This window comes from Fibrobacter intestinalis (genome assembly GCF_900167415.1).
Classification (GTDB): domain Bacteria; phylum Fibrobacterota; class Fibrobacteria; order Fibrobacterales; family Fibrobacteraceae; genus Hallerella; species Hallerella intestinalis.
This window is the reverse complement of the sequence record NZ_FUWU01000006.1, coordinates 1-57,671: the sequence shown is the minus strand read 5'-3', so window position 1 is coordinate 57,671 and position 57,671 is coordinate 1. Positions and strand designations below refer to the sequence as shown.

Here is a 57,671-nt window from a genome sequence, read left to right as displayed (position 1 = left end):
AGAGCCGAATTATTCCGCGGCGTCCATGTCCTCGTCGCTGATTTCCGCATTGTGATAAACGTCCTGAACATCGTCATCATCTTCAAACTTGTCGATGATTTTGAGCAGCTTCTGGGCATCGGCGTGATCCAGCTTGACCGGATCGTTCGGCACATAGGAAATTTCAGCACTGAGCATTTCAATGCCAGCGGCTTCAAGAGCTTTCGTGACGGCATCAAAAGATTCCGGAGTCGTCGAAATTTCATGTACGCCGTCTTCGGTCGCCATATCATCGGCTCCCGCTTCCAAAGCGACATCCATCACCTGGTCTTCCGCATATTTTTCGGCATCCACGTCGATAACGCCTTTGTGCGTAAAAGCCCAAGCCACAGAGCCCGCTTCCCCCATGCTTCCGCCATTCTTATTGAAAATATTCCGGATATTGGAAACGGTGCGCGTCTTATTGTCGGTCATGCACTTGACAAAAATGGCGACTCCACCGGGACCGCGACCTTCGTAAACCGGTTCCTCCATGACCACATCCTTGCCTTCGCCCGTGCCTTTGGCAATAGCGGATTCGATGTTCTTCGCGGGAAGGCTCTGGCTCTTGGCCTTGAGGATTGCCGCACGGAGACGCGGGTTTGCATCGGGATTTCCGCCGCCGAGTTTGGCGGCTATCGAAATTTCCTTAATGAATTTATTCCAGGCTTTTGCGCGGGCAACGTCGGTTTTTGCTTTTTTACGTTTCGTCGTAGCCCATTTAGAGTGTCCGGACATAGTTACCTCGAGTTTTCAAAATTTTTTGTGGTACAAAAATAGAATTCTACGCTTATTTGAGGGCGAAAAAAGCAAAAAAAAGAGCCGTTTTTATAGCATTTACTTTTCTCTGCGAGCAAACCTTTCAAAAATGTAAAAGCAGAGAAAAGAAAACCCATCTCCAATATATCATTCAGCAACTTGAATTTCTAAAAAAAGAAAATCCTCCCATCATCTTTTCATAATCAAGGGATGCAATTCGTCTAAAGGAAGCGAGCATTCCTGAAATAAGTTAATGGTTAGTGCCCTTCGGCTAGCTCAGGGATCGGTTGAGAGTTGAGAGTTGGAACTGATAACTGAAAACTAATAACTGATAACCGAGTTCCCCTTGTGAAAGAAAAAGCCCCGCTTGAAAAGAAGTTCACCCTCTCGCAACGTAACACACCTTATTCCGCCCCAAAATCCAAAATTTCCCACAGCAAAGCGTGGCGGGGGATAGGGTGAAGGGAAAAGGGGGCTGACCTTCGCAACTCAGAAGCCCCCTTATCCCTTCCGCCCGCCGCGAAGGCGAGCACCTCGCACTCTGCGAGAAGAAATTCATCTTGTGAAAAGAAATTCTCGTTTTGAAGAAAAAAATTAATTGAGAGTATTTGGCGGAAGATCGTATATAATTCCCAAAAAAATCAAAAATCCCCTTGACAGAGAAAAGAACAAAAATTATATTATCGCGCGTAAATCAATTCACGACGCGGTCGTGGTGGAATTGGTAGACACGCTAGCTTGAGGTGCTAGTGCGGGCAACCGCTTGACAGTTCAAGTCTGTCCGACCGCATAAAGGTTCGGTTTCTAAAGAAACCGAACCTTTTTGTTTTAAAATTTCCGGATTCCAACCACAGCAAATTGCACCGAGCGTTTCGTCTATTCAAATTCCGGCAGAGCAAATCCTTTCGCTCTCGATTTTTCAATCCACCAAATAAACGTTTCTATTTTCGTTAAAAAGCAAATGCTGTTTTAAAAGAACTCGAATCCGATTTCACAACATAAAAAGTCCAGCAAAGCGCCGGACTTTTTGAAAAGGAAAACCGTATTCGATTTTCGTCGAAAAATTTTAGAACTTACTTGAGGAAAGAAAGAACCGCATCTCCCATGCCGGTCGTACCGACCTTGGTGTCGCCCTCTTTCCAAATTTCGCCAGTACGGAAACCAGCGGAAATCGTTTTTTCCACAGCGGTTTCAATCGCCTTCGCGGCATCTTCTTCCTTGAAGGAGTAGCGAAGCATCAATGCGACAGAAAGAATCTGGGCAAGCGGATTGGCAATGCCCTTGCCTGCGATATCCGGAGCCGAGCCACCAGCCGGTTCATACAGTCCAAAAGAACCTTCCGCAATGGAAGCCGAAGGCAGAAGACCCATAGAACCCGTGAGCATCGCGCATTCATCCGTCAAAATGTCGCCAAAGAGATTCGGGCAAAGAAGCACATCAAATTCCCGCGGACGACGCAGAAGCTGCATGGCGGCATTATCTACATAGAGATGTTCGAGTTCGATTTCCGGATATTCCTTCGCATGAATTTCCTTGACGATTTCACGCCAAAATACGCTGGTCGTCAGAACATTCGCCTTGTCGATACTCGCGACTTTTTTATGGCGGAGCATTGCAGCGTCAAAGGCAAAACGAGCTATGCGCTCCACTTCGTAACGGCTGTATTTCATCGTGTCAAAGCCAATTTCGTCTTTGCCACTTCCTTCACGGCCTTTGGGTTGTCCAAAATAGACGTCTCCGGTCAGTTCGCGAACCGTCAGAATGTTAAATCCATCGCCCACAATGTCGGCGCGGAGCGGACAAGCCGGAGCCAATTCCTTATACACGCGTGCCGGACGCAGATTGCAAAAAAGCTTGAAATGCTTGCGAAGCGGCAGCAGGGCGCCCCGTTCCGGCTGCAAATTCGGCGGAAGGGATTCCCACTTGGGGCCGCCCACGGAACCGAAAAGAATCGCATCGGCAGCTTCACCGATCTTCAGAGTACTTTCCGGCAGCGGATTCTGAAAATGATCATAGGCGATTCCGCCGACATCGGCCCATTCTTTTTCTGTGGAGAACCCGAACTTGGCAGCGACAGCGTCCAGAACGCGAACCGCTTCGTTCATGACTTCCGGACCGATTCCGTCGCCGGGAAGCACGGCAACTTTATAATTTTTACTCATAAGCAACCTCTTGATTAAACCGCGAAAAATGTAGTAAAATACGATTAAACGCGGCGCAACATTTTGGCCAAGTCCTTGCGATTAAAGGATTCCAGACGGATTGCCAGTTCTTCACGGGTTTCGCCGTCCATCGCATGGATTTGCTCCCGATGATTTTCCAAATAGCGGGAAAGTCGATCGAATTCCGAAAGCGTTATCAGCATATTGACATAATCGGGGCTCACGGATTCGCCAAGCCGAAGACTTTCGTGTTCATTCAGCAATTCCTCCTTGCGATCTGGCGACACGATTTTACAAAGGCTCATCAGGTGATATTCCCGCGGAAATTTTTCATATAATTCTTCGGCAAGGGAATGCGCTTGCTTTTCCTTTCCTTCCTTGAAAAGAATGCCGACCTTCAAATCCAAAAATTCCTCTTCGTCCCGCTGTACGGGATTTTGCACATCGTTCAAAAGGCGATTCGCATTGGGAATGTCGCCCGCCACATAATAGGCGTTGGCGGCAGCGATAAGCGAACCGTTTTTTCTATCGGGATCTCGGCGGAACATGATTTTTTCGTAAAGCGGCGCATCACCTGCAGCATCGGCAACGTCCAAAATGCCCGCAAAGACTTCATTTTCATTTTCCAGGCTATGCTTGTCCAATGTTTCAAGAACTTCGTCCGCCAGCTGACGAATTTCCTCTGCCGACATAAATTGGCGAACGGCAAAGAACAAATCAAAGCGGACATCGTATTCGCTGACGGCATTCAATAGCAGGTCGTGCATCAGATTGATAACGTAAGCGCGGTCTGTAGATTCATTCGCCATTTCCGAGAAAAAGGACACCGCATCCCCAAACAATTCCCGGATGTCTTCCAGAAATAAAAAATCTTCTTCGGGAACTGTAAAATAGGCATCGCAATTCAGGAACCAGGAGAGCATTTCCAGGGTTTCGCGATTCTTTTTCAGGTCTTCTATTTTTCTAAACATCCCGCAGAGCAAGTCGTATAATTTTTCCGAGTCGGCAATCGCCGGGTGCTCACCCTTGGCGACAGCAATCAAGACTTGACGAACCTTGTCGGCTTTCGAGAAATTTACCGCATCCAATGCCGAGGATTTCCAGACTTTTCTCTGTTTCGCCATAAAATTTTATCTCCTTTGAATGATGCGCAAATAAATCTCTTGCGCTTTTTTTTCATCGCCCGCATTGTAGAATGTATTCCCCACGTTTTCGGCTCCAATGCGGCCTTGAGAATTTCCCATTTTCCAGGCTGTCATGTAATGTTCCAGAGCTTCGTCGTAGCGCTTTTGTGCAAAATAAATTTGCCCCAAATCCACATGGAGCCTGTCGCTGTCCTTTTGAAAGCGCAAACCCTCTTCCAAGGTAAAAATCGCCATCCACGGCGAAGCATCCTGCAAATACATCTGCGCCAAAAAACGCCGAGCCGACGTATTGCGCGGATCCGTCAAAAGCCCGCTTTCCATTTCCCGAATCGCCTTTTTGGACGAATCCATTTTGCTGTAATAATGCGAAAGGGTGTAATGCACATCCGCACCGGCAGAAACGGCATTGTCCACCGCGCGTTTCAATGTTCTTATCGCATATTCATAATCGCCTAATTTTTCATAAACTTCGGCAAGGCCATACCAGGCGTCAATTCTATCCGGATTCAGCTGCGTCGCTTTTTCAAAATGTTTTTGTGCAAAAGCAAGGCTGTTCGAGCGGATAAAGCACTCGCCCAGCGCATAGTGAATATGATCCGATTCTTCGCCCAATTCCAATGCGCGATAATAAGCCGCAATCGCCAGACCGAAATCCCCACCCAGATAATACAAATCGCCCAGAAGAATCCACGCCTTTGCAAAATCCGGCATCAGTTCAACCGTTCGTTTATACGCAACCATCGCAATATTATTTTTTTTCAGCTGGACCAGGGTGTTTCCCAAATTAAACCAGGCAAACGGTTCATATCTACCGTCCTGAATTGCAGCACGATACATTTTTACCGCTTGCTTGTATTCGCCCTTATCGTAAAGTTCATTCGCCTGCTTGAAAAAATCCTGAGCGAATGCGCTGCCAAATCCCAGCACAAATAAAGCGAACGCCGCCTTTTTCAAAAACGACTTATGAATCGCACGCCTCCAAATTTTGCAGAAATCACGGAACAAATTTGAACTCCTTGGAAGCCTTTTGCGCCACCGGATAATGCCCCAATTTGGCAGGTTCAAATTTCCAAGAGCGAATCGCTTTCAAAGCTTCCGTTTCAAAACCGTATCCCGGAGGATCTACGGACAAAACTTTCACATCGGTAGGATTTCCATAAACGTCTATCACCAAATAGACTTTCACATAGCCCGCGACGCCCAGCTTTTTCGCCCGTTCCGGATAAACGGGGTTCACCATTTTAAGAGCCTGAGCCTCTTCATCGACATCGCCCGCTTCATAGACAAAATTCTGCATTCCGCCGCCAGCGCCGACATCAACCCCATCGCCAGCACCATCTCCCCGGGCAAGCGAAAGATCCATGCTGAAATTCGATGGAGAGCGAGCCGCATTGGACATGCTGTTCAGCTTGAATTTATTCGATTGGACAATTTTCTGGATTATCTTCTGCGGTTGGGTTTTCTTTTTTTCCTGCACGGACACTTCTACTTCCGTCAATTCTTCCAGTCTCGGTTTTTGTCTTCCCATATCATTTTTAAAAAACAGAACATTCAATACGGGAATCGTTAAAAAGAAAAAAGTATTGACGACCACGGCCAAGACGACCGCAAAAAACCATCGGGAATGAAACAGGATTCCGGAAAGTTTTTTCAAGGCTACTCCTTTGCCGCCGAAATGGAAACCTTCCGGACGTGGGCGAGATTGCATTCGTCCAGGACATCGACAATTTTTCCCGAAGGCGCGTCCCTGTCCGAAACAATCACGACAGGTCTATCCGGAGCCTCGTTCATCATCTGCTTCAAAATGGTTTGCAACGAAGAGAGGTTCACCTGGGTCTCGTTGATGTGAATAGTTCCCTGCCGGGTAATGCCAATCAGGATGCTCTCCTTGGAAAGTTCCTTCACCGTGCTCGCCTTGGGCTTGGAAACGTCGATTCCCGTTTCCCGCGTAAACGTAGAAGTCACAATGAAAAAAATGAGGAGGATGAAAGTCATGTCCATCATCGGCGAAATATCGATACCGCCGACTCGACGGCGTTGGCGACGGATAAAACTCATTTAGCCTCCCCGAAGAACTTCTCATTTTCAAACTGCAACGCCTGCTTCCATCTCTTGCTCTTCAAACGCTCCAGTTTCGATTGCAAATGGTTATTCGCCAGAACGATGGGAAATGCGACCAAAAGTCCTGCCTGAGTCGTGAGCAACGCTTCAGAAATTCCGTCGGCGATAAGAACGGGATTTCCAAAACCAAACAGCTGGATTGTTTTAAAAACGTGAACCATTCCAGACACCGTTCCCAAAAGCCCGAGCATCGGCGCCAGCGAAGCGCAAGCGGCAATCGTCGGAAAAGATTTTGCAAAATCCGATTCCATTCCATGACGCATTTCATGCAGCCGAAAATCGACAGCAAGCCGCCCCAAGGCTTCCGTTTGCGAAACCGTCGTCTGAAACCGGTGAAGAAGACCGAATTTTCCCAGACTCTTGGCGCGACGATACATAAAATAGCGTTCAAAAATCAACGTCCAAGCAAATAAGCCCAGCAAAAATATCGGGAGCAAAACCCAGCCGCCCTGAACCAGCATCGCGCGGATTTCTTCAAAAACAGAAAACAATCTCATCGCTAGCCCTTAATCCAGCGGGAGTTCAAAACGGCAAGCCCCGCTTTTTCCATCCGAATCCGAATCGCATCGGCTCGATTCGCCATAAACGTATGCAAAAATTGCAAAGGAATCGCCACAATCAGTCCCGCTTCCGTCGTGATGAGAGCCACCGAAATGCCACCCGCAAGAAGTTTAGGGTCAGAAGTCCCGTGCATCGTGATGACCTGAAAGAGCTGAATCATTCCCATGACCGTTCCCAAAAGTCCAATCAAAGGAGCGGTCGTCGCCATCACCGAAATCGAAGACAGCCCGCGTTCCAAAGAAGGAACCTCACCAGCAAAAACTTCTTCTATCGCCTTTTCCGCCGATTCGCGATCGGGATAATCCCTGAGAATACCGGCCTGCACCACCTTTCCTACAGAGCCGTGAAGTTTTTTCGCCAGCCCACGGGCTTCTTCCAATTGTCCCGCCGACGCCAATTCAATCACTTTGCGGTACCGAAGCGTCACTCCTTTCGCCGAAAGAACAATTCCGCGTTCCAGCACCAGCAAGAGTCCCAGCAACAAAAGAGCCGCAATCGGATACATCAAAATGCCGCCATCGCGGAAAGTCTGACGACAAATATCCCAAAAGGATTTTTCTTCGGCGTTTGCCAGTTCCGAAGAGAGGGTGGTACTCAGAAGAACATCCACTGGAATCATCGTAAAGGACGAATCTTGCGCCATCTTAAAGGCATCAATGACGCCGCTCTTGGATTCCGCCGTGTTCATTTCCTGCCACGAAAAGACGCGTCCTTTGTCCCCCGCAGCGGGAAGCATCATCGAAACCGAGCTGTCCACGCCAGACGACGCGCGCATCGCAAAAATTCCTCCCAGACGGAGTTCATCCCCAAAAGCCACTTTGCTTCCAAAAAGAATTTCGCCCTTATTCCATTCGATTTCCCGGCTAAAAGCCAGTTCCCGTTTCGCCAGTTCAATCACGCTTTTGGCCACTTTCATCGGATCGTCACGGTAAAGCGTCATGTTCTTGGACGTGCGATTAAAATCCTCGATTCGAGCAGGCAAACGGAAGGGAATGCCTTGCTCTTTCAAGCGAGAGAGGGGATCCAAGACGCTCTTGTCCGCGACCAACGCCAAAAATTCGGCTCTTTTTCCTTCCGCATTTTCCTTGACTTGCGCCAAATCTTCCCGGGCAACGCGCACATTTTCTTCCAACCGAACCCGTTCTTCCATCAAACGATCCAATTCGTCCTTGGCTTCTTCGTATTTCTGGTTGAAAAGTTCCCGCTCCTGATTCGCTTTTTCCCTGTCGTTCCAGCGAGCGGCCACTTCCATATCCCGTTTCTGGCGAGCCTCTTCCAAATCGGCTTTTGCCTTGTTCAATTCCGCACGTTCCCGAACCAAGGCGTCTCCGTTAGAACTTCCGCCCAACGGCTGCTGCGCCAAAAGAATTCCTGTTCCAATGGCAAGCGCTACGGTTATTTTCTTCAAAGCGTTTTTCATTTTTTCTGCTCCTGCGCCGAGCTTTCTTTTGTATTCTTCAATTCGTTTTCAGCATCCGTTCGCCGGGAAGATATCGGGATTTTGACGATATGCGGAGCGGATTTGCCCTCTGCAACTCGAAACGCGTCTTTCACGTCGGCTCGAAGTTCCAAAGATTCTGGAATTTTTTTCCAGGAATAGACGCCATTCACCCTATCCAGCCAATAATAATCGGACTGGTCCGCGCTTTCAAACATAGCGGCCACCGTCCCATAGCGGAAAAACTTGCCTTGCATCTGCCGACCGCTTTCCGCATCGGTTAAATAACCGTCCCAACTTTCCGTAGTATATCCCATGCGAATACGATCCACAAAAACTTCCAAGACTCTTCCCAAAGCATCGTCCGGAGCAATCACGCCCTTCTTTAGCTCCATCGCCATCTCGCGCAAGCTCTCGGCGGTTTCACTTGCCCGATACGGAAAATCCGATTCAAAAAACGGAACGAGTTCTTCGATGACAACGGCAAGCTCCTGCGCATACTTCGCCTTTTTCGAATCATACCAACGAGAAACTCCAGAAGACTTGTTTCTCGCTTCATTCAAACGGGAAAGTTCCGCCTTCATCGCATCGATATCGGCGCGCAGCGCTTTTTTCTGGTTGGAAAGCGACACCACCTTTTCGCGCCCGGAACGGATAAAATCCTCGTGGCGCTTTTTTTCATCCGCGTGCAATTTCTTTTCGCGAGCTGTTTCATTGTTTACGGTCTGAATCTGGCGTCGAACGCCATCCAGCGTTTCTGCGGAAAAAGCCACTCCGCAGCAGAAGATCAAACAGAGAAAAAAACATTTTTTCATAAGGCTATTTTTAAAAAGGACTTTGGTGAAGAAAAATCGCATGAGACCAAGCGGCAGAAAGGAAAAGCGGGCAATACTGGATGTATCGGTCTCTTTAAGAGACAAAACAGCGCGATATGTCGCAACCGTTTTTTTGAAAAGGAATTTTTAGAAGTTGCCATAGATTCAAAGATACAAAAAACGCCCGACAGCGAGCCAGACGTTTTTGAAGTTCAAAGCACCTTCGATGCTACCGTTATTTACCGAACTCTTTAATATAGGCAGGCGTATTTTTAGCACCGTGCTTTTTCAGGTAAGCGATCAAGCGGGTGTAGCCTTCGTTTTTCGCCCAGTCCAAGACAGAATAACCCTGACCGCACTTGGCGTTCACATCGACACCCTTGGAAATCAGATAGACCATCGCATCGTAATTGCCGCCCTTCACCGCCAAATGGATGGGGAAATACGAATCTGCGCCGCGCACTTCAAGCGGAGCACCCGCATCGCCGAGCATTTTCAGAACTTCCGCATCGCCGGTCTTTGCCGCCAAAGCAACAGCCGGAGCCGTGGATTGGATTTCGCCGGATTCCTGCATTTTCGAAATCAGAAGCTGCGCCACTTCCCGATGCTTGTTCTCTATCGCATCTTCCAAATAGGTTTTGCCGTTGCTGTTGGTGCCGTCCAGCTTGGCACTATGCTGAATCAAATACTGGAGAATATCGACTTTTCCTTTATTCACCGCAATCGCCACCGCAGAATTTCCATTTCCATCTGTCGAATTGATATCGTAAGCCGCCTTCAAAAATAAGGACATGGCCGCCGTATCATTTTGAGCGATATACGACATAAATTTATTCGGGGTGAACGGAATTCCCTGTTTCGTCAAATGCTTGCGGACAGAAGCGGGATCATTCGGATCCATTTCATCCGAACAGGCGACCGTAAAAAGCAGAGATAATGCGCACGCACCGAGAACCAAAATTTTTTTTGTTTTCATAAAAACTCCAGTAAAAAAATTCCCTTTGAAAATACACAATTTTTTACCAAATTGTTCTTAAATTCTAAAAATTTCTCTTTATTTCCACGATTTCGGCCTCGTTTGGAAAAATCCGTGCAAAGAAGAGCCTCATTTCCAAAGGGCCCTAACCGAGGCCACCACCGCCAATCCCCTATCGACGCCCGCCGATGATTTAAAACCGACAATTCTTTAAGTAAAAAGTATTTTTCCCGAAAATTTGTAAAAATCTGGAAAAAGAGTTCCAAAAAAATGTAGAATTAGAGGACGATGTTTTATCTGAATCGTTTCTTTGGCTCTATTTCCATCGCCGTGAGCATTTTCGGCGTCATCTCCGCTTTTGCAGAACCCACTTCATCAAATGCTATTCCACCAGACTCGGTGAAAGTCGTCTCCCCCACTCCAGCAGAAAAAGACTCCACTGCCGGAGCGAATGCGGAAAACAGTGCCGATTCTATAAATGTCGCTTCAAATGCTCCGCTCGAAAAAGACTCCACAGCTAGTGCGAATACGGAAAACAGTACCGATTCAATAAATGTTGCTTCAACAGCTCCGCTCGAAAAAGACTCCACAGCTAATGCGAATACGGAAAACAGTACCGATTCAATAAATGTTGCTTCAACAGCTTCGCCAGAAAAAGACTCCTCTGCCGGAGCGAATGCGGAAAGCAATACCGATTCAATAAATGTTGCTTCAACAGCTTCGCCAGAAAAAGACTCCTCTGCCCGCGCGAATACGGAAAGCAATACCGATTCAATAAATGTTACTTCAACAGCTTCGCCAGAAAAAGACTCCTCTGCAACTGCGGGAATAGACACTGCGGATTATTCCACAAGACATCCCTTCGGCATCGGCATTCTCTATGAAATTTCCTCTATCAAAAAAGCAAATGTCGCCTATCATATGAAGCGCAAAGGAAAGCGCTACCATGTTGACGTTGATATTTCCAACATAATTGGAGTCGCCGGCCAATACGCCGTCAACAACTGGATTTCCCTATTTGGCGCTTTTTCCTATAACCGCTTCGATATAGATTATACGCCCAAAGACAAATCCAGCAAGAAGAAATCGACAAACGCGGACAATTTGCTTCTTCAAGGCGGATTTGAAATCGGATTTTCCTTTATCCGCAGCACAAACTACAAGATTCGCGCGCTAGGATTTTTGGGAGGAATGTTCGGCTACTCCATTCTGGACGACGATTATTACAGAAACCCGCTGATTTTCGGTTATGTCCGCGGCATAGGCTTGCAGACGAGCATTCGCCGTTTTGCCGTTTTCGCCGGATTCCGAAGCACCCACTATTATTTCCACACTTACAACGGTCACAACTGGAAAGAAGACGACCATTCCTTTATGCTGGACTTTGACACAATGTCCTGTCCCTTCTTCTCGGTTGGCATCGGTTTCTAAAGGGATTCCCATGAAAGTATTTGTTACCGGAGCGGCGGGTTTTATCGGTTGCGAAACCGTTCTCGCCTTCTTGAAAGACGGTCATGAAGTCTTTGGCATCGACAACCTGAACGACTACTACGACCCAAAACTCAAGCGCGACCGATTGGCACGCATTCCCTCCGAACGTTTTCATTTTACGGAATGCAGTCTGGCCGATAAAGAAACGGTTTTTCGGCTTTTCCAAGAAAACCGGTTCGACATCGTTGTCAATCTGGCCGCCCAAGCCGGCGTCCGATACAGCCTCATCAATCCGCAAAGCTATGTGGATTCCAATATTACCGGTTTTTTAAATATTCTGGAATGCGCACGAGCGTTTCCGCCCAAGCATCTTGTGTATGCCTCGTCTTCCAGCGTCTATGGACGCAATACAGAAACGCCGTTTCGCACCACGGATCGCGTGGAAAAACCGTCCAGCCTTTACGCCGCCACCAAGCGTTCCAACGAACTGATGGCCGAAACCTACCACCATCTTTTTCACTTGAACCTGACGGGCCTTCGCTTCTTTACCGTCTATGGGCCTTGGGGACGTCCTGATATGTCTCCGTGGCTTTTTGCAGATGCCATTACGCACAACCGCCCGATTAAAGTGTTCAACAACGGCAACATGATGCGCGACTTCACCTACATCGACGACATTGTAGAAGGAATCCGCCGCATTGCCTACAATGGAACCGAAAAACCGGAAGCGCTCAATCGCCTTTATAATATCGGACGCGGAGAACCCATCAAACTGATGGATTTCATTGCCACTCTCGAAAAAAATTTTGGGCACGAAGCCGAAAAGACAATGCTTCCTATGCAACCGGGAGATGTGGAAATCACTTGGGCAGACACCGAAGCCCTTGAACAGGAAATCGGATACACACCCAGCGTCAATTTGGAAGACGGCATCGCCCGCTTTGCCGAATGGTTCAAAGAATATACCGCATAAATATTTTGCGATAAGCCCATCTCCAAAAGCCGTCCAACCGGGCGGCCCTTTCATTTTCCTATATTTACAATATGATGGAACATTCTCAAAAAGACCGTCTGATTCGCGCGACAGGAGCACACGTTCCCTTTCGCCTTGTTCTGGCGGACATTACCCATTCCGCCGAAGAAGTCGGCAAAATGCACGGAGCGTCCTCAGAAGCACTAAAGCTTTTGGCGGAAACCTCTATCGCATCCCTGTTTCTTTCGTCCAGCCTGAAATTTCCCGGCACCGTCTGTGTCAAAGTTTCTTTTTCCGGGGACATTTCTTTTGCCGAAGCAGACTCCACCCCACAAGGCCTTTTCCGAGCGATGATTCCGCAAGATGAAATTTTGCACAATAAGCAATACGAGCCGGCTCTTTCCCCTCAACGCTTTGAAGTCGTCACTTTGGACGAACACGGAAAACGGGCGCGGGAAAGCATTATCGAAGCGGTTTCCGAAAGCATGGGCAGAAATCTTTCCGTCTATATGCTGCAATCGGCGCAAACGCGATCCGCTGTGGGAATCGAGGCCCGCCTGAACAAGGATAACCCGCAAAAATTGGACTACGCCGTCGGATTCTACTTGGAGCCTTATGCCGACATTGCCGATGAAGAGCTCGACGTTCTGGAAAAACAAATTGCCAAGTTGCCGCCCTTTTCGGAATTCTTTGACGGAAACCGATTCAATCTGGAGCTTCTCCAGAATACCATCTCCGGCGAATACCCGACAACGATTGTCCGCGAAATCGAACCGCGCCCTTATTGCCCGTGCAGCAAAGTACGTTCCCTGGCATCGCTTGCCAGCATTCCAACGGACGACTTGCAAGAACTCATTCAAAGCGGCGAAAACGTGGAACTCGTCTGCGATTTTTGCCGGAACAAGTATGTGGTCACTCCGGACGAAATCCAAGAAATTATCAACAACCGCCTTTTAAAATAAGAACGCCTATGTTTACCAAACAATGTGTTGTCACCCTCGATATGGAGGGGGTTCTAACCCCCGAAATCTGGATAGCTTTCGCCGAAAAAACGGGCATTCCCGAATTGCGTCTGACCACGCGCGACATTCAGGATTACGATGAGCTTATGCGCGGACGTCTCCGCATTTTGGAACGCGAACATTTAAAGCTTTCGGACATTCAAAAAGTCATCGGCAGCCTTCCGCTACTGGATGGCGCCACGGAATTTTTAGCGACCCTGCGAGATGAAGCCCAAGTCATTATTCTCTCCGACACTTTTCAGGAATTCGCCTACCCGCTCATCAAAAAAATGAACCTGCCAACCATTTTCTGTCACAACCTGATTGTTCAAAACGACAAGATTACCGGCTATCATTTACGTTTGCAGGATCAAAAAAGAAAAACCGTCGAAGCTTTAAAATCGCTGAATTTCAAGGTCTTTTCCGCAGGCGATTCCTTCAACGACACGGGAATGCTTCTAGCGGCGGACAAAGGTTCGTTCCTGTTCGCCCCATCCAACGTCACCGAAAAATTTCCCCAGCTCGATTCGGCAAATTCCTACAGCGAGCTTTTGGACAGTTTCCACCAATTTCAGGATTCGCTGTAATGTCCAGCATAGAAATTCCCGCCATCGTTCTCGTCCGGGGAAAAGAAAAATCCGCGATCCGAAATCATCCGTGGATTTTCAGCGGAGCCATTCAGCATGTCATTGGTAATCCGCAATCCGGAGAAACCGTCGAAGTGCGTTCTGCACAAGGGGAATTTTTGGGCTACGCCGCCTACTCTCCCGATTCGCAAATCCGGGCCCGTTTTTGGACTTACCGGGAGCGCACTCCCATCGATCGGAATTTCTTTGCAAACGTCATCGACAGGGCGATTGAAAATCGCCGCTTGCGCGGCTTTGACGTCAAAGATCCAACGGCGGCTTTCCGCCTGATTCACGCAGAAAACGATGGCATTCCGGGCTGCATCGTCGATAAATACGCCGACTTCCTGTCCATCGAAATCCTTTCGGCTGGAGCAGAATATTTTCGCACGACATTGTATGAAATTCTAGCGGAAAAGACCGGAGCCAAAGGAATTTTGGAACGCTGCGATGCCGACGTCCGCGAAAAAGAAGGGCTCCCCTTGCGAAAAGGAATCGTCTATGGCGACGTGCCTCGCACACCAATTGAAATGCGGGAAAACGGGATCCGTTTTGACGTGGACATCTGGAATGGACACAAGACCGGATACTATCTGGACCAACGGGACGCCCGCTTTGCAGTTGGAAAATTCGCACAGGGAAAGCACGTTCTCAACTGTTTTTCTTACACGGGCGGCTTCGGGCTTTTCGCCCTGCAAAATGGTGCCAGCCTAGTTACCGAAGTGGACGTTTCTCAAGAAGCACTCCACATTGCCGATTCGCTGATTCAAAAAAACGGATTTGATAAAAGCCGCGTGGAACTCGTCGAAGCGGATGTTTTTGCCTACCTGCGCAAATGCCGAGACAGCCGGAAGACCTTCGACCTTATCGTTCTTGACCCGCCAAAATTCATTGAAAACAAAGCGCATCTCGAAAAAGGAGCGCGCGGGTACAAAGACATCAATTTGCTGGCGATAAAACTTTTGAACGAGCATGGCATTTTAGCGACATTCAGCTGTTCCGGTCTCATGGAAATGGGACTTTTTCAAAAAATCGTCGCCGACGCAGCCCAGGACGCACACCGGACAATGCAAATCATCAAACGTTTCGGCCAACCCGCCGATCATCCTGTAAAAACCAGCTTTCCCGAAGGACAATATCTAAAAGGGCTTTTGCTCCAAGCGGACTAGTCCTTTTTTGGGGATGATATACTTCTCCACGAAATGTCCGCAATGAAAGTTTTTCAAAGCGTGAACTTTTTTCAAACGAGCCGATTCTTTCGCAGGGGGAACTTTTTTCAAAACGAGAATTTCTTTTTCACAAAGTGAACTTTTCTCGCTGGCCGCAAGATGCTTCGCTTCCGCAAAACGATTTGATTGCCTTTGGAATGCGCTTATTCCCTAACGCGGAAGCAACTCCGCATTTTTCTCTTGCCACACGGCGTCTTCCCAGGCGCGCTGCGCTTCCACAGCCCATTCCCCATTCGGATACAATTCTACAAGTTCACGATACTTGGACACCGCCGAACGAAAATCCCGACGAATCCGATAGACATTGCCGATTTGAAAAAGAAGATAGGCCCGCATATTTTCATCCCGGTATTTTTTTTGCAACGCCTGATAAAGCGACAAAGCGGCGGCGTAGTCTCCTTGACGATACGCTTCGTTCGCCCTCTCCATGGGATTTTCTGAAACTTTCTTCGGTTCGGGCGATGGCACTTTCTTTTTCACCGAATCGACAGGCGTTTTTTCCGGCAATTCCGCGGACGACGTCCGAAGTTCCTCCGATTTTGCGGATTCGATTTTCGACGTCTCCGTTTTTTCTTCTGGAACTTGGGTTACGGATTCGGAAACGTCACCGGAAATTTCCGCCAACCGGGATTTCGCCCGAACAATCGCCGACTCGTTTTTGGAAAGCCCGATATAAGCCTGCAACTCGGCTTTTTCCAAATCCTTCTTTCCCTGTTTTTTGTAAATAAGAGCCAAATAATAGTGGGCGTTGAAGCCCAATTCCGCATAGCCAAACGACCGCTTTAAATTATACTCGGCCTTGTCGAATTCTCCCAGTTCATAGCGTCCTGCGCCCGCATAATAATATGCCCCAGAATTACCGGGCTCTTGCGTCAAGACCTCACGAGCAGCAGCACAAGCGGCCTTGTAATCTTTAGCTTCAAAAGCGGCCTTGGTTTTTGCCAAAATGTCCGTTCCCGCCTTTGCGTTTTCTTTTACCGAAGGAGATTCTTTCCCTTTGTAATTTGGATTCTTTTTGCGTTCCGCTTCGGCTTTTCCCTTGTCCCCCAGCTTTTCATAAGCTTTTGCCGAGCCTTCATAGGCTTCTGCCATTTTCGGTGCATATTTATACGCCAGTTGGAAATTGGCAATCGCCCCCTTGTAATCCTTCATCTTGAAACGGACATTGCCCGCCACCCAAAAAGCCTGCGCATTGTGCGGATCGCCCGCCAAAATCGCCCGATACTCGCCAAGAGCCTTTTCATATTGCCCGGCGGATTCAAAGCGCGCGCCTTGTTCAAAACGAGAATCCTGCGCCGCCCAAGACAGGGGCGCCATACAGAAAAACGCCAAAAGAACGAAAATCTTTTTCATATCCATACAAAATAGAAAAATGCGCATTTTCTTTATCCAATAAGGCCTATCTTTTCCCGATTTTCTACTTTTGTCCCCATGATAGAATCCATTCTTTTAGGTCTTCTCCAAGGTCTTGCCGAATTTCTTCCTATTTCCAGTTCCGGGCACCTCGTTCTCGGCAAACATCTGCTGGGAATGCACGAAGCGGGCATGTTCTTCGACATTATGCTTCACGCGGGAACCCTGCTGTCCATTTTTGTCGTATTCCGCAAAAAAATTCTCGGCATTCTACTCGGCTGCCTTCGTCGGAATCCTGCGCAGCTCCGGGAAGCGGGCTACATCGTTCTCGCGTCTATCCCAACGGCTGCCATCGGTCTTGGATTTAAGGACGCCCTAGAATCGCTCTTCGAAAACCCTAGGGCAGTTTGTGTGGCGATTCTTTTTACAGGAACGCTTCTCTTCGCCTCCAAATGGGCAAAGACAGGAGCCAACCACCCCGAAGAAACGGGCGTACAAATGAACTGGTGGCGAGCGCTTGTCACGGGAACGGTTCAAGGCATCGCTTGCATTCCCGGCATCAGCCGCAGCGGTTCCACAATTAGCGCTATGCTATTCCAAGGCGTGAATCGAAAATATGCGGGCGAGTTCAGCTTTCTCATGAGCATTCCGGCAGTCGGTGGAGCCGCCCTGCTGGATCTTGTAAAATGGTTAAAATGCCAGACTTTCAACCCTATTGAAAATCCCGCGCTGGTGGAAAAATGCGCAGACAGCGGAGAGTTCACCCTCGCCCTGCTCGTCGGAATGCTGGTTTCGTTCCTCTTTGGCATCATCGCCCTCAAATGGCTGATGAACTTTGTACAAAAAGGCAAGTTCCACGTTTTCGCCTACTACCTTTGGACGGTGGGCATTCTCGGACTTTTCTTTATCGGATAAAATTCTTCAAGATCTAAATATTCTTTTCGTTGCGAATTTGCAAGCTCATTGAATTTTTTTATCCATCTGTTTCGCCATCTTGAAAACCAAACGGCAGCCAGAATTTCAACGCTCGTAAAAAAAATATGCTAGCCCCGAAACGGCCTTACAAAATCCACCATCACACATGCCATCAACGAGTCGAGAAATCCCCGGCTTATCACGCCTATCGAAATCGCCAATGCGCTGGATATAAATCTTTCAGAACTCTTGGATTTATGCAGCCTTGAAAATATCCCAGCCCAGAACGTCAGAGCGAAAAACATAAGAAGCAAGCGCTAGCCATTTTTTTGCAGAAATTCCTCTGAATTCTAGCGACGGCAAAATCATTACAACGAATGCGGCCCCGCACCTTGCATCACTTTTTGCGGCACATCTTCGGCTTTGTCTAATTCATATTCGTAAGGCACCGAATCCAAAGTAACAGGAGTCGCTATCAAAGTATAGGGATCCGTGGTAATGTAGCGTTCTCCTAAGGCTCCGACATCTTTATTTCCCGTCACATTGTCGTATTCATTATTTCGAGCCACAATATTTGCGTAGATATTGTACATAAACAAATGCGGACTCTGTACCTCTTTAAAATAATTTCCTTCGATGAGAACCGATGCGTAAGAACCGACACCGATACAATATAAATTGCCAGGCGCATGATAATAATTATTGAAAATATGGGCGTTCCCGTACATCACGCGCGGCATACGCTCGTTCACCAGAGTGCTGAACCAGTTGTGGTGATAAGTGACTTTCAACTTGCCATAATCTTCCGGATGGTCCGCGGCGCCGCTGCCAATCAAAGCGTTCAACCGGTGCGGATGATTTTTGTCGGTGTACCAAAATTTCACCCAAGAGACTGTGACATAACTGGATTGATTTGTAATATCCAAATTGCCATCTTCCGCATCCCAGATATTCAAGTGCGAAAGAAAAACATGATGCGAATTATTCACGGCAATGCCATCGCTTGGTCCCGGATTCAGGTAAGTACCGTGAATATTCAAATTGTAAATGATGACATTAGAAACTCCCGTGATGGCAAGCCCGCCATAAATAGTTGCCGAACTGTCTTTTCCCATAATAGTTTTATTCGCTGCGATGCGCAAACCGTAACCGTCTCCATCTGTAGTTTTAACCGTTCCCTTGACGACAACGACCTTGGCTTCCGCCGCCTGAACCGCCTTCTTGAAATCCGCAAAAGAAGAAACTTCAACCGTGTCCCCTCCCTCGCCGCCTGTAGTCACGCCGTTCACCATAGCATAACCATCCGGTACGATTTTCGGAATTGTTTTTTGGACAATGCGAAAAGAACCCTGCCGCTCTACCGCATTATATTCGCCGACAACTCGAATCGTATAAACATATAGGCCCGTGTCCGCTTCCGCTTTTCCCGAAAACGATATTGTCGATTTTACCGAATCCGTGACGGCCAAAATACCCGCGGGCACACCGGTAATTTTTATTTCTTTAGCATTGGGGCAATCAAAAAAATATTCCGTAATTGGCGCTCCCTGTTCCACAATTTGATTAGAACTTCCTGCTCCACGTTTTAAAATAGCCGCCAGCGGCAAAGAATCCAAAACAATGGAAAGCGAATCCACCGGTTGCGACACGACAAACGACTGCGACAAAAATCCCTCTTTAGAAACCACAAGCGAATCTTCAAAAATAGAGGTTTTCAAAAACAAGCGCGGCAAAGATTCGGAGGAGGCGTTCAAAAACTTCATTTCCAACGACGAACGCACAAAACGCCCTTTTAAATCAAAATTTCCCAGACGAACAAAACCATCTTTGAAAACGGGTTTTAAACGAGGATTTTCTACCGCAAAATTACTTTGACGCAAGACATCCGTTTCTTCTTGAAAGAGCAAAAAGTAGCCATTGGAATCCGTATAAGCATTCAAATGATTTTTCACTAAACGAACTTGGGCGTTTTCAATGGGAAAGCCCGCCAAATCTGCAACCATTCCCTCTAAGCGAATCTGCGGCGTCGCCATCGCAAATGTACAAAAGAAGGCAAGTAAAACGATAAATTTCCAAAACATAAAAAATCTCCGCATTTTCCCATAAATTATTTTCAACAACAAACACCAGAAAACTCCCTTCTATTTTCAGTTGTCCGCTGACAACTCTTCAAAATTTTAGGAATTATATACGCTCCTTCAAAGAGGCGCAATAAATTTTTTCACTTTTGAATCTGTAACCATTTTATGGAAACAGTCTGAGGGTTAGTTCATGACGCAACGAATATAGTACTCGCCCATTGAATCTTGGAAACAATTATCACTACCTTTGTTATGGTCAGAAAAGCAAATTACATTATCGCGAGCTTTATTCGCAACAAAAACTGTCCAATCGGTACTTCCAAATTCATCACCCATAATTATCCCAAAGCCCTTTCGATTAAGAACCTTAGTCGCTTTATTCCATTCAAGATAATCGCATTCATTCCCCGTTTCATTTTCATATCCAAAATTTTCACATTTTTGCTTCAACCCAACATTTTTCAGCAACATTTTCCATTCTGCAAAACTTGGAACATGCCAACCGACAGGGCATACATTCTTGGTAGCGTTTTTCTCATAAGTCTGATAAAGGCGACCATTTTTTTTACAATTGCTTTCAATATTTTGATAACAATGACTGTTTTTTGTTTTATAGTTCAAATTTTCAGCGAACCAAGTTTGATTTCCTATTTTTACAATTTTATATTCACGTCCATCGCGAGAATCCATCATAGTATTTGCAGATTGCCGACCGTCAACATTCTTTGATGCAACAACAGTCTTCTCCGCCTCTGGAGGCGTTTGACTTGAATTATATTGTTGTTCACTTACACTTGATTTCAATGTAATCTGTTTGAAAAATTGCGGTTGCGCCATCCAAATAGCAACACCAAATATCGCGGCCTCTATCAATACAATCAGCAAAGCAATGCCGGAACGATCCGTTTTTATTCCTATGACGCCATTGACAATCACTGAAATAGCGCATAAGATGACAAATAACATCATTTCATTCTTGTAAGCGAGGAACCCTGCAAGAACAAGAATCACGTTCACTACAGAAAAAATATGTTGCCTAAAAAACGAATGCGGGTTAAATATTTCGTGGAGAAGCCAACAAATCAGTTTAATCGGTGCGGTCAAAATATTGGTTTCGCAATTCATGATTTTATCATACATGCCGTCCTTTTGATCACGAGCCCTGTCTGTAAAATTTTCATATTGACTTTCACTCCAAAATTCCCCAGAGGATTGACGTGACTTTCTTGCTATGTCCCTATTTTCTTTACGGAGGTTTTCCATTTCCCGGCGAAGCTTATCATTTTCAGACTTATGCCGTTCCTCAATACGCCTTGCCCTCCGCTCATCTTCACGTCTTCTGTTCTCTTCTTGGCGTTTCGCTTCTCTGCGTTGCTCCTCGTCACGCCTTGTCCTCCGCTCATCTTCACGTCTTCTATTTTCTTCTTGACGTTTCGCTTCTTTTTTTTCTTTTTCACCTGGCCACCATTCTGGCGGATTTATCCCTGTAAACGTTCTGTTTATAGAACAATGTTTTATTCCTGGGTTTCTCGCTAGAAGGATTTCACGAGCTTTCGATTCAGTGTTAACAGGCAGTTGTTCATACATTGGAATGGAAGCATCAATTTGGTATTTAACCCACATCATAAATCATATCTCCTTTGGAAGATGGTTTAAATTTCACCCCTAAGATCAGTCATTTTTTGGGTGATACCATACTTTTTTCTTAGGTCATTTCCCCCATTATGCTGTTGGTTGAAAATGCGGAGATAAGTTCCCCCAATTTCCTTCGTTTCTTCACTATCCAGTTTGTCGTGCTCAACCAATCGACATTCAATCTCTAGTCCGTCAATAAAATCATTTGTTCTCTTTTCTAAATCTTGTTCGCCGTAAATCTTTTTTACAACGGCTTCCACGCTATTGCGAAATGTGGATTTTCCCTTGCCGTTTACATGATTCCCTTTAAGGCGAGCGTCCAAGGATTTTGCTTGCCCCACATAGATGCAATACAAATCCTTTTCGACCTTCCGCTCAATGCCGGAAAGCGCATCGTTTTCTTTTTCGAGTTCTAAAGCCTTCAAAATTTCTTTTAAAGCCTTTTTTGTAGCCCACCACTTATAAATACCCGGTTTTTCAGGCATATCTTTTTCTGATGTTTCACGCAAGCATTTTGCTTCTATCGAATCCCATGCCATAACAGCTCCTTTTTTCAATTTTCGCACTTCAATGTATGTTTTTTTTACAAAGTCAAGAGTGTTGATAAAAACACGGTGATTTTGAAGAAAATTTTACAGACTCTTGTGAATTTTGCAATCAGCTATTTTTCCTACGTTCACGCATGGGCGATATGATTACCAAATCTCAGTTTTTTACACACTTTTGGCAATCATTCTTATAAAATTATTTACCAAATCTCCATTTTTTACATAGATTTAGTAACATAAGCGAAAAACATTTCATCGGACGATCAAACGAAATTTCACTGCTAGAAGCCTGCGTTAATTCCTCAAAATCGGAATTTGCTATCATCTATGGAAGGCGACGCATCGGCAAGACATTCCTTGTAAACCAGACTTTTAAGGAACGGTTTGACTTTTGCTACGTCGGAGATCATCACCTCGATGAAAGCGAACAGTTGCAAAAATTTGCAGAAGCCTTGAAAAAATATGGAAAATCATTATTTCTTCCAAAACTGAACGACTGGTTTGAAGCATTCAACAATCTGGAGCAAATTCTTGAAGCAAGAAAATCTCCCAAAAAGATAATCTTCATGGATGAAATGCCTTGGATTGATACGCCCAATTCCAAATTTGTCAAAGCGCTAGAATCATTTTGGAATGGCTGGACTGCATTGCGAGACGACATATTCTTGATTGCCAACGGTTCCGCTACATCGTGGATGGCAGAAAACCTATTTGAAAATCAAGGCGGACTTTATAACAGAATAACCGCCAAAATCTACTTGCGGCCATTCAACTTGCACGAAGTGGAAGAATTTTGCAAAAAAAAACGGAGGAAACTGGGATCGATACCAAATTGCGGAATCCTACATGGTTTTCGGCGGAGTCCCCTATTACTACAGTCTTATCGACTTCAAAAAAAGCCTTGCCCAAAATATCGATACCATGTTTTTTACTAAGGGCGGGCAACTTGCAAACGAGTTCAACGAGCTATACAATGCTTTATTCAGTTCTGCCGATCGATATTTGAAAGTCGTTCGCTTGTTGGCATCAAAGCCCAAGGGACTTACGCGAGACGAGATCCTAAAAGCAAGCAAGATGCAAGGAGGATTCCTAACCAAAATTCTTTTAAATCTGGAACGCTCCGATTTCATACAAGGAATTGCCGCATTCGGAAAAAAGAAAAAAGGGATTATCTACCGCCTCACCGACTTTTTCAGCATTTTCTATTTCAAGTTTGTCGAAGAAAATCGTTCTCAGGATTCGCAATTTTGGACGCACAGCCTCAACACGCCCGCAATAAACGCATGGCACGGACTCACGTTCGAAACGCTATGCCTCATGCATAGCGAACAAATTAAAGCAAAGCTTGGAATTTCGGGGATGCTTACAAGCGTCAGCTGCTTTCAAAACAAGAATGTACAAATTGACCTGATTATAGACCGAGCAGACCGCATGATAAACCTCTGCGAAATCAAATTCAGCACAGCCCCCTACCCCATATCGACAAAATACGCAGACAAAATCCGCTCCCGCATGGCTGAATTCCAAGCAGAAACAAACACCCGCAAAGGAATCGTGAACACGTTCGTCACAACCTACGGCATTTTGAACGCGAACACTTCCAGTCTCGTCAATAGCGAAGTCATGCTGGACGATTTGTTCAAATAGGTTTTGGATAAGAACCGAGAGAATCCAATATACCAATTGAACTTTGAAAAATACGCTTTAAGATCCTCGCTTTTAAATATGTATCCATGTCTAGCAAAAATGGAATTTCGTAAGATTAAAACTCGATAAATCGGAACCGCTCAATGTGTGTTTTGAAAGATTCTCAAAGAGGACTTTGCCAAATACAGGATGGGAACTATTTGTGGAAGTTCTATTGGTTGCTCCTTGTTGTTTAATTTTAAAACCACATTTCCGTCTTTCCTGTCGTTACGTGAATATCTAAACTATACCCTCCATACAAAAATAAAGCCAGTCCCATTATCGAAAATCATCACGAACAAATTCTCGCTTCCCGAAAGCATCAAGCGCCCGATTCCCTTATGGATGGAGTGTCTCAAATCAGGATATTATCCGTTTTTTCACGAAGACAATTTCTATACGCGTCTCGACAACGTGGTCAATCAAACTCTAGAAGTTGACATTCCTACATTCGCAAATATGAACGCAGCCAGATCCGTCAAGTGAAAAAGACTCCTTTACATCATTGCCCGTAGCGTTCCATTCAAGCTGAATTTCTTTGAACTCGGAAGATCCATAGGCGTTGACCGCAGCACCATATCGGATTACTTTGTCTATATGGAAAAAGCAGGGTTCATTTCACGTTTGCGTCACGTAGACGACAAGATGACTTCCTAGAAAAAGTGGACAAAATCTACCTATCCAATCCGACGCTCTGTTTCGCAGAGTCCGAAAATAAACCCGGCAGAGGCAATCCGCGAGAAACATCATTCCTGTCGCTAATGCGAGTCAACAACCGTGTGGCATCTTCACCTGTTTCAGATTTTTCGATTGATGGCATGACTTTTGAAGTGGACGGCAAAAACAAGAAATACAAACAAATGGAATCACTCGAAAACGGCTAGGTCATCAAAGATGACATAGAACACGGATCTCTCAACACCATACCGCTGTGGGCGTTCGGCTTGAACTACTAAACACAATTTTTTCTACATTTACCCTATGTTTTTAGACGAAAAGACCATCGAAGTGCGTTCCGGCAAGGGCGGAAACGGGCTCAGCAGTTTTCGACGTGAAAAATTCGTTCCCCTCGGCGGGCCTGACGGCGGCGACGGCGGCAAAGGCGGAAGCGTCATCCTGCGGGCGAACGAGCAATACACCACCCTTTTGGACATGGGCAACCTGCACGTCTATAAAGCCAAAAACGGCGAAGACGGCGGCCCATCCAAAAGCACTGGAAAATCCGCCAAAGATCTGATTGTCGATGTTCCCTGCGGAACCCTCGTCAAGGACGGCGACGGGCATATTCTGGCGGATCTTACAGAACCGAACCAGCGCTGGATTGCCGCCAAGGGCGGGCGTGGCGGACTCGGCAATGTCCATTTTGTAACTCCCGCACTCCAGGGGCCCGAAAAAGCGACCCAAGGGCAACGCGGCGAACGCCGGGAACTCCATCTGGAACTCAAACTCGTCGCAGATGTCGGACTGGTCGGCTTTCCCAACGCCGGAAAATCCTCCTTGGTAAACAAGATTTCCAGTGCCCGCCCCAAAGTCGGCGACTACCCCTTTACCACTCTGGAACCGATTCTCGGCATCATCGCCGAAAATTCCCGGAGCTTTGTCGTCGCCGATATTCCGGGCCTTATCGAAGGCGCCAGCGAAGGTAAGGGACTCGGGCACGAATTTTTGAAACACATCGAAAGAACCTACGCGCTCCTCTTCGTCATCGACGCCTTTGACGAAAACGCCTGGAAAAATTTCCAGACCCTGCGCAAGGAACTCAAAAAGTTCCACCCCAAACTTGTCGAAAAGCCCTACGCCATCGCCCTGAACAAATCCGATCTGGGAATTGAAAAAGCGGAAAAAGCATTCTCCGCCAAAAAAGAAAAATTCATTTCGACTTCGGCAATCACCGGCGACGGCATTTCGGAACTGAAACGGATACTTTCCCAACTTGTTCCCGACAAGCGCAAAAAATCGTTCGGCTGGGGAAAATAAAATGAAAGCGTCCAAAAACAATTTGACCAAGAAAGACATCGTGGAAGAGATCGCCTCCCGCGTCGGTCTAGCGCAAGTCGATACGAAAGTTATCGTGGAAAATTTTTTGGATGCGATTTCACAGGCTCTCATCAACGGGGAAAATATCGAACTGCGCGGCTTTGGCCGATTCAAACTCCGGATGCGTGGAGCGCGGAAAGCGCGAAACCCGCGAACCGGTGAACCCGTCGATGTCAAAGCCCAGATTCGCCCCGTCTTTGAAGCCAGCCGGGAACTGAACAAAATTTTCGATTCCAAGTCTTCCGACAGCGAATTTATCGAAAAAATAGAGAACGAAGACGGATATGGCCAATAATCAGAATATTCCCAAAACGCCTACGATAGTCAATCGCAAAGCGCAGCACCTCTACTTTATCGAAAGCCGCTTTGAAGTCGGCATTGTACTCGTCGGTTCCGAAATCAAATCCATCCGGGCTGGCAAATGCAGCTTCAGCGAAGCCTGGGTCGAAGTTTCCAAAGACAAAAACGAACTCTGGCTGGTCGGCGCGCACATCGACGAATATTTTTTCGCGAAAAGATTCGGGCACGAACCCCAGCGCAAGCGCAAATTGCTCGCGCACGTCTCCGAAATCCAAAAGATGCGCAAAGCGACGGAACTGAAAGGGCTCACTCTGATTCCTTTGAAACTCTATTTTAAACAACGATACGCCAAACTCGAAATAGGAATATGCCGAGGCAAAGATCAAAGAGACAAGCGTGCGGACGTCATCGCCCGGGACGAAAAGCTCGCCATCGCGAGAATCGTCAAAGCCGGTGGAAGGCACTAGTCCTCGCCCTGTTCGTTCTTTTAGGCTTCTCTTACGGAGAGGGCGGTAGTGTGCGCCTTGCCAAAAAGAACGGCGTCTGGATGCTCGCCATCGAAGAGCTTTCCAAAGCGGAAGGGCTTACGGCCACGCTGGATCCGACCTTGCGCCGATTCAAAGCCGAGGGCAAAGATTTTTCATGCTCGTTCGTTCTCGGGTTCTCCTACATCTACGCCAACGGGAAAGCGCTCCGGCTGAGCGAAGCTTCCACTTATGAAGAAGACGCCGTATGGACTCCGGCCAAAGAAACCGCCGACATTTTTAGCGCGGCTTTTTCCAAAGCCTATCTTCTTGACACCGCCAATCAAATTCTGAAAATCCCGGTCCAAGAAACCGTCGAAAATTCTAGCGTAGTGGTCCAGACGCCTTCCGCCGCGGCTCCGCAAACCGAGCAAGTTCTTTCAAAACCCGAGCCGCCCCCAAAAGCGCAAGTGCCTGAGGCCCAAGCCAAGGCAAATGCCTCGCCAACGCCAAAAACAAAAACGGAATCGCCCTCCAAATCCACGTCCGTCGCCCCGAAAAAGAACGCACCCGCCGGATCCCGCGAAGTCAAGACCATCATCATCGATCCCGGACACGGTGGAAAGGACCCCGGAGCCATCGGGCTGATTTCAAAGGAAAAGGACATCGTTCTAGCCGTCGCCCTAAAACTGAAAAAAGAACTTTCCGCCAAAGGATTCAGCGTCAAACTGACCCGGAGCACCGACGTATTCATCCAGCTCTCCGAACGTCCGCAACTGGCGAACAAATGGAACGGCGACCTTTTCATCAGCTTGCACTGCAACGCCATCGACGGCAACAAGGAACGCAAGAAAAAAACAAAGGGATTCCGAATTTACGTGCTGCGCGACCCAGAAAGCGAAGAAGACCGCGCGATTGCCCGGCGGGAAAACAAAGTCGCCAAGACCTACGGCGATAAAAATACCAAAGACGAACTTTCGCCCCTCGACTGGCTGAAAATCCAGGCCCGCTTGGAGCAGTACAAACACGCAAGCTACATCTTTACCGAAAAAGCGATTCACACTTACGAAAGCGGGAAAATTTCTAAAATGGGTTCGGGTGCCGGCGGTGCGGGATTTATGGTTCTGGTCGGGGCATTCATGCCAGCCACTCTTGTCGAACTGGGATTTATCAGCAACCCCGAAGAAGAAAAATACATGAATTCCGAAAAAGGCCAGCAGGAAATGGCAAAGCGACTGGCCCAAGGCGTCGAAGCCTATAAAAAAGCGATCGACGAATATCTGAAAACGCTATCGCGATAATCGTCTGCGAAGCGGTGGAGGTGCGCTCACGAACAAGAAAGCCTCTCCTTCTGACCGCTATTTCCTAATCACTAGCTACGAAGTATTATCGGTCGCTTTCACTTTATACATAAAAATCGCCCCGTTAAAAACGGGGCGATTTCCACATTCTTTGCCAAGCTAAATGCCAGAGATGTCGCGAACGGCTCCTTTGTCTGCGCTGGACGCCATCTTCGCATAAGCCTGCAATGCTTTGGATACAAGGCGGTTTCGCTTTTCCGGTTTCCAGGCGTTGGCTCCGCGGGCTTCCATTTCTTTTCGGCGGTCAGCAAGTTCCGCATCGGTAAGACCCACATTGATCGTGCGATTCGGAATATCGATTTCGATCATATCGCCCGTCCGGACAAGCCCGATATTGCCCTTATTCGCCGCTTCGGGAGAAGCATGCCCAATGGAGAGGCCGCTCGTTCCGCCCGAAAAACGCCCATCGGTCAAAAGCGCACAGCTCTTTCCCAAATGGCGACTTTTCAAATAGCTCGTCGGATAAAGCATTTCCTGCATTCCAGGGCCGCCTTTGGGACCTTCGTAACGGATCACGACAACATCGCCCGCTTTCACCTTGTTCCCGAGAATTCCTTCGACCGCTTCTTCCTGGCTTTCAAAAACGATAGCCGGGCCGGTAAACTTCAAAATGGATTCATCAACTCCCGCGGTTTTCACAATGCAGCCGTCAATCGCCAAATTGCCGTAAAGAACCGCAAGTCCGCCATCTTTGGAATAAGCGTGCGCCCCATCGCGGATGGCGCCATGTTCCCTATCCAAATCCAGCGAGTCGTAATGGAAATTTTGCGAGAACGCCGAAATGTTAAACTTCCGACCCGGTCCCGCGAGATAGCGATTTTTCACCTCTTCCGAAGGATTTTTCATCACGTCATTTTGATCAATAGCGTCGCCAATCGTTTTGGCATGCACCGTCCGCGCGTCGCGATGAATCAGTCCCATGCGATCCAGTTCCGCCAGAATTCCCATAATACCACCAGCGCGGTTCACGTTTTCCACGTGGATATTGTGCACAGTCGGCGCCACCTTGCAAATGCACGGCGTGTTGCGGGAAAGGCGGTCGATATCTTTCATCGTAAAATCGACCTGTGCTTCCTGAGCCACGGCGAGCAAATGGAGTACGGTATTCGAACTGCCGCCCATCGCAATATCCAAGCGCATCGCATTTTCAAACGCCTTCTTTGTCGCAATGGAACGTGGCAATACGGATTCATCGTCTTCGTCGTAATAGCGGTGGCAAAGTTCCACAATGCGGCGTCCCGCTTCTTCAAAAAGTTTTTTCCGTTCTGCGTTGGTCGCCACAATCGTCCCGTTTCCGGGCAGGCTAAGTCCAATCGCTTCCGTCAGGGAATTCATCGAGTTGGCGGTAAACATCCCGGAGCAGCTGCCGCAAGTGGGGCAAGCCGCTTTTTCAATCGCCGCGGAATCCTCGTCGGAAATGGAATCGTCCGCAGAATCGATCATGGCGTCAATCAAATCCAAAGCCCTGTCCGAGCCATCCTTTTGCGTGACATGCCCGGCTTCCATCGGACCACCCGAAACAAACACCGCCGGGATATTCAAACGCATCGAAGCCATCAGCATTCCCGGAGTAACCTTGTCGCAATTGCTAATGCAAACCAGGCCATCCGCACAGTGGGCGTTCGCCATGTATTCCACGCTGTCCGCAATCAATTCGCGAGAAGGAAGGCTGTAGAGCATTCCGCCGTGACCCATTGCAATGCCGTCATCCACGGCAATCGTATTCATTTCTTTGGGAATGCCTCCCGCCTTGCGAATCTCCTCGGCGACAATCTTGCCGACTTCGCGCAGGTGGACGTGCCCCGGAACAAATTCCGTGAAGCTGTTTACAATAGCGATTACAGGTCTTCCAAATTCTTCGGGCTTTGTGCCTGTCGCAATCCAGAGCGCACGAGCGCCAGCCATTTCGCGACCATCAATCGTCTTTTTAGAACGCAAATCTTTCATGTTTTACCTCTTATAGATTCCGCAGAAATTATAGAAAACTTGATAGAACAAATCTTTGATACAGATTTTTCACGCCTATTTTGGCGTCTCTAAAAATTCATTTTCCAATCGGTTGCAGCCCTTCGATTAGTTCGACAAACGGTTGCTGAGCCTGTCGAAGCACACGAATCACTATTTCTTCACCAAAGCAATTTTTTAGAGGCCGCCTTTTTATAGATTATACACTATGAAAGAAAAAATTCTGCAATACATCAAAAGTTTCAACTGGAAACTGCTTTTCATATTTGCAGCCGCCTGCATCCTCCTAGCCATCATCAACAATTTCCGAGTCGGCGAAGATCGCTCCGTCGAATGGATTGGCACGCAGAAAGTCATGGAAAAACCGGAGGGCTTTTAATGCGCAAGCACATTTTTGCCGCCGCTCTCCTGCTGATTGCCACTTTTCTTGTCGCCGTTTCCGTCGCCGAAGTCGCATTCCCGGAATCCTTTTTGACTTTTACCGATAAAGAATTTCTCATTGAAAAATTCCCCAAAATCTGGAAATACAATATCCACGTTGGATTGGCTTCGCTGGCGCTCGGCATATTGTTCGTCGTCCCCGCCTACAGAAAGGACAAGGATTTTACCATCAAAGGTCTGGAAACCCTGTTCCGAATCGGCATCGGCGGCATGTTCGTCTTCGCGAGCATTTTTAAAATCCAGGATCCCAAGCAATTCGCCACCCTGGTCGCGCAGTATCAGTTCTTGCCGGACTTCATCAACAATTTTTTCGGTCTGGTCTATCCGCAATTTGAATTGTGGTTCGGGCTTGCCATGATTTTTACGCCATTCATCAAGGAATCCGCCCTGGCCATTTTCTGGATGTTCGTCTCGTTCATCATCGCGCTGACCTGGGCGCTCGCCCTGGATTTAGGAATCACCTGCGGCTGCTTTGAACTGGAAGGCGCGCAAAGCAAAAGCGAAGCGTGGACCGCCCTCATCCGCGATCTGATTCTCATCGGCCCGACATTCTGGCTGACACTCCGCCCGAACCGAAGCATCATCGGCATCTGGAAAAAATAAGTTCCCAAATGGATTCTTTTGCCAAGGTGAAAATCGGGCGAAATGAAAATTTGAAAAAACTTGGGCGTGCCCCGCCTTGCGGGTCGGCGAGCTACGGGCTACCTTCCAGTCGGTGCTTCGCACTGGGCGCGAAATTTTCCAAGGCAAATCCCGCGCCACCCTCCGCATGCCTCACGCGATAAAGCAAAAAAATATTTTCCCGCGCAGGCTTTCAAAACGGAAAAGCCGGGGAATCGCCCACCCAAGCAACAATATGATTGGCACGGTTATTGCATATTCATTCGCGAAATCAACAAGAACCCGGCGTAATGTTTCATTTTGAAACGCTGCACCGTATAAAATGGAGACACTAGAACATGGCAACCGAAAAAAAAGAATTTCAAACCGAAGTTCAAGACCTGCTACATTTGATGATCCACTCCTTGTACAGCAACAAGGAAATCTTTCTCCGCGAGCTGATTTCCAACGCCGCAGACGCCCTTGACAAACGCCGCTTCCTCTCCCTTTCCGACGCGAGTCTGCTCCCCATCGGCACCCAGCTGCAAATCGATCTTTCCGTAAACAGCACCAACAAAACGCTGACCGTCGAAGACAACGGAATCGGCATGAACAAGGAAGATCTGATAAGCTGTCTCGGCACCATCGCCCGCAGCGGCACCAAGCACTTTGTGCAAAATCTGAAAGACGCCGACAAATCCAGCGTGGATTTAATCGGACAGTTCGGCGTCGGCTTTTATTCCGCCTTTATGGTCGCAAACAAAGTCGAAGTGCTTTCACGCAAAGCCGGCGAAGAATCCGGCTATCTTTGGAGTTCGGACGGAACGGGTTCCTACGAAATTTCCGATATGCCCAAGCAGGAAGTCGGCACAAAAATCACCCTCTACTTGAAAGACGGCGAAGACTTCCAGGAATTTTCCTCGGAATGGAGCGTGGAATCCATCGTCCGCAAATACAGCGAGTTCGTTTCCTACGGCATTTTCCTGCACCACGAGCCGACGAAAAACGACAAAGGCGAAATGGAGACAAAAGAACCGACGCGCCTGAACGACAAGCCCGCTCTTTGGCGTCAAAGCGAAAAAGAAATTTCCGAACAGCAATACAAGGATTTTTACGCGACGGTTTCCCACGAAGGCGGCGAGCCTCTGGCCTGGAAGCACTCCCACGCCGAAGGTTCCCAGGAATTCTGGACGCTGACTTATATTCCTTCCAAAGCACCGTTCAACATCTGGCAGAACGACCGCATCAACGGGCTAAAACTGTATGTCAAAAAAGTCTTCATCATGGACGACTGCAAGGATTTGCTCCCGCCGTGGCTCCGCTTTGTGCGCGGCGTCGTCGATTCCGAAGATCTGCCGCTGAACGTCTCCCGTGAAATTCTCCAGTCGAACAAAATCATCACGACGATTCGCAAACGCGTCATCAAGGACGTTCTCGACAAACTTTCCGAAATGCAGACCCAGAATCGGGAAAAATACGAAGCCTGGTGGAAAGAGCTCGGCATGGTTCTCAAGGAAGGCTTCTACATGAACTGGGAACACTTGGACGAACTCAAAAAGCTTACGCTTTTCAAATCGACAAAATCCGGCGACAAGTTCACAAACCTTGAAGAATACGTGAAAAATATGCCGAAGGAACAGAAGGAAATCTACTTCCTCATCGGCGAAAACAAAGAAGCGATTTCAGCAAGCCCGATTCTCGAAGCCTACAAGAACAAGAATTTTGAAGTCCTGCTCCTTTCCGATCCGATTGACGAATTTATGATGAACGCCCTCACCGAATTTGAAGGGAAAAAATTCCACGACATCAGCCGGGGAGACGTGGATTTCGAAAAGACCGAAGAGGAAAAAAAGTCGGAAGAAGCTTCCAAAGCGGAATACAAGGATCTTTGCAGCGAATTGCAAAAAATCTTGGACGCAAACATCAAGGAAGTCCGGGTGTCCAGCCGTCTGAAAGACAGCCCCTGCTGCCTCGTCACCGACGAAGCCGCAATGAGCCACCACATGGAACGCATGATGGCCGCCATGGGACAGGGAGTCACCAAGTCCAAGCGCATTCTGGAAATCAATCCGAATCATCCGATTTGCAAAATGCTCAAGGACAAAACAGCCAATAAGGAAGCCCTGGAAGACTGGCCGAAAGCCCTTTATGGACAAGCGGTTCTTGCCGAAGGTTCCCAACTGGAAAATCCGGGAGAATACGTTCAAGCCATCACAAAGCTGCTTTCCGCCCAAATTCACTAATCGTCAAAAATACAAACACACAATGCCGTCTTATATTTCTATATAAGGCGGCATTTTTTTAAGCAGACCGCCATTGCGCAAAATGGCAGAAATAAAGCACCTCCTTTCAACATACCTTATGGCAACTGAAATGACCCGTTCTGAAAACCGTTGGATTTTAGCACAAAAGCAACTCAAAGAAATCTTTGGCTTCACCTCTTTCCGTCCTGCGCAAGAAGCCGTTATTCGCCAGATTTTTGAAAATAAAGACACGCTAGCCCTCTTGCCAACCGGCGGTGGAAAATCGATTTGCTACCAGATTCCCGCGCTGGTAAATCCGGGAACTTGCATCGTGGTTTCTCCCTTGCTCGCCCTTATGAAAGACCAGGTGGACAACCTGCGAGAAAACGGAGTTGCCGCCGCAGCGCTCAACAGCCAACTTTCCAAAGAAGAGAGCGCACGGATTCGAAGCGAAGCCATACAAGGCAAGCTAAAATTGCTTTACCTCTCACCAGAACGCATTCATTTTGAAATGCACCAGCTGCTGCCCAAAATAAAAATTTCGCTATTCGCCATCGACGAAGCGCATTGCATTTCTCAATGGGGACACGATTTTCGCCCCGAATATGCCGAATTGCATGCTCTGCGTACACAATTTCCCCAGATTCCACTGCTTGCCCTAACCGCCACCGCCGATTCTGCAACGCGCAATGATATTCTCGAACAGCTTTCCATCCCTAAAGAAAATACGATTCTTTCCAGCTTTAACAGGCCCAATCTCCATTTAGCGGTAAAGGTCAATTATCGCAAGCGCGAAAAAATACAGCAAATCATCCGTTTCATTCAAAACCACAAAAGGGAATCCGGAATCATCTATTGCCTTTCTCGACGAGGAACGGAATCCGTCGCCAAAGAACTTTCGCAAAACGGCTTTCGGGTTGCCGCATACCACGCCGGCCTGGAAACCGAAGAACGCATCCGCATACAAGAAGATTTTTTGCACGACCGCATCCAAATCATCTGTGCAACAACGGCTTTTGGAATGGGAATCGACAAGCCCGACATCCGCTTTGTTATCCACTTCAACACTCCCAAAAATATGGAAGGCTATTACCAGGAAATCGGAAGAGCCGGACGGGACGGAATGCCTTCGGACACTCTCCTTTTTTATTCCGACAGCGATATGGTTCAGCTGGCCAAATTTGCGGAAGAAAGCGGAGAACAAGAACTTCAAATTGAAAAATTGCACCGCATAGAACATTATGCGACAAGCCCCATTTGCCGTCGGCGCATTCTCTTGAGCTATTTCGGGGAAACTTTTGACCACGACTGCAACAACTGCGACATTTGCGAACACCCGCCCAAGCGTTTTGACGGAAGCATCCTTGCCCAAAAAGCCTTGTCCGCCATTTTTCGCACCCACGAAAAAGAGAACTCTCAAACCATCATCGATATCCTCTGCGGAAAACGCCACGCGGCAATTCTAGAAAAGCACTACGACGCATTAAAAACTTTTGGAGTTGGAAAAACGACTCCGACCGCCAAGTGGGCTGCCTATCTGATGCAGCTCATTCATTTGGGAGCCATTGAAAAAAGCTACGCACCCAGCCAGCATTTATCCATTACGCCTTTCGGAAAGGACATCCTTTTTGGCAAGAGGAAAATTGAACTGGCATTGATTCGCGAACAAGAAGAACTTTCCAAGCCGTTTCCCGTCGAAAAATCCAGACCTTCCTGCAAAGACGATTTTCTTTTTCAAGAACTGCGTCAGATCCGCATGGAACTGGCCCAAAAAGAAGATGTTCCGGCATATATGATTTTCAACGACAAAGTCCTTTCAGAAATCGTACGCCAAAAGCCCATCTGCATGGAAGAATTTGCCGATATTCCCGGAATCGGTTCGTTCAAGCTCAAAAAATACGGGCAGATTTTCGTTCAGAAAATCTGCCAGCTGTTATAAAACGTTACTTGACGTCTGGGCGTCGATAGCCCCATTTTGTGAGGATATTGTCGTCATCCCGACGGATAGAGCCGCGTTTCAAATCGGGCAAGTCGCATTGCAAAACCGAACGGATTTTAACATCCGATTTATAGATGTATGTTCCCGTACCAAGTTTACGTCCATCCTGGGCTTTTAAATAGCCCTCTTCATCCGGTTTCAATTCAAAATACAGCTGGATTCCTCCCGTCGCATCGATATGCTCCGTAGAGATGTTTTGTTTAAAGCTGTAATCGCTTACGTAGTCACCCAAAGTCGTGAAGAACCAAATCCGAAGATGGATTGTCGTCGTATAAAGACTGGCAGCGGCTCCTAAAGAATCATAGGCTTTTTGGAAATCCACAGAACAATGGTTTTCTATAAAATCATGGACTTCTATTTTTTTACGGTTCCAGCCGCCACCGCTATCCAAAGAAACATACCCGTTTTCCAAAATACTCGAAAGAGTCGAAGATGTTCCCGTCTGATCTACAGCTGGAGCTTGCGCCGTAATGTGAAGTGTCGAACCCAAATGCTCACCCGAAAGTCCCTCATAAGGTTCTTTAAATGAACCCGGAGAAACTCCGCCTTTAGAACCCGCCTGAGTCTCTTCTTCTTTTCCGGTTTTCACATTCATAACACTCAAAGCGAAAGAAGTTCCCGGCTCACTGTTTGAAGCTGCCGTAAATTTATCGACCCGCTTCGGATCCGAAGAAACAAGAGTGTTTTCCATTTCCACGTTAATCAATTTACCCGCTTTCAAAATCACCACAACCGTGTCCGAGGTTTCATTTCCAGCCTTATCGCGATAAGTCCGAACAATGAGATTCTTTCCTTCGTTTAAGCCCTGATACTGCAATGTGTCTTGTTCAATATCATTGACCACCCACTTGACGGCAACAGAAACATTGCTCGTTACAAGCAGATTCTCCGGAGAAAGGATTTTAACCTTTGGCGGATTTGTATCCACAATAATCGCTGTAGTCGCCGTAGCCGAATTGCCGTAAGAATTCGTGAACGTATAAGCGACATTGTAAATCATATTGCCGTCAGAATCCGTCACATGAACGCCTTTTGAATTAACCTGATAAGAAATGAGCACTTCATAAGAAGAATGCACATCGGCTCCCATTGCCGTTTTCGTATAGCTGACCGAGTAAAGTACATTTCCATCAGAATCCGTTTTCACTGTTCCCAAAGCGTCAACCGTATAGGAAAGCGTCACCTGTTTTCCATCGATATCTTTGTAAGTGTAGGCGACTTCGTAAAATTCTTCGCCATTTTCATCGACCAGACGCTTGCCATCGGCATCCGTCCAATACGACACTTTGACAATTGTTCCTTTTGAAGTCGTATCCAGATAGCTTACCTGAATGCGATTTGTACCGACAACGGAATGGCTTACGGTCACACTCGGCGACAAATCCGATTCATCGACAAGAGTGACTTTCCCCACCGTCTTTTCCGCAGTTTCGATTTGCGATTTTGTGACTGTCGCTGTGTCCAATTCCACCTTAAAGGCGGACTCGCTTTGAACAACCTTACCATCCGAAGAATCCGAAACAACAACGGTGACAAGAGCCGTATTGGAACGAATGTAACTGGCGGTATCATCAGCATCTTTCTGTTCCACAATAGTTACGCCGCTTGGGTCGCCCGTTTTATCATTGGACGCACTTACCGAGACTTCCGGAATTTTCGTACTCAAGAAGATGACGACTTGCGCGAAACCATCCTGATAGGAAACTTTCACCACATTCTTGCCTTCGCTAGCAACAACCGTGCTGTCCAATTCTCCTCTCGGAGTCGTCCATTTGATGTAAGTCTTCGGATTATTCGTATAAATCGTGTCCGGTTTAACCCAACAGGAATCCCCCGATTCCGCATAAGTGATTTCCACTGTTTCCAAGACATTGCGAACCCGAATCGTTACAGAAGCCGTATCTTTGAGTCCATCCGGATCCGAAACAACAACTGAAATGGAATATACCGAATCCTTTTCGTAATCCAGAATTTCATCTTTTTTCAAAGAAATTCTTCCCGTTACAGAATCAATTTGGAAAAGACCGCTGGTATCCTTTTGCACAGAGAAATGCAAAGGATCGCCGTCCGGATCGGCGGCAGACACATTTGTCGAAGCGGCACAGCCGCGACATTCTTCATCGATATAAACAGTCACATTTTGAATCACAGGCCTTTCATTTACATTCAGCACCTGAACAATGACCGTTGCCGTATCCTTGAGTCCACCGGCATCCGAAACTTCGACCAAAACCGTATAAGAATTTTTCGCTTCGTAATCGAGAGAGCCTTTCAACGTTACCGTTCCCGTGCTGGGATCTACCGCAAAGACGCTCGTCTCTGTCAGAACTTTATAAGAGATGGTTCCAAAAGCCGGAGTCAGTATATCCGGATCCGAAGCTTCGACCCGGCCAAGCGTTTTTCCTTTTTCCGCGTTTTCTGCCACCGTGAATGCCGTATCGCGCACCGTCGGCTTTTCGTTCACATCCTGCACGCGAACGACGACCTTTGCCGTATCCTTAAGTCCGCCGGCATCCGAAACTTCGACCAAAACCGTATAAGAATTTTTCGCTTCGTAATCGAGCGCGCTGTTCAAAGTGAATTTGCCGCTCTTGGATTCGATGGCAAACGTGCCCGTCTCGTTCAGCAATGTATAGGAAAGCGTACCGAAAGGCGAAGTTGAAATATCTGGATCCGACGCCTGAATAACACCGAAAGCAAAACCTTTCTCCACCGTTTCCGCCACCGTGAATGCCGTATCGCGCACCGTCGGCTTTTCGTTCACATCCTGCACGCGAACGACGACCTTTGCCGTATCCTTAAGTCCGCCGGCATCCGAAACTTCGACCAAAACCGTATAAGAATTTTTCGCTTCGTAATCGAGCGCGCTGTTCAAAGTGAATTTGCCGCTCTTGGATTCGATGGCAAATGCGCCCGTCTCGTTCAGCAATTTATAAGTGAGATTCCCAAATTTTGCCTTGTTCAATGTGTCAGGGTCCGACGCCAGAATCACACCAAAGGCAAAACCTTTCGCCGCCGTTTCCAGCACCGTGAATGACGTGTCAACCGCGGTCGGCTTTTCATTAATGTCCTGCACGCGAATCACAACAGGAATCGTGTCCGAATTCAACGAACCATCCGTTGCATACACATAAATGGTATATTCGATTTTTTTAGATTCGTAATCCAGAACATTTTTCTTCAAGGTGATTTTTCCCGTCACCGCATCCAAGCCAAAAAGCGACGTATCGCCCGAAGCTATATAATAATGCACCACGTCGGAGGATTGCTTATCCGTAGCATGAACAACTCCGACAGAATCGCCCTTGGGACTGTGTTCATCTTCCTTAAATTCATACGAGGAAGTATCGAATTGCGGAGCGGTATTGACATCGGCATCTTTGACTGTCAATGAAAAATACCCGGCGCGTTTGTTTCCTTTCAAAACAGCTCCGCTCATATTGAACACATACAATTTAAAAGTCTCGTTTCCTTCAATCAGATTGTCTTTTTTCGGCGTCACCAAAACCTGTTTTCGAGGTTCGGTTTTTCCCGAACTGAACTCCACAATTCCAGAATCCCCCGAAACAACGCCGTTTGTCACCGTACAAATCGGCATTCCCGCAGTTTCAAAATCCGCTTTGTTCGCCAAAAGGGACGCATTGCTGTTCGCAACATCGCTTAGGACAAAGCAATAATTGAAAACGACTGCAGTAATCGGGGTATCCGACAAGGTGATTCGAACATTCTGAGCGACACCGTTTTCCAAAAAGACGCCAGAACCCATCGCCGTCGGATCGATATCCAATACAGGCGGATCAAAAGGCACATAGCGAAAATCTTTTGCCGAAAAATCCGCATCAATATAAATGACCTTGGCAAGCAACTGCCCCGCAAAATTGGTATGCTGAGCAAAATTGATCGTGCCGCCCGAAATGAAAGTTCCCTGAATAGCCTTTTGCCCCGCGCCAAAATGGATGTCGTTGGGCGTATAGAAAAGCAGATTGCCCTGATACTCGGAATTAGAAACGCTGACCAAATTTGTCGTATTCCAAGTCGAATTCGAGGCGTTCCAATCATCCAGCGAAGACGCTTCCGCAACAGATATATTGTTATGGTCGGATCCTCCAAGGCCGACAATCGATTCTTTAACAAAAATTTTGGTTAGACGCCCGCCCGGAGGCATGACAACGACAAGCTTTCCGTTATTGGAAAAATTTATCGATTGGACAAAGTAATTAAAAGAATTGGAATCCGTCGCCGAATAAGGCGGAACATGGATATACGAAGTCTGGGAATTTGTCGCATTCAAAGGAGAATGATAGACTGTGGTTTTCTGAACGTTGGAATCCAGCGTAGGAACGTCCAAAGTGGTGTCCACTGCGGGAACGAGATCCGTTGATTGACATTCCGCAGCACTTAAAATTTTGCCTTTGAGCCCTGCCTCCGTATTTGAATTATAACCGCCGTCCAAACAGAGATTTCCATAAAAGGCGTTCTGTTCACGCCCATTGGAAGAAACATCAAAAGACTTCAAAAACCGAACCGGTCCCGTCAAGGTATCCGATCCATCTCCGTTAGAAAAAACACCGCCAAAAAGTACTGGGCCACCGAGAAAATGCCTAGTATTTCCGCCCATTTTAAAGTTGCCGGTTGCGCTGCCCGAATAACCGACAGAATCCGTAATGAAAACATTCTGTCCTTTGAATATAATGCCATCGCCATTGACACCACGGGCAAACAGCTTGTACTTGACCAGCAAATTCCAGGCATCCAGCTGAAGCGCGGTATCTCCGGGATTCTTCACCGAATAGAAACGCAGCGGAAATATCGTTTTACCGAATGTCGTTTCCGCATTCGCCCCACAGACTAGCAGGGCCAGTCCCATAACCAAAGATTTCCATTTTTTATTCATCATGACACATCCACCCTTGAAAAATTGAAGAATTTTTCATTACCAATATATATAATTTTTGTAAGCATTCAAGATGTACATTTTAACGGATGGCGCATATCAACCCCACAGCAAAGCTGTCAAAACAAATCTAAAACCCGTCTTTGCGCCAATTTGAAAATTTCTGCTGTTAGTTTACCAAAATTCGGGAAAATTTTTCTATGTTTTGGAATCCCTAGACCCCTATCAATGATTGTTTGCGGGCACCCCGCCAGGGCGAAAGCAGCAACGGACTTGTGAATTTTTATGTGAAAGGGTAGTCTAGGGATTTTTGTTTTTCTTGATTTTACCGCCTACTTCGGCTCCGAACGGAATTTTTTTTCAAATGATTCTTTGGACCTTGCGACATACTAAACCCTACAACCCGAAAGACGTCTGTTACGGTCGCTCGGACTTCGATGTAGCTCCCTCATTCACGGAGGAATATCCTCCGGCAGTTCAAGTTCTCCGTGAAAATTGTCGAGCGCAGAGGATTTATTCCAGCCCTTTGCAGCGTTGCCGCAAATTGGCCGAAAAAGTCGCCGAAGCGATAAAACTCCCCGTTCAATATACCGACGCGCTTTATGAATTGAATTTTGGCACTTGGGAAAATGTTCGACTAGATGCCGTCCCCAAAGAAGAAATGCGGGCATGGAAAGCCGACTTGCGCGGATACCGCTTTCCGGAAGGCGAATCTTTTCATGACATAGACGTTCGGGTGAATCAATTCATCCGGCAACTGCTCGATGAAGAAAATTCTTCTGGAACCGAATCCGAAATTCTTTTTGTGACCCACGCCGGTGTTATCGCCTCAATTGAGCATTCGATTTGCGGCGTTCCAGATTCCGATTTTATCGAAGGAGCTTTCCCTTACGCCATGGTCACCCGCTTTAAAATCCACTTGGAAAATGGCAATCCCCGCGGAACTTTCCGCACCCTTTACGGCGGCATTACTCAAAACTCCCTAGCAGAAATCATCCAGAAGCTCTAGATTTTCTGTTAAAAGTCAAAAGTGAACGAAGCTTCGAGTCCGCCTTTGAAATCGGGCCCTACGGCAAAATGCGCGGGACTGTCGAAATCGCTCATCATCGCATCGACAACGGCGTCTCCAATCGAATAGAGATAAATTAAAACGAGTCCCCAAATATACTGGTTCCGATTTTTCCGGTAATACAGAATCTGTTCGTTAATTCCGTCAAGGTCCGCATGTCCAGGATCTTCCTGTTCCAATACATGCTTGCGGTCGAGATAATAATTAATCACGTGCTGCCGAGAAAAAAGGCTGACCGACGCCCCGAAAAGTCCCATGTACAAAAGTCCCGCCTTACCATATTCCCCATTGTAAAGCTGTCCCCAGCCCGGCACCAGAGAACGGAGCAGCGCGCCCGATACGGGACGATAGCCCACATCGCGACCTTGATTGTGCTTCCAAATTCCGTAAGCGTCGAACAATCCGTAAACATGAACACCTATCAGCCACGCCAGCTCCGATTTTCGAAGATCCTCCTCTTCGATCTTATGGTCGCTGAATGTGCGAATTTTTTCTGCAAACTGATTGCGCTTGTCCTGAAAGTAAGAAAGACTGTCCCGGCGATTCAAAATTTTATCCGTATAGACCCGAACGGAATCCTGAAATTCCTTCGCCTGCCTAAAACGCCTTCTTTTTTGCACCTTCTTGTTTACAAAAACTTCGTAAGAGAGAGCCAGCTCGACCGCCGTCAGAAATCCTCCGCGGATATAATGCCCCGTATAATACTGCCCGCCCCCCGGAAAAATACCGAACAAAAGGGTTAAAGCGAGCGAATTATGCTCGGTTTCCAAATCCCATTCGTAAGTCGGCAACGAGTCAATGCTTTGCACTCCGGTTTTACCTTTTTCCGCGATCCGGTTTGGAGGCGGATCCTCCTGCAAAATTTCTTCAACATGCACATCGTCTTGAAATTTCTCTGCCACTGCATTTTCGGACTCCGCAGCAAATAGCCGACCAGCAAAAACCAGCGACAATAGCAGCAGGAAAATTTGAATGGAACCCAAAAAATGCATTGCAGCAAATGTAACAAAGAAGCGAAGAACGTCGGCTTTAGGGAAAACGGATTTTCCTTACCAGCGCGTACCAACCTGAAAAAAATAATGATAGTCGTCAAAATTTTTCAGCATCCGAAAATCCGAAAAAGAAACCAGTCTGCTCATGCCGAATCGAACATCTATAGACCGGTAAGAAATCCGAAGCAGCGGTTCCAAGAGCAAGCGATCCGCTTTCAAATCGATATAAGGATTTTCTTCAAAGTCCCGCACGTAGGCGGCAAAAATCCAGGCCCCGAAAATTCCGCGATGCAATCCCGCATTCATTCTGACTGCCGCATAATGATGAGAACTCGTCGAAGCGAAATTCCAAGAAGACGTCCACGGCGAAAGTTCCGGATGCAAGCGATACCAGTTGTCCACCGCAACGGCGACGTTTTCCGGTGATTCTTCCAGTTCTTTGGGATAAACATAGCCATGCCCCGATTCCCGCCGGATATTCATTCCTGCAGAAGCTCCGAAGCCCAACGCCAAAAACCGAAGCGGAGCAAATTCCATTTGCGCATCTAGAGTCGAAGAAACGTAAAGCGGCGCGTCTCCGAACCCAACCGCCGTCAAATTCACCGAGCGCCATCCGAAATTGCCCCGTAAACGATAACCGCTATGCCCAAACCATTCTTCAAAATCGCCCCGTTCACGCGTTAGCGAAACATCCGGCAAGAGCGAATGCACCTGTAATTTTTCGGCATCATCCAATGCCGTTCTGAACGACGACTCTCCCAGCAAAATGCGAACATCCAAATCGGCTACAGAATTTTGCAAGGAAAAAGCCAAGGTCAGATCATTGCTTTCAATCTCGTTGAGAAGGAGAATTTTTTCTTCATCCGAAAAATAACTTTTCAACGGTCGGATTTTAGAAACATTTCCAAAGATAGAAAAATCGGCCCGCCCTCCAAACAAGCCCCGAAGCTGAAAAGAAGGACGCACCGCATACGAATGCTCCCCGACAAAACCATCGATGCCGAACAAATATTCAAACTGGTCCACATAGCGGAAATCCATCCCGGCATAAGCAAGAGGCCCTAAAATATTCGAACCGAATCCCCCTAAGCGAAATTCAAGAATCGGAGTCGCTTGCGCCGATATCCGAGCAACCCCGACAGAATCCATTTCGACTTGCACCGAATCATAAAACGGAGACTCGGCAATGCGCTCTAGGAAATGGGAGGCCGCGGCCATTCCCGTATCGGTTGCATTCCACAAAGACGAAACATGGGAATAATAAGCCGACGGAATATTTTCAAATGATGGATCCATTTGAAATCGGGGAAGGATAGAATCCAGTGCGGCAGGGCGTTCCTTGCTCCAAGCCAAAAGCGGCGACAACTCCCCCATTTTCTTTTCGACATCCAAATAGCCGGTCTGCATCAAAGTCAGCGGCGAATCATCGGCAAAAGCGTGGGGGCGCAGCAATACCAACTTCCTTTTCGGGTTTTCCTTTTGCACTCGAATTTGTTCCAGTTCGTTTTCAAATGCGGCAATTGTCTGCGGAGAATCCGCATTCTTCCCTTTTCGCAACGGATAAGCGGCCACATAGACGGCAAAAAAAGAATCGGCAGGGACGAATGTAGGACAATTTTCAGCGGAAGTCACCGAAAAAGGAAGACTTTCCTGAACTCTAGCCGGTCGCAAACGTCCCTCTTTGCAGGCCAAGGCGGTAAACGGCACCACATTGGAATCCGTCCGGTTCAGTGTTTCATCTATTTTCAATCGAAACAACGTCCGCGCCACCGATGAAAAATCCGGATCTATCTTTTTGGGACGGAAATGTGCATACCCCAAAGAATCCCCAAAAAAAGAATAGCGAAATGCCAGCGAAGGTTCTCCCGACAAAGAAACGGGCAAAGAAGCCAAGGATTCCTCTTCGCTATTCTTGATCAGAATCCGGGAAACAAAAGAAGAGTCCGTTAAAATCCGTTGAATCGCATCAAGTTCATAGCCAGCGCTCCACAATGCACCGACATACGCCCCCCACGAAACGGCGACAACGCTATCTACCGGAAGTTTATAATCCCGAATGGCGTAAAGCACGCCTAAAGAATACCAAGGGGAATAAACTCCTCCGCCCAAATAAAGAACCACTTTAGGAGTCGATAGCGAATCCTTTTCCGATTGGGCAAATAGAATCGCCAGCGGAAAAAGCAGCAGGACGACAAAGAGGCGTTTCAACGGATCAATCCAAAAACAGCGAAGAATCCACCGCATGCAAGCGCGCTTCTTCTTTGGTGATTTTCTGCGATTGAACCAGCGATAAAAGAGAATCGTCCAAAGTCAGCGAACCCTCGGAAACCGCAGAACTCATCGCTTGCGGTATTTTATAATACTCCCCAGATTCAATTAAGGCGGCGATATTCACATCGTTATAGACGACTTCCCAAGCCGGCACAAAAGATTTTTTATCCGCCGAAAGCAAAAGCCTTTGAGAAACAATCGCTTTGAGATTTGCCGAAAGAAGAACCCGAGCCAATTCCCGATTTTCGGCATTTTCTTGAGCCAACAGATAAGTTAATGCGTCATCGGCAGAACCCGCTCCCAATACGCCGACAACCAAAGCGCCGGACTCTGCTGCGCGAAGCATCGGAATGCAGGATTCCCCGCAAGGCAAGTCGCCCAGCCAAAGCAAATCCGAGCCGGAACGCACGCATTGGGAAATTTCTTCCGAAAGCGGAACACGAGCGCGTCTTTGACGCACAAGGCTTTCTCCCGAATAAAGTTTGTATTCGGGAAGCGCGTCCAAAAAACTCGCCCGTAAAACGCGGCTGTTGCAAACTTCCGAAACGTAAGCGGAAGCCGTCGTCGTTTTTCCGCAACAGGAAGGTCCTGCAAAAAGTACCAGGCCGGATTCGCAGCCTACTAAACTTTGCACAGACGCCGGCGCATTTAAAGATTCCAAATTCGGAGATTCCGCCCCGATCGGGCGCAAAACCGCCATTTTTCCAAAAGCTTCCCGAGAATAGCGCACGCGCCATTCCACATTTTGCCAAGGGCCTCCACAAAAGACACCGCTTTCTCCTTCCAATGAACCCAGCATGCTTTCCAAATCCCCAAAAGCCATTTTGCCCATTTCGGGGACAGGAGAAAGGGAACCGGCAATGCGAACGGAAGGAACATAGCCATCCGCCAAAACAACATCCGAAGCACCAGATTGCAGCGCGTAGTTCAAACAGTTGTCCAAGATATTCACCATCATTATCCCTTCTTGGAAATTGCGGGTTGATAAGCGGCAAAACGCCGACGATTCACGGAGCGCATCCAAGCGTCTTCGCCGCGAATATAGCCGGATTCCACCAAATTCTGCAACGAATCGTCCAAAGAAACCGCTTGGTTTCCCGCCGAAGCGAGCGCCGACGGAAGCTTCGTCAAATCCTTGCGCCGAATCAAATCGGCAACGGACGGCGAGACCTGCAAAGCTTCTACAGCAAGGACCCACCCTTGATTGTCTATCACGGGAATCAAATGCTGGACAACGATTCCGCGAAGTTCTTTAGAAAGCGCATTCGCCAATTCAAAGCCCTTTTCCCCCGAAACAGAAAGCAATCGGGAAAGCAAAGCGTGGATGGAATTTCCCACCGAAACGACAAATACTAGAGCCCCCGAAGACGAAGCGTGCAAAAGAGCCCAGAGTTCTTCGATGGTTTCCAAGCGATCAAAAAGAATGACCTGCACTCCAGAATGAATCGCCTCTCTAATGGCAGAAACCCCTGAAGAAACATGAAGCCCGATTTCTTTTTGAATCGTAATGCCGTTTGTATTTGCAAGAACCCGTTCAATGGGCTTTTCGATGGATTCCATCAACACGGAACGGCTTTTTGCGATCGCCTCTCCAAAAGCGGAAAGAGTTGTTGAACGCCCACTTCCCGAAGGTCCCGCAATCAAAACCAAGCCCTGACGCAAATTCAAAAAATTTTTGCAAAATTCCGGCAAGTAAAGAGAGTCCAAAGGAACAGAATCCGCCGAGAAAACCCGAAAAGCCAAACTCGGCACGGTTTCATTCCATGCCACCGTCAAACGGTTGCGACCAGCTCCGGGAAGCACGACCAATTTGCTGAAATCCAACCCGACAACAGGTTCGTATCCATCGGAAAATCCTTTTTTGGCATCCAAAAGAAAAGCGGACAGTTGGGACGTTTCACACGCTTTGTCGCCCACATAGCCCAGCACGCCGCAAATGCGCATGGCAATCGGTGCCGCCGGAGAAAGATAGACATCGGTCGCCCCATATTTTCTTGCGAACGCTAAAATCTGAACAAGAGAGCAATTTTCATCCAGCTGTTCAGGAACCGATACATTTCCTTCCCCGTTTTCGATTTCAAAGCTTTTCGGAAGAGCGTCCTCCTGCTTTTCCGACGTCTCATTTTCCGCGGCTGATGCCATTAAAACCGGAGCGATACTGGTCGATTCCAAGCCTGCGACCTTTTCTATCTGCACATCCGCCGAAGCCGTTTGTCCATAAGGATTATTCCCCTCGATGGCCAAAGGTTTTTCTTCGGTCTGCGGCGCAGGCGATACGGATTTTCGGGCCGTTTCCGACGACACAGGCGCAGGCTTCGCATCCTCCTTGGCCTGCATCTTGGATTCCAGCTGCTGCACATACTGCAAAACAACCTGATACGTTTTCTGGTCAATCTTTCCGGCGGCGAGCAAAAGCTGTCCCAAATCGTGAGAGGCATCTACTTTATTCCAGTATTCCTGAATCTGCGATTCCGTCACCAATTTATTGGCAAACAGCACTTTTGCCATGATTTGATTTTTGGTCATCATACAAAGTCCCTCCGCCCAAACCACCAAACGGCAATCGCCAGAAATACGCCGATATAACCTAATGCGTAAAGACTATTCCAAAAAATGTAATTCGGCGGAAGCGCCACATTGTGAACAACATACGCCGCAATATCAAAGCGGTAAAGACCTGGAAAAACAGCATGAATCACACTGGCTACCTTTTCCATCAGCACGCCTTCGCTTCCCTGAATTTCGCCCATTCGCCGCACAAAGGAAACCTGTTCCATCAATTCGTTCGAAAGCCTTCCAGCGACATAAATGCCGATGGTAAACAGGGCAGAAAGGACCGGACTGGAAAAAGTGGAAAATAAAAGGGCCACGGCCACGACTATCGCCATTTCACAGAAAATCAAATAAACCGCCCACAAAAGCGACAGAGTCGGATGCGAATGCGTCAAAGCGAGGATAATGTAATAAACGACGGTGAGCAACGCCAGATGAATCGCAATCACAGCGAGAAGCCCTAAATACTTGCCTACAAGAAATACCCCACGACTGATGGGCTTGGAAAGCAGCGTCAAGACCGTGCGACCTTGAATTTCCTTTTGCACAAGACTTATCCCGACAAACACGGAAATCAAAAGCCCCGAAAGGGACATGATGCTGAGCGTCGTGGACTTGATGACGTAAGAGCGATCAAAAACAGACCATTCTCCTAAAATGATGCTGAAAAAAGCGAGCGCAATCGCCAAAAAGACAATATTATACAGCACTTTATTGCGCACCGATTCGCGAAAAGTATTTAGCGCAATAATTCCCACATTTCTAATGTTCTGCACGGGCAATCTCCTCGGTCAATACATCTTCCAAATTCGGGCGCTGGTGTTCAATCCGTTCCACAGCAAGTCCCGATTTTAAACAGAAATCCAAAAAACGGTCGCGAGCTTCTGCATTTTTGCAAATCCATTCCCGCGGAGTCGTTCCTTGCGGCAAAACGGCTTCCGGCAAATCCGAATCCGGAATGTCGGCGGCGACATGAACGTGATACTCTGCCGACGCATTTGACGTAATTTCGTCCACCGTTCCTTCCCGGACGATTTTGCCCCCGATAATCATGGCAACCCGATGGCTGATCGATTCCACATCCGAAAGCAAATGGCTGGAATAAAAAACTGTAACGCCCTCTTTGTTCAGAGAAAGGATCGCTTCCCGAACATCCCGGCGCCCCACAGGGTCAAGCCCGCTCATCGGTTCGTCAAGAACAAGGAGCTCCGGTTTAGAAAGAATCGCTTGCGCAATCCCTATCCGCTGCATCATTCCTTTAGAATATGTACGAAGCCGCCTGTCCACCCAGTCTTTATCCGCATTCAGCAGTGAAAGCGACCAGGCGATGCGCTCTTCCAAAAGTTTTCCTTCCAAACCGCAAAGCCGCCCGTAAAAGCGCATCAATTCGCGCCCCGTCAAATAGTCGTAAAAATAGGGCTGCTCCGGTGAATAGCCCAAATGCTTTCGACATTCCGCAGCGGACGGTTCATGCCCCGCTACCAGAATTTTCCCGGAATCCTTGCGAAGAAGCCCCGTCAATAATTTGATGGTCGTCGATTTGCCCGCTCCATTGGGTCCGATAAACCCATAGACAACACCTTTCGGAACGTGGAAAGATACGCCGTCAATCGCTTTTTTCGGACGCATCCAAAAACCAGAGCGATACGTTTTCTGCAAATTTTCTACTTGAATCATTTAAAATCCTCGTCGTCCTTTGCGATTTTCTTCAAAAGTTTGCGGTTGAAGAAATAATAGAGCACCGCTCCAACCAAATAAATCAAAAGTCCGGCGTAAAAGAAATAATTTAAAGACGAAACAGGAAAACCCGGAAAAAGGCGATTCAAAAGAGGATGTCCAAAAAAGTACATCAAAACAAAGACAACGCCAAATAAGCGGAGGATGTAGGTCACAATGATTTTCTTATCCATAAAGAATCTCCGAAAAAACTTTCCACTCAAAAATACTTTTTTCTTCAATCAAAAGTCATTTCTGCGATGAGAGACTGAAAAAACAACCCCCAAACGATTCCTTTTCGGGCTGTAAAATTCCATGGCCCATTTCAGGCTTTGGTGTGGATAGCCGCAGCAAATTCTTTCAACAGCACCGGATCCTTGACTTTTTCCCAAAGCGTTCCGGTCACGATGATTTGCGCACCGGCGGCAACCCGAATCGCCGCCGTTTCCGGCTCGCGAATGCCACCACCCGTAATGATTTTCATCTGCGTCGATTTGCGCGTGTAGGCGATGTGCTCGACAGGAACAGGGGTTTCCGCTCCCGAACCCGCTTCCAGATACACATAGCGCATTCCCATCAACTCTGCAGCAATAGAATGCACCATCGAAAGTTTCGGTTTGTCGGCAGGGACGGGGACCGTATTGCTGATGTACTCCACAGCGGTCCGTTTTCCACTATTGATAAGTTCATAGGCAGTCGGAATAGCTTCCAGACCAAAAGAACGGACCAGCACGCCGCCACGCACCTGTTCATCAATCAGATAATTTGGATTTCTTCCCGTGACCAAAGTCGTAAAAAGAATCGCGTCGAACCCAGGAACAACCTGAGAAGCGCCCCCCGGAAAAAGTATCACCGGCAAAGATACTTCCTTTTTCAAGGCGGCCACTTGAGCAGGCAAATTGATGTTTCCCATAAACGAGCCGCCAACGAGAAGAAGGTCGGCTCCATTCTCCAGTGCCAACTTTCCAGCTCGCAACAATGCTTGATCATCAGAGGTGTCCGGATCGAGCAGCACGGCAAAAAGTGCGCCGCGCCTTTCGATCTCCGCATTCAGTCTGGCTTCTGTTTTTCCGATTTGCATAAAGCAAATGTAGCTAGATTATTTCGACTTCTTGCGACGAACGCCCCATTTGTCACGCATTTCTTCTTGAATTTTCTTCTGCTTGTAGCGCACGACCAGTTTGAACTGAACCAGATACACACCCGAACCGACAAGGCGGCCAGTGTGATCTTTATAATTCCAGTTGACAAATACTTTTTTGTCGGTCGTCAAGCAATTCTGATCCGTTCCGAACGCGGCACTGTTGCAAGGGATGTTAAAGGTCGTATCCGTGACATACTGCCCCAGATTATCGAAGTAGCTCACGCTGAAATTCACAAACACATCGGCAGGGTCGATACTGTCTAGCAGAGCTTCGTCATAATTGCCGTCAGCATCCGTTTTAGCACCATCAATCAATTGCGGAACAAAGCGTTCGCCCAAAGAAATCAAGTGCCCCAACGTTCCTTCGTCGCGCAAATCCGAAGTCCGCGTCTGATTCGAAACGTAGGAAATCGAAACCGAGTTCAGCGTATTCGTCACATACTGTTCCGGATCGTAGAAGCCCATGTTTACAGATTCCACAATTTTGCCCAAGAGTCCTCCGATAACTACAGGAGAGGCGTTTTCAACGGATTCATTGCCATAAATATCCGCAATCCTGGAATCCTTTCCTGCGACAATCAACAGAGAATCGCCCGGAACGATGCCATCTGTCGATTCACGGAGAATCAACTGGACGCTCTTCCCATCCGAATTCCAAATCATCTGCACAGGATTCAGGTCTATCGTGTCTTTGCTGTGAATGTAGGCAAAGAAATCCTTACCCGACAGCGATGCGTAATCCACGCTCTCCGAGAAAGAAACCGTCAGCGTATCCCGCTTGGAATCCTCTCCATAATGGAGAGTCGCCGAAGAAATGACCGGAGCCATTTTATCGCTGACGACAATCGCTTCCGAAGAGACAAAAGAATTGCCGAAGATATTGTAATAGGTATAAAGAGTTGCTGCGGGCAAATCCGGGCTTACGCTTGTCAGATAAGGAGCCACTTTGACATTGCTCGTCACCGACCAGCCGACACTCTTTCCGTCCGCACTCAAAACCAGATTTTTCGGTTGGGCCTGCAAATTGATAAGAAGGCCGCGAGAGCTATACCATGGGAAGGAGAAGTAGAAATTTTCCATTTCTTCAGCGGTCACCGCCGAAGAGAAGCGGACAACAATGGAATCCAATTCACCGTTGCCATCGACATCATAATATTCAACGGTCTGTGCAGACGGATAACGATCCACGACCTTCACAGGAACCTGACGATCGTATTCCGACGAAGCGATGAAAGAAAGATTATTAAAGGATGCGCCCGGCGCCAGCGTGACATAATCCGTGGCACCATTCAATTTCAGCGAATCGCCAACGAGAATAATCGTATTCTTTGTCGGCAGATAAACATTCACTTCGTCCAAATTAAAGCCTTGCCCATTCAGCCAAGCGACCATTTCCGGATTTTTCAAATCAGCCGGGATAATATCGATATTGAACTCGATAAAGAGAGAATCTCTGCCGGATTTATTCCGGATGGCATAAGCTTGATGGATAACATGAGACCCCAGCTGCAACAAATTCGCCCGACGGAGATAATTTGCCCCTGTCGCATCGCTCGTATAAGTAATCAGGACTTCGGCATTATCGGGGAATTTTTCGGTTTCGAGTTTCAATCCATCCGCACTGGCAAAGATGCGATTTCCCGATACCGTGATTGCGCTGTTTACCACCAGAGTATCTCCGTTCACGAGAATGGCAAGTCCCGTTGCCGTCAAACCTTCGGGAATGGAATTTGCCAAAATAATTTCGAGAGAATCCAAGAACGCATCATCATCCGAATCCTGAATGTAGCCGATTTCCGCAGCCGGGATCGGATCGTAGAAATTGATGCCGTCAAAGATAATCAAATGTCCGTCTTTATCCGTAAAGTAAATGCTTCCCACCGAAACCGTCGTATCTGCCGTCACCCAAATGGAAATATCCTTATCCGAAACGCCGACAGAGATATTCGAATTGGGGGAACTCGGATGGGTGGGATCGACAAACAGAAGTCCATCCGTTCCCGACACATAAATGGAATCCGAATCGCCAAAATAGTCCTTGATTTTATTGGCGTCCAAAGTAATCTGGATGACATCGCCAACATTGACCGGCTCTTTTCCCGTAGCCGAAGAGGAGTCCGAACCATAACTGGGCAGCGGAATAGAGTGAGTCGTGCTATCCGTCACATAAGTTCCGCCGTTGATGACAATCGTGTTCGGATCCGAAGAAGATGCCGAAGAGGACGGAATCAAAATAGAACCGTTCGATACCAGAGAGTCGCCCTTGTCGCGCTTGTCATTTGTCGGATAAGCATCAGAGCCACCCTGATCTTCGGAACCATCGTCTTCAAAGCCCGAATAGGAAGAATCCGAAGCCCAAGGCGGAACCCAATCATCCCCATTTCCACCCGACACGCTGGAAGAACTAGAACCGCCTTGAGAACCCGAAGAAGACGGATCTCCTCCCTGGGATGTAGAAGAGCCTGAAGGATTTTCACCGCTACCGCCCTGAGAACTGGAGGATTTTCCTCCACCGCCATTCTGGGAACTCGAAGAATTATCGCCAATGCCTCCTTGAGAGCTGGAGGAACCATCCCCACTGCCGCCCTGAGAACTGGAAGAATTACCACCCGTACTGCCCTGAGAGCTGGAGGATTTTCCTCCGCCACCACCTTGAGAACTCGACGACTTTCCGCCGCTACCGCCCTGAGAGCTGGAAGAGAGCTTTGCGCCAGAACTGGAAGATTCATGATAGACCGTCGCCGAAGAACGGGACGCCGAAGACTGAAGAATTTCCCCTTCCGAGTTGGCCGGCTTGCGATCCGAGCCTGCACCCGCCATCGGAGCCACATCATCCAGATAATTATCAATCCATTGCACATGAATCAAAATATTATTGTCGATCAGTTTATTCGGATTTGACGTGTAATCCACAAAAATCAAATGTCCCGAATTGGACGCGACAAAAATATGCCCCTTATGGTCCGCCGTTCCCTGGTCCAAAAGCCAGCGATTCCAGCCGACAGCATTGGGAATTGCAGAACTGAAAAGATATTTGTTCAAATCGACATCCGCAGCCACTTCATTCGGTTTTGCCGGGTCAATTTGCACGATATGCGTGCCGCCGAACAAAAGAATCGTCTTGGAATACTCGTCAAAACTCGCCCCATGCGCACCATTCAATCCTTTGATTAAAGCCTGCGTTTTGAGTCCAGTAATCTGATTTGCCGGACAAGGTTTCGCATTGATATTGCAAAGGGTGTCCACTATTTTTCCAAATTGAGCATCCTTACCTTCGCCCATATTCGTGGAACGGGTGTAATAAGCCTGCTGAGAGTTGTCCCAGACAATCGTCGTAATATTACTCACATCGCCATAGACTTTCACCTGCCGAATTCTCTCCAGTTTTCCTGTGGAATCCGTCGCATAACTAATCAGATTTCCCGGAATACCCGCCGACCAAAGGACGGTATTGTCCGGATTCATCATCAAATGATATGTAGAAGACGAAGCATTCGAAGCGACCCTCTTCGTGATGCACTTGTCGGCAAGAGTATCCGCCGCATTCTTGTCGATTTTATAAATCTGGTTGTGATCCTGCCCGGCCACCACCAAATCGCCATCGGGATGGTGAATGATACCATCCGCACCAGGAGTGCGACAAAGCAGGCGACGGTTGTAAAGCTTGAGATAACCGTTTCCGTCGTAATAATAATCCACCGCCTTTGCGCTCAACTGCACACTATAACGCGTATAGTACACGGTTTCATAGGTACTCGCCGACGGATAAAGATCACCCACCTGCTGAATCCAGATGCCCGTCGCCGGGTTGTAGGGTTCGTTGATAGCCACATCGTCCGCAGCAACAGCGAAAGCGGTTCCCAAAAGAATCGCCGTCAAGGAAAGGAAGAGTTTTTCGATCTTTTTCATATCGGTATCCTCCGGTTAGTCCTCCAGCGTAAGACCATGCTTGCCGCCGTGAACTCCCCATTTAAAAATTTTATCGTAGGTGAACGAGTGCTTTTTCCCATACACTTTGACATAGAATTGCACGAGATAAGCACCGACTCCCGCTTTCCGCCCATCATGGGAAAGCAGATTCCAGCGCAAATAAAGGCGCTTGGCATTTTCAAAGCAATTCCCTTCAAAACCGGGATCATCGCAACGCACTTTACCGCTGCCCGAAGCCACAAACGTCCCCATATTCGTGTAAATGTCCATGGTCCAACGCAATCCGACCTTTTCCAAATCGAGAGATTCTCCCGTTGAATCGTCAAAAATCGTCGCAAAAGCCACATCCAGCATGACACCCAGCGATTTTCCCATTTCCTTTTCAGCCGAAGTTCCCGCAGGGAAAAAGCGTTCCGTAAAAATGGAACCATCGGCACTTAAAGCCGCCCTGTCCACTCCGACCAACGAAACGGTCTCCATCAGGACTCGAGGATCGCCGACAATATTCGTTGTCTTCGTATTCGCCGAGACCGCATTTCCGTTCAAATCCGAAACCTTCGCCTCCGGATTGATAAACAAGGAATCGTTCGGATTTGCCCGAGAAAGCAGACTGACTTCGGATCCCAAACGGAGAGAAACCTGCGTACAGGAATCATTCCAATCCGCCAAAGAGAAATCAAAGTAAACCGTATCGCCACCCACAACAAATCCGATAAAATTCGGATTCGTCATCGCCGAAACATTCACAGGTTCCGAAAAGCGCAAAGTCAATTTGTCCGGCGAATTCTTATTCTTGGATTCCGGCGAAAGGAACGTAGAAGTAATCACAGGAGCCATTCGATCGTTCATTTGCAAATACTGATACAGGGAAACCGTATCGCCATTCACATCGGAGATATTCTCCAAAGCCGCATAGCCATATTCATCTTCATTATCGATAGATGTCAAATTCGGCTGCACTTTTGCAATTTCTTCTTCTGTAAGTTTATACGAAACCACCTTACCGTCTTTGGAAAGAGTCAAATCCTTTGTTTCTGGCTGGATAATCAAGACGTTTCCCGCCGAATCCTTCCAGAAGAACTGCAAACGGAAATTCTCCAAATCCTCTTCGGAAATCGGATTTTCAAAACCGACAGAAACCGAATCCATTTTGCCGTCTGCATCCGTATCAAAGAAGCCGTTGTTTTCATTTGAAAAATACACGCGCCCGGAATTGGTGACTTTGGCAGGCAGATTAAATCCCGGCACATTCCCATCCGCAGCGACCAGCCCGACATCGCCCAGTCCACGCACAAGGGACAGCGAATCCCCAACGGCGACCATTCCGCTTTCCACGGTAAATGTCCAGCGGTTTCCGTCTTTTGCAACGGCCTTCACAAAAACCTTGTCCCCATTGGCAAGCTGTAAGGCGGCTCCTTTTTCAAAAGCCGTATCCAGGTCCTTATTAAAATCCACAACCAGCGTATCATCCGCACCGCCCGCTCCAGAAATCAGAGCGACCTTTTGAATGACAGGCCCGATTCTATCGACAATCGGAGAAGAAAGAGGAGCGCTTGACCCGCTGAGTTTAGACGTCACATAAACTTTCAAATCGCCTTTGCCGGAATCCTTGGAGAGCGAAGTCTTCACATTCATCAATTCCATGATGGTCGAGCTTGCATTCTGATTGTATTCGCCCGCAAATTGTTTCAAAGAGCCGCCATTCGGCCAGTTGTAGAAAATACTGTCCCAAGACACAGAATCCGTCTTGCCCGAAAAATAAGCGATAATGCTGTCGCCTATACCATCGCCGTCGGCATCATAAATAAAAGCACTGTCCAACTTGGGCAAATTCGGATTTTCAAACGTCAAATTTCCCGGAAAAGTCGAATGGACGAAAAAAGAACTGTCACTGGGATTGACAAGTCCGCTCGCCGTAAACTGCGCTCCCGAAACCGCAGAGGTGGAACGCACAGAAAAATGCCCGACACCCTTTTCCAAAATAACGCGATCCGTCGTGTCCCCCGCCGGCGTCGTGAACACCAGATTTTCTGCCCCACGGACAGGCTCCAAATAAAACGCATACTTATTGATAGTCGTATCTGTTAGCCCGGAATCCGGACCGACCGGAATAACCGCCCGCACATCCACGGATAAACTGGAATCCACCGGCAAGGATATCAGGGTTTCCGGCGAAACAACCACCCGCTCGCTCTCTTCATTTTGGTAAGAAAATTCCAAATTGGCGACATAAAAGGTGTAATAGCGGAAAATTGTCGGTTTGCCGTTTGCTTCGACCGCCATTCCAAGCGGCAAATTTTCGGCGGGATAATGGGAGGATGCCTTGGTATAAAAAAAGCCTTTCGTCGAATCGGCCACCACTTTTGCCGTCGGGTGAGACAGGGTTTCGGAATTATCGCAAGTCGTTTTTCCCGTCGCATAATCCTTGCTGCAAGGATTTAAAATCAGCGTATCATTCGGCGCATAGGTGTAAAAAAACGCCCCTTTAATCGCGCTATCCGGAATGGATTCAAAGCCTTCCGCCGTTTTCCAAAGATATGAAATCGGAGAGGTGTAAATGGAATAATATTTGCACTTTCCATTTTCAGGACATACGGGCGCAGCTTGCAAAACCATCGTCGCCAGAAGGACGATGCCAAAAGCCAAAGATGGCGCAGATGCAAGAATCGAGCGTATCATGATTCAATCTTCACAAAATAATGGTGATCTGTGACACTTTCTTGACTAAAAATACATCCATAAATGTAAAAAATCCGAAGGCAAGCCAAAATAAAGATTTTACTATGCTCCAAGTGGGAATATCCCCGATTGAATACCGAAATTTTCAAAAATTGATAAAATTCGCCCAAATCTTTAAGGAATCAGATCTTCGACAACGGAATCCATCCAAAGCCAGCCATCTCCGCAAAGGGAAATTTTCGTTCCGCTTTTTTGCAAGTATCCCTTGCGAGCCCACTTTTCTATTTTTTGGCATGAAATTTGCATATCTTCTTCGGAATCAAGCACTTGCAAGTCCAAGCCTTCCCGGGTTCTTAAAGAAAGCCAAATTTTTTCACAAAGCCGTTCCTTTTTCCCAAGCCTATCGATTTCCATTTTCGATTCGAGACAACCGGCAAGTACCCATTTTTTCCATTCGAGATAGCGAGAGGGAGCCGCCAGCCTTTGATTGCCTCGAAAACTGTGAGCGCCGGGACCAAGCCCCAGATATTCCCCGCGTCGCCAATAATTGCGGTTGTGCAGGCTTTCCTCGCCCCGTTTCGCAAAATTGGAAACCTCATAACGTTCCAGCCCGTAATCCTGCAAAATCTGAACTCCCGAACGATACATTTGGGCGTAAAGATCCTCGTCCAAAGAAATTTTTCCCTGTTCAAAACGCATTCCCAGCACAGTCCGCGGATTCAAAGTCAGACCGTAAAAGCTGACGTGCCCGATTCCCGTTTCCGCCAGTTCCCGAACATCCCGTTCAAAGCCCGCCAGCGTTTGCCCCGGCAGCCAGAACATCAAATCCGCCGAACTTCGAATCTTTTTTCCCGATAAATCCGGCAACCGAAGAATTCTCCGCAAGGCATCACGCGCCTGTTCCGCCGTTCCTCGTCTCCCGATGGCTTTCAAAAGCTCATTGTCAAAAGTCTGCACACCAAGACTGATGCGGTTCACCCCCAAAGATATCGCCGCCTGCAAGTTTTCATCCGTCGCCGAATCCGGATTGCATTCCCAATCGACTTCTTGCAAATGCCGAAAATCCACCCCCAGAGATTCCAAGCCAAGCACAAGCCGTTCAAACTCCCTAGGCGGTAAAACGGACGGCGTCCCGCCACCAAAATAAGCGGTTTCCAGATGCCGAATAAAATGCGGATTTTCCCCAAAACGGCGTTCCGCTTCCCGCAAAAGCAAATCGACATATTCGCCAAAAAGCCTCGCCGAACCCGCAATAGTAGCAAAGTCGCAATACCCGCAGATTTTCGTGCAAAAAGGAATATGGATGTAGAGCCCGTTCATCAAATCGGAATATAGCTTTCATTTTTTCTCTTTTACACCTTGACAGTCTTATTTTTTTTATCTATAATTGCGGTGTCCTCGCGGGAATAGCTCAGTTGGTAGAGCACGACCTTGCCAAGGTCGGGGTCGAGGGTCCGAGTCCCTTTTCCCGCTCTAAAGAGCACCGATTTATTCGGTGCTCTTTTGCATTCAGAAAGGGACGAGGACCCGAGAAGAGGGG

The 57,671-nt window shown here is 47.6% G+C and carries 48 protein-coding genes, 2 tRNA genes and 1 other RNA gene; 22 read left to right on the top strand and 29 right to left on the bottom strand.

The window, feature by feature from the left end:
- Positions 1–9 precede the first annotated feature (9 nt).
- A complete protein-coding gene (locus tag B5D40_RS02925) occupies positions 10–756 on the bottom strand; it encodes a YebC/PmpR family DNA-binding transcriptional regulator (protein WP_073306406.1) in 747 nt (248 codons plus the stop codon).
- A gap of 727 nt (positions 757–1,483) precedes the next feature.
- On the opposite strand from B5D40_RS02925, the gene B5D40_RS02920 reads away from it, so the two are divergent.
- Positions 1,484–1,567, top strand: a tRNA-Leu gene (locus tag B5D40_RS02920).
- A gap of 283 nt (positions 1,568–1,850) precedes the next feature.
- Here B5D40_RS02920 and leuB read toward each other — a convergent pair.
- From leuB to B5D40_RS16045, 10 genes are all read right to left on the bottom strand, one after another.
- Positions 1,851–2,939 carry a 3-isopropylmalate dehydrogenase gene (leuB, locus tag B5D40_RS02915; RefSeq protein ID WP_073306204.1) on the bottom strand — a complete coding sequence of 363 codons (1,089 nt, stop codon included), beginning with the start codon at positions 2,937–2,939 and terminating at the stop codon, positions 1,851–1,853.
- Between the two features lie 44 nt (positions 2,940–2,983).
- Positions 2,984–4,063, bottom strand: a complete 1,080-nt coding sequence (locus B5D40_RS02910; RefSeq protein ID WP_078775698.1) for a hypothetical protein — start codon at positions 4,061–4,063, stop codon at positions 2,984–2,986.
- Positions 4,064–4,069: 6 nt separating this feature from the next.
- Entirely contained in the window at positions 4,070–5,089 is a 1,020-nt protein-coding gene (locus tag B5D40_RS02905; protein WP_073306206.1) for a tetratricopeptide repeat protein, read from the bottom strand.
- On the bottom strand, positions 5,079–5,738 hold the full coding sequence (locus B5D40_RS02900) for an energy transducer TonB (RefSeq protein ID WP_233134226.1): 660 nt from the start codon (positions 5,736–5,738) through the stop codon (positions 5,079–5,081). The genes B5D40_RS02905 and B5D40_RS02900 overlap by 11 nt, the downstream gene beginning before the upstream one ends.
- 2 nt (positions 5,739–5,740) lie before the next feature.
- Positions 5,741–6,142 (bottom strand): ExbD/TolR family protein, encoded by a 402-nt coding sequence (locus B5D40_RS02895; protein ID WP_073306207.1) that lies wholly within the window; start codon positions 6,140–6,142, stop codon positions 5,741–5,743.
- Positions 6,139–6,702, bottom strand: coding sequence for a MotA/TolQ/ExbB proton channel family protein (locus B5D40_RS02890; protein ID WP_078775696.1), 564 nt, complete (start codon positions 6,700–6,702; stop codon positions 6,139–6,141). Before B5D40_RS02890 ends, B5D40_RS02895 begins: the two co-directional genes overlap by 4 nt.
- 2 nt (positions 6,703–6,704) lie before the next feature.
- A complete protein-coding gene (locus B5D40_RS02885) occupies positions 6,705–8,186 on the bottom strand; it encodes a DUF3450 family protein (protein WP_078775695.1) in 1,482 nt (493 codons plus the stop codon).
- Positions 8,183–9,019 carry a DUF3450 family protein gene (locus B5D40_RS02880; RefSeq protein ID WP_078775694.1) on the bottom strand — a complete coding sequence of 279 codons (837 nt, stop codon included), beginning with the start codon at positions 9,017–9,019 and terminating at the stop codon, positions 8,183–8,185. The genes B5D40_RS02885 and B5D40_RS02880 overlap by 4 nt, the downstream gene beginning before the upstream one ends.
- Positions 9,020–9,254: 235 nt before the next feature.
- A complete protein-coding gene (locus B5D40_RS02875; protein ID WP_078775693.1) occupies positions 9,255–9,995 on the bottom strand; it encodes an ankyrin repeat domain-containing protein in 741 nt (246 codons plus the stop codon).
- 293 nt (positions 9,996–10,288) lie between these two features.
- Positions 10,289–10,831 carry a hypothetical protein gene (locus B5D40_RS16045; RefSeq protein WP_143394343.1) on the bottom strand — a complete coding sequence of 181 codons (543 nt, stop codon included), beginning with the start codon at positions 10,829–10,831 and terminating at the stop codon, positions 10,289–10,291.
- Positions 10,832–10,916: 85 nt separating this feature from the next.
- Between B5D40_RS16045 and B5D40_RS16040 the strand changes: the two genes are divergently transcribed.
- The 5 genes from B5D40_RS16040 to B5D40_RS02845 all read left to right on the top strand — a co-directional run bounded on the left by B5D40_RS16040 (position 10,917) and on the right by B5D40_RS02845 (position 15,195).
- A complete protein-coding gene (locus B5D40_RS16040; protein ID WP_143394344.1) occupies positions 10,917–11,426 on the top strand; it encodes a hypothetical protein in 510 nt (169 codons plus the stop codon).
- A 10-nt stretch (positions 11,427–11,436) separates the two neighbouring features.
- A complete protein-coding gene (locus tag B5D40_RS02860) occupies positions 11,437–12,399 on the top strand; it encodes an NAD-dependent epimerase/dehydratase family protein (protein WP_078775724.1) in 963 nt (320 codons plus the stop codon).
- Positions 12,400–12,470: 71 nt separating this feature from the next.
- Positions 12,471–13,361, top strand: a complete 891-nt coding sequence (locus B5D40_RS02855) for an Hsp33 family molecular chaperone HslO (protein WP_233126559.1) — start codon at positions 12,471–12,473, stop codon at positions 13,359–13,361.
- 8 nt (positions 13,362–13,369) lie between these two features.
- Positions 13,370–13,987: a bifunctional phosphoserine phosphatase/homoserine phosphotransferase ThrH gene (thrH, locus tag B5D40_RS02850; RefSeq protein ID WP_078775690.1), complete on the top strand. Its 618-nt coding sequence runs from the start codon at positions 13,370–13,372 to the stop codon at positions 13,985–13,987.
- On the top strand, positions 13,987–15,195 hold the full coding sequence (locus B5D40_RS02845; RefSeq protein WP_095849472.1) for a class I SAM-dependent rRNA methyltransferase: 1,209 nt from the start codon (positions 13,987–13,989) through the stop codon (positions 15,193–15,195). The genes thrH and B5D40_RS02845 overlap by 1 nt, the downstream gene beginning before the upstream one ends.
- Before the next feature lie 210 nt (positions 15,196–15,405).
- On the opposite strand, the gene B5D40_RS02840 is transcribed toward B5D40_RS02845, so the two are convergent.
- Complete coding sequence (locus B5D40_RS02840) at positions 15,406–16,608, bottom strand: tetratricopeptide repeat protein (RefSeq protein WP_158222068.1); 1,203 nt, start codon at positions 16,606–16,608, stop codon at positions 15,406–15,408.
- A 78-nt stretch (positions 16,609–16,686) separates the two neighbouring features.
- Here B5D40_RS02840 and B5D40_RS02835 point away from each other — a divergent pair, with 78 nt between their 5' ends.
- Positions 16,687–17,523: an undecaprenyl-diphosphate phosphatase gene (locus B5D40_RS02835; protein ID WP_078775688.1), complete on the top strand. Its 837-nt coding sequence runs from the start codon at positions 16,687–16,689 to the stop codon at positions 17,521–17,523.
- 368 nt (positions 17,524–17,891) lie between these two features.
- Here B5D40_RS02835 and B5D40_RS02830 read toward each other — a convergent pair whose 3' ends face one another.
- The 3 genes from B5D40_RS02830 to B5D40_RS02820 form a co-directional block, all read right to left on the bottom strand.
- Entirely contained in the window at positions 17,892–19,604 is a 1,713-nt protein-coding gene (locus B5D40_RS02830; RefSeq protein ID WP_158222069.1) for a pectate lyase family protein, read from the bottom strand.
- 183 nt (positions 19,605–19,787) lie between these two features.
- Complete coding sequence (locus tag B5D40_RS02825) at positions 19,788–21,230, bottom strand: FISUMP domain-containing protein (RefSeq protein WP_078775686.1); 1,443 nt, start codon at positions 21,228–21,230, stop codon at positions 19,788–19,790.
- A 26-nt stretch (positions 21,231–21,256) separates the two neighbouring features.
- On the bottom strand, positions 21,257–21,778 hold the full coding sequence (locus tag B5D40_RS02820) for a GIY-YIG nuclease family protein (protein WP_078775685.1): 522 nt from the start codon (positions 21,776–21,778) through the stop codon (positions 21,257–21,259).
- Positions 21,779–22,023: 245 nt separating this feature from the next.
- Here B5D40_RS02820 and B5D40_RS16425 point away from each other — a divergent pair, with 245 nt between their 5' ends.
- Positions 22,024–22,722 (top strand): AAA family ATPase, encoded by a 699-nt coding sequence (locus B5D40_RS16425; RefSeq protein WP_198951099.1) that lies wholly within the window; start codon positions 22,024–22,026, stop codon positions 22,720–22,722.
- Positions 22,634–23,434 carry a hypothetical protein gene (locus B5D40_RS15855; protein ID WP_198950991.1) on the top strand — a complete coding sequence of 267 codons (801 nt, stop codon included), beginning with the start codon at positions 22,634–22,636 and terminating at the stop codon, positions 23,432–23,434. The genes B5D40_RS16425 and B5D40_RS15855 overlap by 89 nt, the downstream gene beginning before the upstream one ends.
- Here the strand turns inward: B5D40_RS15855 and B5D40_RS16420 are convergent.
- Positions 23,362–23,514, bottom strand: a complete 153-nt coding sequence (locus tag B5D40_RS16420; protein ID WP_407643905.1) for a hypothetical protein — start codon at positions 23,512–23,514, stop codon at positions 23,362–23,364. The genes B5D40_RS15855 and B5D40_RS16420 overlap by 73 nt on opposite strands.
- A gap of 460 nt (positions 23,515–23,974) precedes the next feature.
- On the opposite strand from B5D40_RS16420, the gene B5D40_RS16415 reads away from it, so the two are divergent.
- The 6 genes from B5D40_RS16415 to B5D40_RS02780 all read left to right on the top strand — a co-directional run bounded on the left by B5D40_RS16415 (position 23,975) and on the right by B5D40_RS02780 (position 27,575).
- Positions 23,975–24,130 (top strand): MarR family transcriptional regulator, encoded by a 156-nt coding sequence (locus B5D40_RS16415; RefSeq protein WP_078775721.1) that lies wholly within the window; start codon positions 23,975–23,977, stop codon positions 24,128–24,130.
- 5 nt (positions 24,131–24,135) lie between these two features.
- Positions 24,136–24,357: a 3-dehydroquinate dehydratase gene (locus tag B5D40_RS02800; protein WP_233134227.1), complete on the top strand. Its 222-nt coding sequence runs from the start codon at positions 24,136–24,138 to the stop codon at positions 24,355–24,357.
- A 97-nt stretch (positions 24,358–24,454) separates the two neighbouring features.
- Positions 24,455–25,450 (top strand): GTPase ObgE, encoded by a 996-nt coding sequence (gene obgE / locus B5D40_RS02795; protein ID WP_073306189.1) that lies wholly within the window; start codon positions 24,455–24,457, stop codon positions 25,448–25,450.
- Position 25,451: 1 nt separating this feature from the next.
- Positions 25,452–25,805 carry an HU family DNA-binding protein gene (locus B5D40_RS02790; RefSeq protein ID WP_078775720.1) on the top strand — a complete coding sequence of 118 codons (354 nt, stop codon included), beginning with the start codon at positions 25,452–25,454 and terminating at the stop codon, positions 25,803–25,805.
- Positions 25,795–26,277, top strand: coding sequence for an SsrA-binding protein SmpB (smpB, locus tag B5D40_RS02785; RefSeq protein ID WP_073306186.1), 483 nt, complete (start codon positions 25,795–25,797; stop codon positions 26,275–26,277). Before B5D40_RS02790 ends, smpB begins: the two co-directional genes overlap by 11 nt.
- Before the next feature lie 50 nt (positions 26,278–26,327).
- Positions 26,328–27,575, top strand: coding sequence for an N-acetylmuramoyl-L-alanine amidase (locus B5D40_RS02780; RefSeq protein ID WP_233126557.1), 1,248 nt, complete (start codon positions 26,328–26,330; stop codon positions 27,573–27,575).
- A gap of 159 nt (positions 27,576–27,734) precedes the next feature.
- On the opposite strand, the gene ilvD is transcribed toward B5D40_RS02780, so the two are convergent.
- Positions 27,735–29,582, bottom strand: a complete 1,848-nt coding sequence (gene ilvD / locus B5D40_RS02775) for a dihydroxy-acid dehydratase (RefSeq protein ID WP_078775684.1) — start codon at positions 29,580–29,582, stop codon at positions 27,735–27,737.
- A gap of 226 nt (positions 29,583–29,808) precedes the next feature.
- Between ilvD and B5D40_RS15530 the strand changes: the two genes are divergently transcribed.
- The 4 genes from B5D40_RS15530 to recQ all read left to right on the top strand — a co-directional run bounded on the left by B5D40_RS15530 (position 29,809) and on the right by recQ (position 34,823).
- Positions 29,809–29,979 (top strand): hypothetical protein, encoded by a 171-nt coding sequence (locus B5D40_RS15530; RefSeq protein ID WP_158222070.1) that lies wholly within the window; start codon positions 29,809–29,811, stop codon positions 29,977–29,979.
- On the top strand, positions 29,979–30,644 hold the full coding sequence (locus tag B5D40_RS02770; RefSeq protein ID WP_078775683.1) for a MauE/DoxX family redox-associated membrane protein: 666 nt from the start codon (positions 29,979–29,981) through the stop codon (positions 30,642–30,644). Before B5D40_RS15530 ends, B5D40_RS02770 begins: the two co-directional genes overlap by 1 nt.
- Positions 30,645–31,000: 356 nt before the next feature.
- Positions 31,001–32,884 carry a molecular chaperone HtpG gene (gene htpG, locus B5D40_RS02760; RefSeq protein ID WP_078775681.1) on the top strand — a complete coding sequence of 628 codons (1,884 nt, stop codon included), beginning with the start codon at positions 31,001–31,003 and terminating at the stop codon, positions 32,882–32,884.
- A 130-nt stretch (positions 32,885–33,014) separates the two neighbouring features.
- Entirely contained in the window at positions 33,015–34,823 is a 1,809-nt protein-coding gene (recQ, locus tag B5D40_RS02755; protein WP_078775718.1) for a DNA helicase RecQ, read from the top strand.
- 4 nt (positions 34,824–34,827) lie between these two features.
- Here the strand turns inward: recQ and B5D40_RS02750 are convergent, their stop codons facing one another.
- The gene (locus B5D40_RS02750; protein WP_078775680.1) at positions 34,828–39,780 is read right to left on the bottom strand and encodes a cadherin repeat domain-containing protein; all 4,953 of its coding nucleotides are present in this window, start codon (positions 39,778–39,780) and stop codon (positions 34,828–34,830) included.
- A gap of 209 nt (positions 39,781–39,989) precedes the next feature.
- Here B5D40_RS02750 and ffs point away from each other — a divergent pair.
- Together ffs and B5D40_RS02740 are read left to right on the top strand one after the other, a co-directional pair.
- An RNA gene (gene ffs / locus B5D40_RS02745) (signal recognition particle sRNA small type) lies at positions 39,990–40,086 on the top strand.
- A 55-nt stretch (positions 40,087–40,141) separates the two neighbouring features.
- The gene (locus B5D40_RS02740) at positions 40,142–40,786 is read left to right on the top strand and encodes a histidine phosphatase family protein (protein WP_078775717.1); all 645 of its coding nucleotides are present in this window, start codon (positions 40,142–40,144) and stop codon (positions 40,784–40,786) included.
- A gap of 8 nt (positions 40,787–40,794) precedes the next feature.
- Here the strand turns inward: B5D40_RS02740 and B5D40_RS02735 are convergent, their stop codons facing one another.
- From B5D40_RS02735 to hemW, 11 genes are all read right to left on the bottom strand, one after another.
- Positions 40,795–41,838, bottom strand: a complete 1,044-nt coding sequence (locus tag B5D40_RS02735) for a DUF5683 domain-containing protein (RefSeq protein ID WP_078775679.1) — start codon at positions 41,836–41,838, stop codon at positions 40,795–40,797.
- Between the two features lie 57 nt (positions 41,839–41,895).
- Positions 41,896–44,082: a patatin-like phospholipase family protein gene (locus B5D40_RS02730; protein ID WP_143394345.1), complete on the bottom strand. Its 2,187-nt coding sequence runs from the start codon at positions 44,080–44,082 to the stop codon at positions 41,896–41,898.
- Positions 44,051–45,067 (bottom strand): ATPase, T2SS/T4P/T4SS family, encoded by a 1,017-nt coding sequence (locus B5D40_RS02725; protein WP_078775677.1) that lies wholly within the window; start codon positions 45,065–45,067, stop codon positions 44,051–44,053. The genes B5D40_RS02730 and B5D40_RS02725 overlap by 32 nt, the downstream gene beginning before the upstream one ends.
- Positions 45,067–46,638, bottom strand: a complete 1,572-nt coding sequence (locus B5D40_RS02720; RefSeq protein ID WP_095849474.1) for an ATPase, T2SS/T4P/T4SS family — start codon at positions 46,636–46,638, stop codon at positions 45,067–45,069. The genes B5D40_RS02725 and B5D40_RS02720 overlap by 1 nt, the downstream gene beginning before the upstream one ends.
- Positions 46,635–47,438, bottom strand: coding sequence for an ABC transporter permease (locus tag B5D40_RS02715; protein WP_073302551.1), 804 nt, complete (start codon positions 47,436–47,438; stop codon positions 46,635–46,637). Before B5D40_RS02715 ends, B5D40_RS02720 begins: the two co-directional genes overlap by 4 nt.
- The gene (locus B5D40_RS02710; protein WP_078775675.1) at positions 47,425–48,339 is read right to left on the bottom strand and encodes an ABC transporter ATP-binding protein; all 915 of its coding nucleotides are present in this window, start codon (positions 48,337–48,339) and stop codon (positions 47,425–47,427) included. Before B5D40_RS02710 ends, B5D40_RS02715 begins: the two co-directional genes overlap by 14 nt.
- Positions 48,336–48,572: a hypothetical protein gene (locus B5D40_RS02705; RefSeq protein ID WP_078775674.1), complete on the bottom strand. Its 237-nt coding sequence runs from the start codon at positions 48,570–48,572 to the stop codon at positions 48,336–48,338. Before B5D40_RS02705 ends, B5D40_RS02710 begins: the two co-directional genes overlap by 4 nt.
- Before the next feature lie 131 nt (positions 48,573–48,703).
- The gene (locus B5D40_RS02700; RefSeq protein ID WP_078775673.1) at positions 48,704–49,459 is read right to left on the bottom strand and encodes a phosphoglycerol geranylgeranyltransferase; all 756 of its coding nucleotides are present in this window, start codon (positions 49,457–49,459) and stop codon (positions 48,704–48,706) included.
- Positions 49,460–49,477: 18 nt separating this feature from the next.
- Positions 49,478–53,431 (bottom strand): hypothetical protein, encoded by a 3,954-nt coding sequence (locus B5D40_RS02695; protein WP_078775672.1) that lies wholly within the window; start codon positions 53,429–53,431, stop codon positions 49,478–49,480.
- A gap of 15 nt (positions 53,432–53,446) precedes the next feature.
- Positions 53,447–56,131, bottom strand: coding sequence for a hypothetical protein (locus B5D40_RS02690; protein WP_078775671.1), 2,685 nt, complete (start codon positions 56,129–56,131; stop codon positions 53,447–53,449).
- Between the two features lie 174 nt (positions 56,132–56,305).
- A complete protein-coding gene (hemW, locus tag B5D40_RS02685; RefSeq protein ID WP_078775670.1) occupies positions 56,306–57,451 on the bottom strand; it encodes a radical SAM family heme chaperone HemW in 1,146 nt (381 codons plus the stop codon).
- Positions 57,452–57,531: 80 nt separating this feature from the next.
- Here hemW and B5D40_RS02680 point away from each other — a divergent pair.
- Positions 57,532–57,604, top strand: a tRNA-Gly gene (locus B5D40_RS02680).
- The last annotated feature ends 67 nt before the right edge of the window (positions 57,605–57,671 follow it).

Bases quoted from the DNA above. Each gene is read 5' to 3' on its own strand.
- thrH (WP_078775690.1), top strand. From the start codon at position 13,370: ATGTTTACCAAACAATGTGTTGTCACCCTCGATATGGAGGGGGTTCTA.
- B5D40_RS02880 (WP_078775694.1), bottom strand. From the start codon at position 9,019: ATGAAAAAATGTTTTTTTCTCTGTTTGATCTTCTGCTGCGGAGTGGCT.
- B5D40_RS02730 (WP_143394345.1), bottom strand. From the start codon at position 44,082: ATGCGGTGGATTCTTCGCTGTTTTTGGATTGATCCGTTGAAACGCCTC.
- B5D40_RS02840 (WP_158222068.1), bottom strand. From the start codon at position 16,608: ATGAAAAAGATTTTCGTTCTTTTGGCGTTTTTCTGTATGGCGCCCCTG.
- ilvD (WP_078775684.1), bottom strand. From the start codon at position 29,582: ATGAAAGATTTGCGTTCTAAAAAGACGATTGATGGTCGCGAAATGGCT.
- B5D40_RS02885 (WP_078775695.1), bottom strand. From the start codon at position 8,186: ATGAAAAACGCTTTGAAGAAAATAACCGTAGCGCTTGCCATTGGAACA.
- B5D40_RS02855 (WP_233126559.1), top strand. From the start codon at position 12,471: ATGATGGAACATTCTCAAAAAGACCGTCTGATTCGCGCGACAGGAGCA.
- B5D40_RS02770 (WP_078775683.1), top strand. From the start codon at position 29,979: ATGCGCAAGCACATTTTTGCCGCCGCTCTCCTGCTGATTGCCACTTTT.
- B5D40_RS02830 (WP_158222069.1), bottom strand. From the start codon at position 19,604: ATGTTTTGGAAATTTATCGTTTTACTTGCCTTCTTTTGTACATTTGCG.
- B5D40_RS02895 (WP_073306207.1), bottom strand. From the start codon at position 6,142: ATGAGTTTTATCCGTCGCCAACGCCGTCGAGTCGGCGGTATCGATATT.
- B5D40_RS02750 (WP_078775680.1), bottom strand. From the start codon at position 39,780: ATGATGAATAAAAAATGGAAATCTTTGGTTATGGGACTGGCCCTGCTA.
- B5D40_RS02860 (WP_078775724.1), top strand. From the start codon at position 11,437: ATGAAAGTATTTGTTACCGGAGCGGCGGGTTTTATCGGTTGCGAAACC.
- hemW (WP_078775670.1), bottom strand. From the start codon at position 57,451: ATGAACGGGCTCTACATCCATATTCCTTTTTGCACGAAAATCTGCGGG.
- B5D40_RS15530 (WP_158222070.1), top strand. From the start codon at position 29,809: ATGAAAGAAAAAATTCTGCAATACATCAAAAGTTTCAACTGGAAACTG.
- B5D40_RS02725 (WP_078775677.1), bottom strand. From the start codon at position 45,067: ATGATGGTGAATATCTTGGACAACTGTTTGAACTACGCGCTGCAATCT.
- B5D40_RS02720 (WP_095849474.1), bottom strand. From the start codon at position 46,638: ATGATGACCAAAAATCAAATCATGGCAAAAGTGCTGTTTGCCAATAAA.
- B5D40_RS02875 (WP_078775693.1), bottom strand. From the start codon at position 9,995: ATGAAAACAAAAAAAATTTTGGTTCTCGGTGCGTGCGCATTATCTCTG.
- B5D40_RS02820 (WP_078775685.1), bottom strand. From the start codon at position 21,778: ATGGCATGGGATTCGATAGAAGCAAAATGCTTGCGTGAAACATCAGAA.
- B5D40_RS16040 (WP_143394344.1), top strand. From the start codon at position 10,917: ATGAAGCGCAAAGGAAAGCGCTACCATGTTGACGTTGATATTTCCAAC.
- B5D40_RS02910 (WP_078775698.1), bottom strand. From the start codon at position 4,063: ATGGCGAAACAGAGAAAAGTCTGGAAATCCTCGGCATTGGATGCGGTA.
- smpB (WP_073306186.1), top strand. From the start codon at position 25,795: ATGGCCAATAATCAGAATATTCCCAAAACGCCTACGATAGTCAATCGC.
- obgE (WP_073306189.1), top strand. From the start codon at position 24,455: ATGTTTTTAGACGAAAAGACCATCGAAGTGCGTTCCGGCAAGGGCGGA.
- B5D40_RS02790 (WP_078775720.1), top strand. From the start codon at position 25,452: ATGAAAGCGTCCAAAAACAATTTGACCAAGAAAGACATCGTGGAAGAG.
- B5D40_RS02925 (WP_073306406.1), bottom strand. From the start codon at position 756: ATGTCCGGACACTCTAAATGGGCTACGACGAAACGTAAAAAAGCAAAA.
- htpG (WP_078775681.1), top strand. From the start codon at position 31,001: ATGGCAACCGAAAAAAAAGAATTTCAAACCGAAGTTCAAGACCTGCTA.
- recQ (WP_078775718.1), top strand. From the start codon at position 33,015: ATGACCCGTTCTGAAAACCGTTGGATTTTAGCACAAAAGCAACTCAAA.
- B5D40_RS02825 (WP_078775686.1), bottom strand. From the start codon at position 21,230: ATGATGTGGGTTAAATACCAAATTGATGCTTCCATTCCAATGTATGAA.
- B5D40_RS15855 (WP_198950991.1), top strand. From the start codon at position 22,634: ATGGTTTTCGGCGGAGTCCCCTATTACTACAGTCTTATCGACTTCAAA.
- B5D40_RS02710 (WP_078775675.1), bottom strand. From the start codon at position 48,339: ATGATTCAAGTAGAAAATTTGCAGAAAACGTATCGCTCTGGTTTTTGG.
- B5D40_RS02700 (WP_078775673.1), bottom strand. From the start codon at position 49,459: ATGCAAATCGGAAAAACAGAAGCCAGACTGAATGCGGAGATCGAAAGG.
- B5D40_RS02705 (WP_078775674.1), bottom strand. From the start codon at position 48,572: ATGGATAAGAAAATCATTGTGACCTACATCCTCCGCTTATTTGGCGTT.
- B5D40_RS02690 (WP_078775671.1), bottom strand. From the start codon at position 56,131: ATGATACGCTCGATTCTTGCATCTGCGCCATCTTTGGCTTTTGGCATC.
- B5D40_RS02835 (WP_078775688.1), top strand. From the start codon at position 16,687: ATGATAGAATCCATTCTTTTAGGTCTTCTCCAAGGTCTTGCCGAATTT.
- leuB (WP_073306204.1), bottom strand. From the start codon at position 2,939: ATGAGTAAAAATTATAAAGTTGCCGTGCTTCCCGGCGACGGAATCGGT.
- B5D40_RS02735 (WP_078775679.1), bottom strand. From the start codon at position 41,838: ATGCATTTTTTGGGTTCCATTCAAATTTTCCTGCTGCTATTGTCGCTG.
- B5D40_RS02890 (WP_078775696.1), bottom strand. From the start codon at position 6,702: ATGAGATTGTTTTCTGTTTTTGAAGAAATCCGCGCGATGCTGGTTCAG.
- B5D40_RS02695 (WP_078775672.1), bottom strand. From the start codon at position 53,431: ATGAAAAAGATCGAAAAACTCTTCCTTTCCTTGACGGCGATTCTTTTG.
- B5D40_RS02740 (WP_078775717.1), top strand. From the start codon at position 40,142: ATGATTCTTTGGACCTTGCGACATACTAAACCCTACAACCCGAAAGAC.
- B5D40_RS02845 (WP_095849472.1), top strand. From the start codon at position 13,987: ATGTCCAGCATAGAAATTCCCGCCATCGTTCTCGTCCGGGGAAAAGAA.